Genomic DNA, 57,671 nt, shown 5'->3' on the forward strand with positions numbered 1-57,671 from the left:
AATAACCGATTAGCATTCTATTCTAAGTGCATACTTTACGACTATTTTTACAAATGCATTCAAAAAGTTGGAGCCTTTCACACTTAATTTATGTAGGGTACTAAATTTGTTAACTTTACTTTCAGTAACACGATAGTCATATTGACCATAACCACAATGATCAAAAAACATTTTGATATTCAAACTTTAGTTAAATCAAGTAAAAGATATGATAAAAATAAAGCCAATCAAATAATTAAATCAAGCATTATTTTATGAAATTTTAGAGCCAGATCAGAATCACATTTTAATGAAGCATCTCTCTTCTAATCTGAATTCAATTCAAATCAATTCTTTTAACTTATCTACTTTGCAGTTAAGACATAGACACCTTACCAAAATCCCATGTAGAGAAAAACTTTGGTGTTATTTCAATTACGATACCTTCTCCGCTTTTAGAGCGTTCACTAATAGTCTTTGCCATTGGATTATCGAGTGTACCCAAATATTTGATGATAATCTTATCAGATATTGATATGACTGTTTGAACATCGTCGGAAATAGTTGCTACACCTTTACCTTTTACACCTTTATATGGACTGTTACCATCTTCGATACAGAAATAGATGGTAGGTCTTTGACATTTTGACTCTTATTTGTCTTTTTGCCTGTCATGATGAATAGTTTTTCTTCATTTTTGTCGTAGTAGAACCATACAGGTTGAATGTTAGGATCTCCTTTATTATCGATGGTAGCAAACTGTAAATTTAATTTATTTTCGAGAAATCGCTGGACCTCTTCCATAGTCATGCTAGGAATCTCGAGCTTGCTTTAAGGATCTTCACATTCTGAAATCATTCTTGTCGTATAAAAGTATTGTAGATCTAAGCCACCGTGTCGATCTTGAACTTTATTACCTGTAAACTGAATTATTTAAGTTACAACGTGTTATCATGGTCCAATAATTCTATGCCGATATATAATAGAAAGTATAGTAAATTAGTCAGGGCGCATGGGATTAAGTTACTTGTGATAATGGGGTTCTAATGCAAATACGGATCTTCCTATGACAAGAGGATTTGAAAGGATGTGACGGTATTGAAATTAAGTTGAGTTCATAACGTTCTTAGGGCATATTTTATCCCCCTCAATAATCACGTAGATATTGTTTAACGATAAGATTATTTGAAAATAAATATAACCGATAATATCAAAGATCTGCACGTTACTAGTATGAGAAAATAAAATATCCAGTATCAAAAGTATTAGTATCGTGGGATAAACCTGGCTAGGTATGCAATTTTAGTACTGGACATGTTAAATGACTTCATAAAAGGTAGTTTAAAATGTGAAAGGGCATTAGAGATTATTCCAAATATTCATGCTTTGTTGGATATAGCTAGGAAGAATCAAATTCCAATTTTTTATTGTGTAGATGAGCATCTTCTGACTGATAGATATGAATTAGACCTGTGGGGGCCTCATGCAATTAAAGGGACTATCGGACAGCAAGTTATTCATGAGTTAAAACCACTTAGGAGTGACAGAGTTATTCCCAAAAGAACGTATAGCGCTTTTGACCGAACTAACTTGGATAGAGAGCTAAATGAAGAATATAACGGAAAAGGTGTTGACACAATAATAATCACGGGTGCACACACACATTTGCGGAAAACATACATCTTACGACGCTTTTACAAGAGGTATGAAAATAATAATAGCAGAAGATGGAGTCCAAGCCTTTTCAGAAGATGATCATCTATCGGGTCTTGAATATATTAAAAAAATTTATGGCGCGGATATAATGAAGATAGACAAGATCATCAAACTTCTCGTTGCTAATAAACAGTAACTAACTCAGTATAACAAGAAAAGACGTGTGCAAGTTCCTGATATGGATCAGGACTATAAATTATTCAAATTTCAGCTAACTACATTATGTGCCAATTTAAAAGATGTTTCAATATTAGAAGTTATAAAAAGTATATAATTTATTATTCTAACTAATGCAGTTCTCATCTATTTTAACAGATCACTTTTTAACAATGTATGAAATTCATTATCAGTTAGTTCTTTTTTAAGCCTCGAGTATTTTTTTGAATCGTTTCCAACTGTTATTCTTAAGACGGGACTAGAAGTATTTGATTCATCAGAGACAATTCCAATACTAGTGATTATTTCGTCTGCAACAACCCCCGGATGAGGAGCTTTACTCATTGCATTAAAGTAAAATGTCAAGAATCTTTGCATGGTTTCATTATAGAAAGATAATGAAGTATCCTTATTATCATCGTCAAACTGGTTAATCTGAATCCCTTTTTTATCTACTCCATATTTATTTGAAGGTAAAACTAAATCTTGTACAAATTCGGTATTTATTACTCCAGGTTCAATTAATACCATTTTGATTCCATAAGGTTCTAATTCGTATGATAAAGCTTCACTCATTCCCTCTACTGCAAATTTTGTAGCAGAATAAACGGATTGAGAAGGTATTCCGGCCAATCCCGACATAGAACTAACATTGATTATTATTCCACCTTTTTGTTGTCTCATGGTTGGAAGAACATTTCGAATTACTCTCATAACACCAAAAACATTAGTCTCAAATTGTTTCTTGATTTCATCCATTGTAAAGTCCTCCATTGCTCCAAACAAACCATAGCCAGCGTTATTAATTAGGATGTCAATTCGACCATATTCATTTATTATTTTTGTTATTGCTGTTTTTACTGAATTATCATTATCAACATTCATTTCGAATACTTTTATCGGAATATTTTCTTTCTGTGCTACGCTTTCTATTTTATTGGACTTTTGTAAATCTCTCATGGTGGCACAAGTTAAATAACCATTTCGAGCTAGGGCCAAAGATGTCTCAAGGCCTATGCCTGTTGAGCTTCCAGTCACTACTGCAACTTTATTGTATTCGTTAGACATAACAAAAATCATGAGATGGAACAAGACTAAAAATGTTTTATTAGTCGTATAGAGAGTTTATTTTTCAAAGTATTTTCACTATGTTTTCGTTAAAAAATAGGAATAAGCTGTCATCCCGGTGTCCATGATATCATGCGTATATCAAAGATTCCTAGTGTTGATGGGTTCGGGATACAGAGTTGTACCTTATACATTATGCAAGCATACTCACTTGAATCCATATTTTCGGTTACTTTAAGAGATACTTTTGATAAATATCACAACTATAATAATCTGGCGAAATTATGTCCCATTATCTAATAAATAGATACAATTTTATTATTTGTAAGCAATAGAAAAAGTCTACTCTCATAAGGATTTGTTCGGACTTAACCATCATAAAAAGTTATATATCGATTTAGAATTGGAAACCTCATGGAAAAAATGATGATAATCTTATTGCTTATTATAGTTCTAACTGTAGTGTTACCTGTTAACTCCCTGTTTGCAATCAAAGGAAATGAAAGCTTTATAAATCAAGATAAGGTTAATCTGAATGCTAATATTTCTAGTTTAGTATATGACTTGAATTCAAAGCCATTTAATATAACCTATGCTGATTGGACTGAAAAATGGTGGCAATGGACGTATGCAATCCCTGGGAACAAGAATCCGTCTTATGATGACACTGGGGAATACTGTGACGAATATCAACATGGACCAGTATGGTTTTTGACTCAAGCGTTTGAGCATCCAGTAGAACGCAATTGTAACATACCTCAAAATACTGCATTGTTAATTACGCTATTAAATTCCGAATGTTCTTATGCTGAGTTTAAACATCTAAAAACAGAAAATGAACTAAGAGAGTGTGCTAAAAATATGCAAGATTTAGTTACTGGAGGAGAAGCATTCCTTAATAATATCACTATCCCTCATGTAGAAAAGTACCGTATTCAAACTGATCTATTTAACTTTACATTGCCTCAAGATAATATCTTAAATTTAACTGCTCAGACAACACAAGCTGTAGCGGATGGAAACTGGCTTTTTCTAAAGTCCCTACCTCCAGGTAAGTATGAGTTGAAGGTAAAAGGAGAAATAGATTCAAAAGTCTCTGCAAATGAAACGGGTGGTAATGAATATAGTGGTCCAATTGGTTGGAATCAAACTACTACATATAATTTATGGGTTAAATAATGGATTGTCACTAGTATCTTATCTCTTCGTCATCTAGTTTGAATTTAAGTAAATATTGATCCTTGAATATATTTTATTAGTTTGGATGCACCAATATGTTATCATTTTGAGTATAAATAAAAGCCTGTTCCTGAGTGACTTTTATCAATATATTTAGCAACTTTTTTATACAAGACAAAATTCATGGTGCTGTATTCTAGTAATAATTCTTATTCGTAGTTGGGGTTAAGTTCCTAGCTATAGTAGGATTCTAATGCAATGTAGATTTATTTGATGTTAAATCTTAGGATAAAGATTTGGTGGGTGTATGTTCTCCACTAATTATAGCTTGTACAATTGACCTTCTTGGCGTTGGCAATACTTCTCTATCGGAATAGCCTATTCGTAGAAGTAATTGTGGATTTGTGTCGCTATGACTAGGTATTAAACTGCCAAGACTTTTTCTCAATTCGGGGACCTCAATAGGCTGATTTAGATGGGAAGACCATATATTCTCGAATTTGAGATATAATAATATGTTTGATAATGCCAGGACTGCATTAAGCCATGAAAGCGTGTTATCGGAGTTTGTACCTATCACTAATAGAACAGGAGAACCTATAGCAAGTTCCTTGTCCTTGGCTGCTTGTCCTTTACCAAAGTCAAATGTTCGTATTACAAACGGGCCGACTAAAGACATGATATCGCCAAATCCAAACGCATAACCGGGCATCCCATCCCTAAGATGACTCCTATTTGTGTCGACCCATGAAGCCAATTCCCTCCTAAACTTTTTGTCTGACATTTGAATGATATCTCCTTGTGTAATCAGTTTAGCAAGTTGCTCTTTTTCCTCCCTGTTCTTCTCAATATGAAGTCATACGCTTTCAAATTTTTGAGCGATAAATTGAAGGTTGGAGAGAATTTCTTGTGAGATTTCCTTATCATCGTCAAATCTAAATCTATTTGTTCTTCTCATAGTAATTGAGTTAAACAACTTTTTAGTCCTTAATCTTTGATTTTCTCTAGTTTTTCATTAATGTCTATCACCCTAACGGTAGCCAACAAATCATCATGATCACTCTCGTCTTCTCCTTTTTGTTGTGGTAACAAGGATATTTCAAATCTATAGCCAAAGTATGATATTATCAACTGCAAATTAAACAAGGCAGTTCCACAACTAATGGTCAATTCCCTATCCTCAGGGTCTACAACAGGCAATGCTCTTGTTCTGTCTGCATAGAGATGAATTGTGTTATCATCATCAAATATTCTAAATGCTGATGGTTGAGCATTGTGGCCTGATGGGGCTAAAATAGCATAATTGAGAAAAAAAATATTAACTTATCAAATGGTTTATCATAACTAGAAAACCCAGTTTCAGACACATTCCAAGGTTTAAGACCCATTTGATCCATGGGTTTTTTTGTTGATAGCGGCATGATATTAAAAGAAGGAGCAATTAGAAAAGTATTATTCAATGTATAAAGCTATTAGACAGTATTTTTTTAGCATTCTAAAAATATATAATGCTAAATTTGGTTGGGACTTTTCATTGGTTCATATTATAAGTATAATTAAACCTTGGATTTAAAGACAATTGCTTATTGATAGGTTACCTTTATTATCTATAATATCTGTGTAAGCATTTATCACATAAAATATTGAAAACCAATTTGGGCGCGCGGGGATACGGTTCAATGTTGAATAGAATCCAATATTTAGAGCAATGAACACAGTATCAATATCCTGAAAAGTTTAGCAAGATAATAGAGACATTTCTTTCAACAACGCCATAGTATTATGTTGTTTAATATTCTACTTTTCTTATACTCAACCAACTCTCTCTTCTACCGTTTCTGATTTATAAAATCTTTCATCTATATGAATTGATGAAATTATTCGTGAAATTCCTATATCCTTAAGAGATAGATGGGCATACTCTATTGCTTTTAAAATATTTTGAATCGATTTAGATTTTATTTGAATACTCATGCCCGTTACCACAACATTAATTCCTTTAACTTTTTTAATAGCATAAGTAGCAATTGCTAGTTCGTCCCTCATGCTTGGAGGTAATTGATCATTTGAATAATGTTTTTCTAGGAGGACTATATTAAACTCCGCAACAACCTCACGATTTTCACAAGTCATTTTTAATCTAAAGTATTCTTGTTAATTAAGTCTTGATTTCAACTAAAATCTATAATCGATAGGTAAATTACACCATTTGAAAGTCGTACAATTCTTTTATATCCAAATGTGATAGTCTTTAATAATCGGACAATATATTTACTATATTAAAGAACGGGCATCCACCATTAAAATTCAACGTGCTTTACGATATAAGAATAACAAGTGGTATGAATTATTGCTCCAAATATATCAGCAATGGGTGCAAAATTGTGGCTATTTTAATTTGTAAACTAAAAGTGTTTGTTCAGAAGATATGTAATGGAGTATGATAGTGTCTTAGCGGTATTTGGATTGGGAATTTGTCTCTGGGTCCATATAGAGAAGGACCATACGTAATGTGAAAACCTTATTAGTTTTTGCAATTATACATAAGCGAAAGTAAGATGACCGATTCACTCTCTGACGGTATGGGCTGGAGGGTTACCATATCTATTATTACCTTTTTCGCTTCTATAATAGGTATTATCATCTGGTTATTCTTCTTTGCTGAAAGTTTCACTATCTATCAGAACGTTGCCATAATTATTGTGATCTTCTTAGGATTCATCGCTGTAATGGCGGCCACGTGGGCCTCTTGGGGTATGAAGCAAAGTAGAGAAGGAAAATGGCGAAGTAGCAGCAGGAAGAAAGGCGATCTTCAATAAGATAGGTCATTTAGTTTTGGCGCGTGGGATTAAGTTCCCAGTGGTAATAGAGTTCTATGAAATAATTAATTATACCAGATTAATCCTAAATTAAACTGAAAGTACAAATTAAAAAAAAGATAGGTGAATTTGGACTTAGCTTTGTGCTAATGCGTTGTTTCCTGAATTTTCTTGATTCTGAACGTTTATGTTGTTACCAGAGCCTATTGTATCTCCACCAGAAACTACATGACTATTTTGGTTGGATGATTGTGATTGGCTGATGCTTTGTTCTGCAGAGTTTCCACCTTTTCCACTACCACTGCCTTGTTGTGCTAATGCGTTGTTTCCACTGTTCTTTTGGTTTTGGAAGCTAAGGTTATTACACGACACGAATATTTCAGTTCCAGATGCACACAATGCGTTCTGCACTGATGCTTGTAATTGAGATATTGATTGTTGAGCTACGTTTCCACCTTTGTATTTCTTTTTGGTTGCAAAGGCGTCGTTATCCATAGCCACAATGGGGCTTGCAAAAAGAGCTAATGCGACCACTATTGCAATTGAGGCGACAATGAGTTTGTTTTTGGAAATTCTTTATTGTTAAGAAGATTTAAAAGTTCATTATAAATACTCGTGTAGTGAGAACATTCTATTTTTCTTTCTAGATTAGCGAGTGATTCTTTTGGACTTTCACATAATTGATTGGTGTTACTGGAAAGATTCAACTAATAAAATTTTGCTCTTTGAATATATAACAATATAGGCAGAACCCACACTTGAGGCGCCGGGAGTGGGACTCGAAGCCCTGTTATAAAAACAGGGAATCTAATTCTAAATGGATTGTCAAAAATTAGAAAGAAATGGGATTTGTTTGCTCATATGTTAGGTAGTGATACATAGTTAGTAAATATCAAACTGGATACAAAATCATGAAATTAAAGGTATCAAGATTCAATAAAACTCTAATTAGTTCTTGAACGATTGTTATTAATTGCTTGTGTGTGGAGTTGATTACCATCCTCATAAATAAACCTTATATATATTTTGAAGCAATTGAAAACTATGGGTAAGTTAAAGCTTGGAGATTTAAATCTATATTACGAGGAGGCTGGTAGTGGTGACCCTCCGATTTTGTTGGTCCATGGTGGGATGGATGATCATACCCACTTTGCTCCTCAGTTTGAGCATTTTGGAATTAATCATAGAACAATAGCTGTAGATTTAAGAGGATATGGCAAAAGTGATAAACCAAGACAACACTATACTATAGCTGGTTACGCCGACGATCTTGTTTGGTTATGTAAGGAATTAAAGATCGTAAAACCTGTAATCATAGGACATAGTATGGGAGGATTAATAGCTTTAGAACTTGCTTCAAAGTTTTCCGATTTACCCTCAGCCATAGTGATCCTCGATTCTCCGGTTATCCCTCCCAAGGAGTTCATTGAAGGATTGAAACCACTTGTCTTGGCAATGCAAACACAACAATATCGTGAGAATTTAAAGAATTTTCTGCTTCCATTCATTGGGTTTACTAATGATCCTAATCGTAAAGATCGACTGTTGCAAGAGCTGCTGTTGGTCGAACAACACGTAATTGCTTCCACTCTAGTTAGCTACTCTACATATGACTCCGTTTCAGCTGCTTTAGCCTGTAAGGTGCCGGTACTTTATATAGGATCGGGAATTCCATTCTCAGATTTATCTCACTTCAATAGTCTATGTCCTCAGCTTATTGTAGAGAAAACCTTTGGCTCGGGACATTATCATCAGCTTGAAGTTCCACAACAGGTTAATTCACTTATCGACAGGTTTCTAATAAAAATACTAAACTCCAAACGTGTTTCTTCACAATAAAACATTAGATATTGAAACGATGATTTTCTACCATGGGGAACATAAGAAGAAGGATTATTACTCATACGAATAATTAGGTCATTGCAAAGATTCAAGTATTGTTCTTGCTTCCTGAATATCTTTTGTCTCAAAACCTTCTGTAAATTTTTCAAAGACTGCGCGAAGCATCTTTTGAGCTTCTTTAATCTTTCCTCTTTTTTTCCACAAGTGAAATAAACTTAATACACTGCGTAATTCAAAAGATAATGCCATTCTTCTATTGGCCAAGTCAATAGCTATGAGATAGGATTTTTCAGCCTCAAGTTCATTTTTATCGGCCATTATAGCTAGGTCTCCTTTTATTCGGTATAACTCAGATTCGTACCATAGTTCTTTGTTTCTACTGACCATATCTAATGCCTCTGACACTACTTTTTGTCCCTCTATAACATCTCCATTTTTCTTGTGAGCCTCTGCCAATAAGGCAAGATAATATGTCTTGTTTACGGCCGATTCTGTCATCTTTAAATTAGCTAGGCCATCTTGAATTTGGATTATTCCTCCTTTGATGTCTCCTTTTTCTACCACTGACCAACCTTTCAAAATACTAGATATTGACCCAAAATAAGGAAAATCATTGTCAGTTGAAAGGATTATTGCCTCCTCGGCCCATCGGTAAGTCATAAGGTGATCATGACGAAGCTGATAAATTTTAGATGTACCAAATAAAGCATATGCCAAACTAAAGGGATGATTACGGTTCCTAGCCAAGTTAACGGCTTCGCTGATTTTTTTCAATGATTGATCTGGATATCCCATAGTCCAAAGGATAAATGCGTCATAGGATAAACAAACAAACAAAGGATCTTGACCTAAAAGAAATGTATGTATGTAATGAAGTTGGGGATCGTACATTGCAATGACTTTTTCGAAATTTCTATGTGCATATTGAAAATCTCCACGCCAAAATGATGTTACACCTATTATAAAGTAAGTGTCCATCAGAAATTGCTGGTGTGTATTTTGGTTAACGAGCTTTACAAGTCTGTTTGCCAGATCCTGTGCGACTTCAAAATTTGCTCTGAGCAAATAAAATCTCCATAATCCAAAAAAAACAGGAAATAGTAACGACGATTGTCCGACTTGTTCACATAACGTTTTGGCTCTGTCATATACTCTTTTTACCTCAGCCGATGCCGGCCCCTTGGTTGCCATAAGAGCTGGTCCAATAGTGGTAAGTACATCTATTTCCTGTTGTACGCGCATAGGTGAATCTGCTAAATTATTGAGTAACTCTAATCCTTTTGTGAGGTGACTTACTGCCTCTACATTAGAAGATCTTTGAATAGCTTTTCTTCCTCCTGATTGCCATAATGGGATTGCTATTTCAAAGAGTTCTGCTTCTGTGTAATGATGAGCCAAAAGTTCAGGCTGTGTTTCGATTACGTACGGAAGTACCTGCTTGATTGCGTCAGCTGCTTTCCTATGCAATATTCGACGACTGGACTTTAACAATGTTTCATAAGCTACATCTCTTGTTAATGCATGCTTGAAAGTATAAGATGTGTTGTTCTGTATCTGCATCGTGAATCCATTTCTAGTAAGATTATCTAGATTCTTTATTAGATCAGTACTTTCAAGTTCTGATACTTTTTCTAACACGCGAATGTTTAACTCGCGTCCTATAACACTCGCAACTTGTAGTATATTCTTTGACTGGGTATCAAGTCTATCTATACGTGCAGCCAAAACACCATGAACCGTTTGTGGAATATTTAGCTTGTTGAAATGCATTACAAAAGAATAAGAGCCGTTTAAATCAACAGAGTTAGTTTCTCTTAGATTGTGGATAAGCTCTTCAATAAAAAAAGGATTCCCTTCGGTGCGATCCATAATAAAGTCCTGTAGCTTCTTAGAGACGGGAGCATCAAATAGGGCTCGTACAAGTGTATAGCCTTGGGTAACGGGAAGCGAAGTTAACTGAATTGATATATATGATTTTAATCCCTTCCAAGGAGGCTGGAACTCAGGACGTGACACAAGAATTAACATAATATGATTAGGTTCCGTCTCTTTCATCATCCAATCTAAGAACTCTAGAGATGTTTCGTCCATCCACTGTAAGTCATCAAGAACCAAAACCAAAGGTCGATCCACAGAAGCTTGTTGAAACAGAGCCCCAAGACCTTCAAAGGTTTTTCTTCTTCTTATCTCAGGCGAAAGCTGATTGTAGTTTTTATCACTAGGTTCAAGGGAAAAAAACTCTTCAAAACAAGAGATGTGCTCTTTAATCCCGTCAAGCTTTTGTTTTAGATATTCTCTCTTGTCTTCAGTAACCGGTTCTAGTAGACCCAGATATTGAGCGACTATATCAATAAAAGGTTGATAGGGAGATATTCGACCATAGGGTTTGCATTGTCCTTCAAGAAAGGTGATTGAAGACGAAGATATCTGTTGAAAAAACTCGTGTAATAACCGTGATTTACCAACTCCTGGATCCGCAGAAATACCTACGATACATCCTTCCCCTTTTATCAGTTTGGAGAACAGATTTTTTAACAAAGCTAACTCATGTTCACGCCCAACAAAAGGACTTAATCCTTTAGACTTTAACTTATTAAAACGGCTTTGTATAGGTCGCATACTCAGAGGGAGGTATACTTTAATAGGTTTTTCCTTTCCCTTAACAGTAATTTCACCTACTTGGTCAAAATTAAAGACATCTTTGGTAAGGGTATATACGCTTTCACCTACAAGTATCTGACCTGATTGAGCTGCACTTTGAATTCTTGATGCAGTATTGACAGTGTCCCCTATAACGGTATATTGTTTTCTTAAATAGGAACCTATACTTCCGGCTACAACCAAACCAGTGTTAATTCCCACATGCATATGAATTGGAATAGGCAAAGTCTTATTCAATTCATCTAAAGCCTCCATTATCTCCATGGCTGTCTTAACTGCGCGCTCAGGATCATCTTCGTGTGCCACGGGAGCACCAAATAATGCAATAATACAGTCTCCCATATACTTGTCAACAGTTCCCTCATATCTGTAAATGATTTCTGTAAGCTTGTCAAAACAATTGTTTAGAATATCTATCACCTCTTCCGGATCAAGTTTCTCAGACATTTTCGTGAATCCACTAATGTCTGTAAATAACACAGTAACATTTTTTCTCTCACCTTTCATCTGTATTGCATTAGGGTGAATTCTCCTTGATGGTAACTGTACAGATGATGCTAATGAGTTTATCTTAAAATACCATGCTGATTCAGATTCGGGTGCAGCAAGTTCGATTCCACATTCATCACAAAACTTTGCTGTTGTTCGGACCTTATGTCCGCAATCAGTACATGATGTATTTAAATCCGTGTGACATTCTCTACACGTCTGAGATCCAGGCAAGTTCTCAGAATTACATCTGGGACATGTATGTTTTAGATTTTTGTTATTGTTGATGGGCCTCATTACTTCCACCAATATTCCATTATAACCAAAGCCTGGAATTGTAGATTTTGGTCGATATTCCCCATTACTGTATATAATTACCAAAGTCGAATATAAGGATTCTTTAAATCTAAATGGTTTATTATTTTAATAGAAAACAGAATAATTACATGAAAACCTGTTTTAAAGAATCATATAATAACGCATGATACGATGGCATTTTATGGATTTGTTTACATATTAGGTGGTCATGAGTTTAAACATTGCAAGTCAGTTTTAATAATAATAGATGAACCAAGATCGCTAGAAGTGGGACTCGAACCCCGATGGTCAACTTGGGGATTCTCTATCGAAATTTAAATTTCTCAATTATGTATAAAATGAGTATATTGATTCACTAATATTCTATAGTTTATCATGAAGCGTCATATGATTTCTACCAATGAACAGTAATTTTTTATTATTAGTGTTTACATCGGTAATCATGAGAGGCTCATTTAATTTACGAGTTATTGTAATACTTTATTTTACGTTTATCATATTCCAAAGTGCCAATACTAACTTAGTGGTTACATATGCACAAGAATCATCTTTGGATTCTTTACAGAATGGCTTATCGCAACCTATGAATAGTCACAATATGACTCAAATGATGCAAAGAGGTAATCTTGCCATGGGGTTTGATCAGTCCAAGATCGCTCATGAATTCTCTACAACTAAGGATGGAGGACAAATAAAGATAACAGCCTTGGATGAGAAAGACAACAATATTATTAACCAAATTAAAAGCCACACAAGAGATATACAAAATGACTTTACTGAAGGAAACTTTACAAAACCTTTCTTTATTCACGCAGAATCTGTTCCTGGCACAGATGCTATGACTCAAAATAAAGATCAAATACAATACAAGATACAGGATTTAAAAAATGGCTCGATCTTGTTATTAATTACAAATAATTCAAGTCTAGTAAGTTCTATTAATCAATTTATGACTTATCAATCAACAGAGCATACAGGTCACTGAATAAAGCTCAAAAGAATTAACCTGAAATAGTATTCGCTGTTTTCATCTTCTGATTTTTCATTTACTCTCTGTTCCTTAAGGTTTTTTAAAATCTTATTGACTCTATACTCTTGATGTAACTTTTTAACACCTTTCATCATAATTGGAGCTAAAATCATACCGATTATCATGCCTAACGACATATCAATAATATTGACCATTAACTGCTTCAAAATAGGATAGACCTCGACCAAATTAAATTATGCAAATTATCAATTTGCTTTTCTCTCTTCTGGTTAACAAAGTTCTCAATCAAATATACGTTAAATAGCCAAGAGTAAATTTGAAGCTCACAAAAATAGGGAATCCAAAAAAGTGGAACATTGCAATAAGCAGTAGGATGGGATTTGTATACATGTCAGATAGTCATGGGTTTAGTTATTCCATTTTATCATTTGATAGATATCATTTTGGAAAGGATAATTCCGCAAATTGATCCATTGATTCTTGGCATTTCTTTAAACATTCTTTTAGATTTGTAATTTTAGGTGATGTTTTTATCCAGTCTTTCGACATGACCTTCTCTACCCACCTGTTTAATCCATCAAGAACTTCTTCCATCTCTTCTACCTCTTCCTGTGTAAATTTTTTGTTTTTAATGTTCAAGTCAGTCTCTTCTATGAACTCTTCACATTCCTCATAGATTTCGTCGTACTGCTTGTCTCTTTCTTCTCTGAACATTTCTAACATCTTATTATGTTCTTTTTCGTCATATTCATTAGTAGATATTTGGATGAATTTACCATTGTCAAGTATGATTCTGGAAATATCTTCAATTTTTTCCCTATTTTCCTTGTTGTTAGGCAGTATGCAAAACGACATTTGAGGGTACAATGCCCCTATTTTTTTAAACTCCCTCCATATCCTTACCCTTAGTTTTGTAGGTTCGGTAGGAACATCATAAAAAACAATTATCCATGATGTTGGCTTATCAATCATTTGGTTGCTATAAGACGACACCTATTAAATAATAAAAATTATCCTTTACCTAGTTCATTCGATTAGTCAACATGATTCCCTTAAAAAAGGCTATTCGGATATTAAGAATTAATAATTTCGATAATGTATATTGCTGAATAGCATAAATGTAACTGCCGTTACATTTATTAATTCTTGTATTTGCTTTAACCCTTGTTTGGATAATAATTGTAAAATTATCGCAATCTTGTCTGATTATGATGGCACGCTATGTCCAACATCTCATATCGATTTACAAGATAACAATTCAGGATTTGTTCCGGGGGAATTAGAAGATATATTAGTTGATGTTTCATCTACTATTCCAATTTGTATAATATCTAGCAAGGATTTCTATTTTTTATATAAACGAGTTAGAAAATTTTCTAAAATAATATCATGTATGCTAGGAATAGAAACATTGTTTTTGAACGATGCTAGGAAAACGAACGATAAAGACCGAAAAGTTACAAACGCAGATAATTCAAAACCTCAAATTGATTCTTTAGATATAGAGATTGACAAACTTAGTACTTTTAGACATTTATTGATTGACAATGAGACCATAATAGAAAACTCCATCATATTAAAAGAGATTTCAAGTTTTCTTGAAATTAATTTTCCTTTCATTAACGTAGAAAAGAAATTCTCAACAATAGCCAAGGACGTGGTAGGTGGAATAACAATAGATTGGAGAAATGATAAAAGTGAGGATTGGGTGTCCAACGCCAAAAAATATAAAAAAATCGTCAAGGAGAGTATGTACAATGCGTTCAAAAAAGCCAAACTAGTAAAAAAGGAGTCTAACAAGAATTTTGAATATTATCTTAAAAAATTCTTTATCCAAGAATATGCAACTCACCCGTTCATCGATATTTATGGTACAAAAACAAGTAAAGGAGATGCCTATGATTGTGTTGTTTCAGAGCTATTTAACCTAAACAATGGTATTGGAAAAGTATTATATTTAGGAGATTCAGAAAACGACAATCCTGCTTTTAGGAAAGCTGATATCTCTATAGGTATAAATTCAGATACAAGGCTTAGACCTGACCTGACGTCTAAATACAGATTAGACTATCAAGACTTGCCTAACTTTTTAAGAAAATTATCTCAAAATAATTTTGAATTTCAAGAATCATTGTTGAACGCTAATTGAGAGCACAATTCATACTCGGTCTATTTAGAAATTTTGGGTTTTTAACTTGATTAAAGAATTAGTAGACATTTTATTTCTTAGTATAGGTGCAATCGGAGGAGCGTTCATTAGATACAAAATCACATCATATCCTGAAATATATGGTGTCATGGGATCAAATGTTATAATTGTTAACATAATTGGAAGTTTTATCTTGGGAGCTTTTTCAATTATTTCTGCTTATTATAACTTGGATACAAAATATTCATTTCTTATTGCGATTGGATTCTGTGGGTCTTTAACTACGATGTCTTCTTTAGCATTGGAAAGTACTATTATGTTTGAGAACAGAGAACTCTTGAATGTGTTCATAAATGTAGTGGCAAATGTGTCTTTCTCCATATTGTCGTTGGTTGGTGGCAGAATTTTATTAACAATGCTTTTGCTATCATAAGATATGACATTTAAGAAAATGATCTGTTTAACCATTCGAATGAAAAAAAATGACGTTGTTGATGGTAAAAGAATGGAAAAAAGGATCATTGATTTTTTGATCAAAGCAAATATTCTTGGTGCAATCGTTTGGCTTGGGGTAGATGGATTTGGTAGAAGAGGTAAGTCAACAGTGCATTTAGAAGGACTAATGATAAATCAACCAATGATGATCGAATCAGTAGATGAGAGAGAGAAAATTGAACCACTATTAATACCATTAAAAAGACTAATAGGAGATAATGGCTTTATTACCATCCACGAAGTAGATGTGGTATAATGTACTATATGTAATTGGATTACCTCGGTGATAGCATTGATATATAGAAAAAAGTTTGAATGAATAACAAATATTGATCTACTATTGGTAACATCAGCAACCTGGTGCCATTTGATTTGACCTGTTGTTTCGCATAGACAATATTTGATGTACATATTATAATACGACTATTAAATATCAGGGTTTGTTAAGACAATTCTGCAATATTTTATAGTATCTTTTTTTCTTAAGGAACAAAAACTTGATAAGTTGAACAATAAAAAACCAGACGAACTTGGGACTCGAAGCCCTGTGATAAAAACAGGGAATTTAATTCCTCATGAACATGTACTTACAATCCTAGTATGCGAATAGTATATCATCAGAACCTATCTGTGGGCTTAAATTCTTTCAACTAATTTGTTGTTATTTGTTCCTTCTAGTGTCCAGGTTTTTCCATCGTCTTTACTGCTGAATACACTTGATGCTACATCAGTTTCCATACTATCCTGAGTTACAGCAACATATACTTCTCCATTGTTACCGAAGGCAAATTTACTTACAAATACTGATCCTGTAATTTGTCCATCTGTCTTCGTCCATGTTTTTCCACCATCCATTGATTTTATGATAAATCCGCTTTCGGTCTGACCAGCTGAATTAGGAACTGCAAAGGCATATGCTGTATTGCCATCTGAGGATATTCCTATACCAGCAATCATTGTATCATTGCCACTGATTAATTCATTGTTTATTTTTTGCCAGTTCTCTCCTTGGTCCATACTTGAGAATAATCCACCAGTTGTAGCTGCATAGACGTTATTTGAATTAGATTGATTGGCAGCCAATGTAATAACTTGTTGCCCGTCAGGGGGGCTGGTGATGGTCCAATTCTTACCGCCATCGGTAGAAATAAAGATGTTATCACCCATTCCACTTGCGGCATAAATAATTTCAGGATTATTTCCAATAGTCATTGTATGAAGATCAATAGGGGTTGGAGTCGTTACATCTGATACTTTTTGCCATGTTACTCCATAATCATCACTTATTCTAAAGCCCAAATTACCACCTGTTTGAGGATGTCCACTTGAATACATAACACCTTTGTTTGATGGATCAATTGTAAAACCCATTAAATCTGACTTATCGCTACCAACTTCAACCCAACCAGAAGTATTAGAAGAATTATTACCGATTTCCTTTTTGAACAAGCCATTATGGGTTGCTAAATATAGTGAATTACTATCGTCACCTGTCTCTGAGGAGTAAATCCCTACACCATGTACATCCATCCAATTGCCTGTTAGGTTTTGACTTGAAGAAGTGGAACTGATATTTTCAGTGGCAGAAGTGGTCATAAAACCTATTATTGCTATACTAGCAGTTAACACAACAACAATGGATACAGCTAACACAATCCGTTTTGATTTTTGACTGTTTTTGTTTAATATTTTCTTATTATTAGCTTTGTTATTTGATTTAATTTTCTTTGTACCCAATTAATTCACTAACCTAAAGCTAGTATACCCATATTAAACAGGACCGGTTTACAATTGCAAAATTATGACCATGATAGAATTTAACAAAAGTAAAGAAATATTTATCTAAATGTTTTCTTTGTATAGTCAAAGTTAGTGGAATTACCCAAAAGTTTTAGTATCTTGTATTAACATATTAACATATCATTGAGTGATAATATGTCAATCAATATTCAGAAATTATCTCTAAAAGCCAAGCTATTTAGAGGCTTGGCTGATACTACAAGACTTTCCATTCTAGAATGTCTTAGAAACGGAGAGAAAACTACGTCAGAAATAGTAAAGGAGACTAACCAAAACCAATCAAATATATCGAATCATTTAGCTTGTCTACTAGATTGTGGATTAGTTAGAAATAGACGAGAAGGAAAGAACGTCTTTTATAATCTAAATAATGAACGAGTCGCACGATTATTAGCGGAAAGTGATTCTGTTCTAACTGAGATTATTAGCGGATTGTATAGGTGTGTAAATTACAATGAATCTTTGGTAGACATAAAGAAAAAGAAGGAAAGCTCAAATTGAAAAGGAAATTTACCTTATCTTCTGATATCCCAGTAGGAAATAAAAAAGATAATTTGATACAAAAGGATAAAAACAATCTCGAAAATTTAAATGAGATTGAGGATAATTGCGGTTGTGGTTGTTCTTGCAGTTCAGAATCATCACAAATACCGTCATCATCATTGTCTACAGGAACCATGATGGAAAACTCTTTTGAAAAACAACACATGCAAAAGGAAAGAGAAAGGAAACAAGACAAACAAGCAAAGATACTCATTCTGATAGGACTAGCACTAACTATTCCATTAGTCATATTAGAATTACTAGAATTCTATAATCTAGTTAGAGATAGCGTACTTTTTGGATATATTCTTTTAATCTTAGCCACTCCTATCCAGTTTCTATTAGGTAGACCATTTTACAAACGTTTTTACAATTCTATTAGAAAAAGAAAAAGTTTTACCGTTGATACATTAGTGGTATTAAGCACATCTGTAGCATATGTATATAGTGTAATTGCTCTCTTTACCAATCAAGGCGTGAGTTTTTTTGAAGCGTCTGCATCAGTATTAACAATATTTACAATCGGAGAATACATTGAAAGTAGAACGTTAAAGACAACTTCGGAATCTATCAAAAAACTTGTAGCTCTTAAACCTAAAAAGACCATTATCATCAGAGAAAATGGAAAACAAGATGAGATACAAGTTGATAATTTAAAAATCAATGATGTTTTTATTGTAAAACCTGGTGAAAACATCGCAACTGATGGTATTATCATCTATGGAGAAACCTATGTCGATGAATCTGCAATAACCGGTGAATCAATTCCAGTTGAAAAAAGGTTGAAGGATAAGGTTATCGGAGGTACTGTAAATAAAAATGGCTACATTCACGTTAAAGCAACAAGTGTTGGAAGCCAAACAGTATTAGCAAATATCATAGAATTAGTTTCAAAGGCACGAACAAACAAGCCTTCAATCCAAAGAATTGCAGATAAGTGTGCCAAATATTTTATTCCCATTGTATTTTCTATGGCAATTGTTTCTTCTCTCTACTGGTTAATAATAGCACAGGTTCCAATACAATTTGCTATCACAGTTTTTGCGACAGTTTTGGTAGTATCATGTCCATGTGCTTTAGGTATTGCAACTCCTATGGTTGTATCTTTGGCAATTGGTATAGCCGCTAAACAAGGTATTATAATTAAAGGGGGTGTGTATCTTGAGAAATTAGCCTCTGTAAATACAATAGTATTTGATAAGACAGGAACGTTGACTAAAGGTAAACCAGAAGTAACAGATCTTATTCCAATTAAAGGATATGATAAATATTATCTACTACAAATGGCAGCTTCTTCTGAAATAAAATCAGAACATCCAATAGCACAAGCGATTGTAAAAAAGGCAAAAGAAGAAAAAATAGCCTTACATGAAGTTACTGAATTCAATACAGTGACTGGTCATGGAGTTATGGCTAAATATGACCAAAAACAGATATTGATTACAAGTCCACACTCCAACAAGCAAAATGTTCTCAAAAGCAATGAAAATTCCTTGCCTCGTTTTCAATCTAAGGTTCCCATAGAACTGGAACCAAAAATAACAGAATTAGAGTCAGAAGGCAAAACCGTAGTATTAATTTTTTTAGAATCGAAGTTAGTTGGTCTCATAGCAGTCGCAGATGTAATAAGAGAAGATGCAGTATCAATAGTTAAAAAAATCAGATCAATGGGAAAGGAAGTAATTCTTTTAAGTGGAGATAATCAAAGAACAACTCAAGCTATAGCCAATAAAATAGGCATCACAAATGTATTTTCAGAAATGTTACCACAACAAAAGGTAGAAAAAATAAAAAATTTACAGGAGAAGGAAAATCGTGTGGTAGCTATGATTGGAGATGGAATTAATGATGCGCCCGCCTTAACTCAAGCCGATATTGGAATAGCAATAGGGTCAGGTACAGATGTAGCCAAAGAAGCAGGACATATTATTTTAATAAAAAATAATCTATCGGATATCTTGTTCACACTACAGTTATCTAGCTACTCATTAAAAAAAATAAAACAAAACCTAACGATTTCTTTTGCTTATAACTCTATAACTATTCCTATAGCTGCTGGCTTGTTATTTGGATTTACCAATTCTCTCATATTAACACCTGCTTTGGCAGCGTTAGGATGGGTAATAAGTGATACACTCGTTTTTGGTAATTCCTTACTATTAAGGAGATTTAAAACTTAAAAATAGAATTCATTTCTACATTTGGAAAACATATTGATCGGAGTCATTATGTTTATGTTATTTAAATACATATACAATCTCGAATTATATTAAACTTTGACAAATTATTGATATGTTTTCATCTGGAAGGGTTTTGTTTTTTAAATATGTTATTTTGCTAGGTTTAACATCTCTTGTAAATAATTATCATCCTTCACTAGTCAGGTTCTTTGGACGTTTACAACCGTCAGAAATATGGTTATTGTTCTTCGTATCTATCTTTTTTATGTTGGGAGTATTTTGTTTCTCTCTAGTTGGCAATGAGCAACTAGCTTTTGCACATTCTTTTTTTGGAGATACTGATGCTGATTTTAATGGTACTCAAAATCAATCAATAGGGAATTATACGGTGGCTCTTTTGGTAAATCCATCAAAACCCATTATTGATAGAAATGTATCTTTTCTTTTCCGTCTTACTTCTAACGCGGGAGACCAACTAATCGAGCTTCCTGTTTCCTTTTATATTTTTAAAGACGGTAAGCCTGTATTCTCCAATCCCAATAATTATACACTAGTAAGGCAAGGGCATTACGATTTTAATTACACCTTTAGTAAGCCCGGAAAGTATCTCTTGCATATGGATATCAAGGATATTTTCTATACATTAGACATCGTGAATTTTGTATTTGAGATTGATGTCGGGGTACCAGTAACAGAAAGAGTCCTTAATTTATTGAAAGCATTTTTGATGAATTACTATTACATTTACATTCCATTTATTATATTAATTGGATTATCTATTGTTGTAAAATCAAGGAGACCCAAAGATGTAAAAAAGGTGGATGAACGGTTTGATGAATGAACTAAAAAAGCGATTAAAAATTGAAAATATAAGAATCAAGTTTTAATAACGAACAATCGTATATGTTCCAAAGTCTATAATATGATGAGGAATTTTTCGAGGTGAGCTTAAACAAGAAGTGTTCAAAGGTGTTATCGGTCAAAATAAGACATTATCTTAATGAAATAATTATTCCTTATGATCTCCCAAATAAAGAATGCATATTTCACAAAAGAGACGGGCTTCCAATAAAGGTATCAGTTCAAAGCTTTTTAATTATTATTATCCAATGCAATCACGAAATAAACCATGTATTCAGGCTTCCAATAGAACCATTAATTGAGTGGAAGATTGTAAATGGCATAAAAGATGGAGCGTTTAAACATGGAAATGGATTGACTGCAAAATATTCCGACGCCGATAATGAGAATTGTGTCATATACTACCCCATTATAAGAGGAAGTAAAGACGATTACAGAGATAAAGAAATACCTATTTCAATAAGAATTCGACCATGTAGAATAAAAGGATCAATTGAAAATTTCTCAGCAAATAATTATTGCCATGAAAACAAAGGTACTGTATTAACTGAGGATATTGCGACTCAACTTTTAATATTACGATTAAAACAAAAACAAGGTTTTTTGAATAAGATGTATTATGAGAGTTACATAACAGTTAAACAATCAGCTCAAGAAGATCTAAAATATTCATCCTCTCAGCTAATTACAAACAATAGAAATGATGAGAATTCAAATTGTAGATATTCATTTGATGAAAATAGAAAGATTTTATCTGTTGAAAGCAAATACATACCTGAATGTGCTGAATGTAATGTGAGCATAACTTTTCAATTGCCTGCTAGCTATTCGGTTATGAATCAGACAAAAATAACTATGGATACGAACCGATTCTTATCTTCGGAATATATTAAAATTTCAAACAGTATGTCTGAATATGTTTACACTGTAGATAGATCTGATATAGATTTTGACATAAAAAACAACAATAAAAGTATTGATAAGTTAAGTATTAGTAATTGTCCAGTAATCAAAATTAAAGAAACCTTTTGGACATCTACTGCGGGTTCATTTCCATGCGGAGGAGGTAATAGTAATTCCATAATTTATTATTCACTAAATGAAAAAGAATTGTCCAAATCACCAATTACTTTTAAACTCTACGAGAGAAATCTATATGAACAGAAAGAGGAAGACATTCCTCATCCTATTGATGAAAAAAAGTTTTGGATTGTAAGGAAAGCAATCATGGGAGGATAAAGTGTAAAGTGTAAAGTGTAAAGTGTAAAGTGTAAAGTGTAAAGTGTAAAGTGTAAAGTGTAAAGTGTAAAGTGTAAAGTGTAAAGTGTAAAGTGTAAAGTGTAAAGTGTAAAGTGTAAAGTGTAAAGTGTAAAGTGTAAAGTGTAAAGTGTAAAGTGTAAAGTGTAAAGTGTAAAGTGTAAAGTGTAAAGTGTAAAGTGTAAAGTGTAAAGTGTAAAGTGCATCTTCCTTTCATATCGCCCCATAAGACATAAAAACTAATTAGTACAAACCTTACAATTATTTTATCATCCTTATTTATCGATAACTTGTTATTTGTAATTACGATAGATCCCGAAAGTGTAAAGTATCATTTTGGTAATTCGTCTTTAAGATACGGTATTAGTACCAATCCAGAATTTGTGAAAATACCTCATTTAGCATGATATATTGGGACTTTTTAATATATCAAATTGTAAGATTGATTCGAAATTAATATTGAATTTGATAATTACCTCATACTACCAACTGATTTGACAGTGCTTGGAAGTCTATATAAGTGATAGTAATTATAGAAGAACAAATTGACTGTTTTCTATGTATTATTCTCCTTATTGACACTGTCATGTTTTTATTATGTTTATGTCCAACAGTCGGACCCATCATCGTTTTTGTATGCACAAGAACAGGATTCTAACAAGACTTTGGTTAGTATACCTATAGGATCTGCAAATCCCGAAGTAGATATAACGAATCTATCTCCAAGGCAGTGGTACGTACCAAGTCAAATTAAAATTAATGTTAATGACACAGTTACTTGGAATAATAATGATACTGAACCTCACACTGTAACCAGTGGTATAGGTGGAGGATTAAACAGTTTATTGACCAATTCACAAGGAAAGCCCAGTGGTTTATTTGATAGCGGTCTGTTTTCCACAGGCAATTCCATATCTATCAAATTTAATAACTCTGGTACTTTCAATTATTTCTGTACTATTCATCCCTGGATGGAAGGTATTGTTCAAGTAGTTAATGTTACTGGAAGTAATATACCTTCTTTTGCAGTTGATGAATTGGGTAATAGAATTGACGACTTTCCTCTTTACAATTTAACAGATGATGGTAAGGTAGAGATTGGTTTGTCATGGACTCCTGACTCTATTGTAACAAACGAGCCCGTATCCTTTATTATGGATTTTTTTGAATCCCCAGAAAACTCCAGATTACATTTATGGTCGTATAACTTTGTAATAATGCAAAATGGTACAGAAATTTATAGAACTGACGAAATTACACAAATCGGTTCATCTGTTCAGACATATACTTTTTCTTCACCTGGAAAAACTACTATCAGAATTGAAAGTGGCGAAAATAAGAGTTCATTTGTGCAATTTGGTACTGTGGTCTATCAAAATCCATATGGAAATGCAGAAAGCATACAAAATGTGTCTGATAGTTCATTTAGATTAATATCTCCATTGACTTTGGTATATGCGGTATATGCAATTATAATAATATTGCCACTGTTTCTAATAGTCATACTAATACTATACAAGAAAAAAAAGATATGAGGTATCACTGTAACAATGTTTTAATTGAGGCATTTTCCATACATACTTTGATCATATTATAATTGTTCTTGAAGATAGAGTTAGAATTTTAGTATAGTATGTTATTTAGAGATTTTATTTTTTTATATTACAATAAAGATACTGTGTCTTTACCCATATTTTTATTAAATTTCGTAATCCACCACATTAGAAAAGGGATGTCATAGAGTAACAATTAGATTCTCAATTCAAATATAGATCGATTATCCTCCTTTAACTAGTATCTGCCTGAGTAACTATGGAGTTAATCTGTTTTCGATTCTTCCTAAAATTCACGATGCCAATTATAGCGATAATGACAGCTAAAGTCATGATTAGATATAGGAAAAATGAATTGCTAGTATTTCCAAGATTATTATCTTGAATACTAGTCAAGCCTTGATCTCGGGCCTCTAATGAGGGCGGTGAGGTCACTGAAAGAAATGCGGCTACAATAAGGACAGAGGTGCCCCATAGTGATTCTATTATCAGAGATTTATTTAAAGCGATATATACAGTAGTCCTCTTTTCTTGATATTTTTTTAGAATGTTATTATCTTTAGCATTTCTCAGCTCTTTTACAATACTGGAAGTCAAGGATGTGTATTTTTGTATTTTAAGCTGGTTATATCTTCCGATAAAAATTAATGGAAATGCCAATGCAAGCTTTAGAACAAGTATTTGTCCATACTGTGTATTAAATACCGAATTTAAATTCAGAAGGTGCACATAACCCAGATAGAGACCAGATATTCCAATTATACAGAGGGCAATAATGACTATAAAAGAAAAGTACATTAAAGCAATAGACATGTTGTGAATGCTCATTATACTATTAGAAACGTTAGAAATTGTGATTGTACTGTTTGATTTATCATCGTGGTCATCAATAGGTTTGAGATTTTTTACAAGAACTAGCGAAAGATGAAACAAGCCACCTATCCAAATCGACACAGCCATGAAATGGATCCAATCCATAGATACTGCAAATCCAGAAAATGATGGTAACGAATTGCTATGTCCTACCATACTGTTAGAAAAGAGATTGATAGAAGACAAAGCAATTACAGTTAACAATAATATTTGATTTGGTATGTTGTTACCATGATATATTTTATTTACTAAGGTGTTTTCTCTCTTCGAGGTAATCTCTTAATTCCCTGCATACACAATGGAGTCGATCTTTGTCTATTATCTGGTTCTTCTTGATTAAATAGCCATCTGAAGAATTTTGATAGAACTATATATCTGCCATTGAAACTTCCAATCCATTTGTGAGATGGGTCTTCATCTTGAGATTTTCTCAATTTGTTTAAAAATGCAAGAATATCTTCTTTAGTCATTTGTTCATAATTTTTGCCACTGTGAAAATTTGATAACCATACCAGAATTTTTATTTTGGTCTCCTTAGTTGTATTCTTTATGTTTATTTCATTTTGTTCAGCCATGATGTAATTACATAATGTCTCTGCATTGTGGAAGTTTTGTTCAGCCAATTTCTTTAATGTATTTTTATAATATTGTCTAGGTAATGATTTAGTTATTATATCCATTCTAACATCTAAGCTATTGCCCTTTTCTAAACCAAATCTGTTTTTATCATCGTAGTTACCCAAAGTTGACGTTACAACGTGATTCGTCAGATTATTTAAGAGTATTGATAGAATCCACAAGTTAGGCGCCGGGAGTGGGACTCGAACCCACGAGTCCGGAAGGACATCAGCTATCTATCCTATTATTTCCTCATTATTAGATCTCGAGGCTGACCCCTTTTAGGGCTGGATTTTTTGATTGCTTACCTAGCTTGGGTACCCCGGCTTTTTACCTTACATTTACTTTAATTGTTATATTTTTAAACTTATGTTAATGAATTTTTATTTCGCCATAAATAATTAATAGCCTACATTATAACTTATGATATGCTTTCATTAAATACTAAAGGGCCTACTCTAGCTACTGTAAAAGCGTTGTCTCTTACTGATCTAGCCATTATGTCTTATTCATCACACCTATTAAGAAACAGATTGTCTAGTTATTTTCATATAGATAGTTTTACCACACCTGATCCATTTTCTGAAGAGGATGAATTTAGCTATTTTATAGTTGTAGACAAAGCAAATACCAACAGGATAATTTCTTTCATTGCACTAAAAGAAGTTGTTGATATTGATCTATGGGATTTACTATTTGGTAAAGATATGTTAAGATTGGACATATCAAAAGAAGATGCATTATCTTTAAAAGAAGAATTAATGCCTAAATATACTGATAATTTTTTCCCAATTCGGAAGGAGAGCTCCGTAATCGGGTATATTGCTTTTACTTTCGAAATCTGTGGTATGAAAAATTAACTTGATTATTGTTGATGATAAATTCATTCAGTATGTAAGATTCTTTTTATTATAGCTCCATACTTACTGAAATTGGTAATTCCAATTCTCCATTTTTTAGTATATTTATTTTCATATCTTTCAAAATTTTCCTTGCTCTAGTAATTCCCTCTCTGCGGATAATCTTGTTTGCTATATCCTTCCTAAATGAATCAGACCACTCTTGTCCGATTTTATATTTACCATCAATTGTATCAACATTAATTTTTATTACTGTTAGATAGATAATGGATTTTGCATTTTGAGTTAATTCAATGTACTTACCTTCGGATTGATATTTTTGCATCATCTTATTCATTGCAAATGCTTTTTCTTGATTGTCAGAAACAATAGATGCTTTCCCTTTTATTACTATACTTGTATACAATGTGTCCGCAAAAGAAGCATCGGTAGGATGAAAATAGTACGAGGGTAAAAAACAAATTTCCTTATCGACTTCAAATCCTACTTTTTGATTTCGCGTAAGGTTTTCAATTTTCTCCCCCTTGTGATGGGAGTGCATATAAATTACATGTTTATGAAGACTTGGGTTTTTGGTAGAGACATAATTTACTAGCTTGAAATCTTTGACTGTATTTCCAATCTTGTCATCTTGATATGTTGGTTTCCCGTAACTAAGGCTAAAGTTTTTACTGCTTAAATCTGTAACTGTATGAACAAAATTCATCGGAATTATTTGAGGATATCCGTTTACGTCGATTGTTGCTAATCTCCCAACATGTATATCATTCAAAAATTCTATTATATTAATGATATTTTTTATTCTAAATCTGGACGTTAATTGCATTTTTCTATTCTTTTAGAATTACAAAACCGACATTTTTGATTCATTCCTTTCTCATTCCTTTCTCATTCGCTTCTTCTGCAGTAGTAACCGGAGAAATTCTTTCTTTCCTTGCTATAATTATTAATAAAATCCCAAATAGTCCCAATATTAATGATAAACCCTGAGCACCGCCATAGGGTATAAATATATAATAACCAATCGAAAAGCAAAAACAGATTATGGCTTGTAAGGCATAGGTAATTGTCTTTCTTAAATCTATTTTTCTTGTGATAAAGCCTATTGCAAAAAATGCTATACTAGGATATATAATCAACAGTATATACTGATCTATATCTATGCCATTGTGTGACATATTGTATTCTATCTTTTTGTACTAATTAAGATATCAAAAAGTATGCCAAAAGAAAAAAAATATCTAACGATATGATTTCTGTTTTCTTCTTCTAGCCCCTGGGCCACCATATTTCTTTGATTCTGTTTGTCTTGGATCCCCAACCAGCAAATGTCTATCAAATTCTGTTATCTTTTTCTTGATTTCTTCTCGGATGTTTCTTGTAAATGGATGATCCCTTGGATCCTTTGCACCCTTTGTTTCTCCTGTTAATGCACGTGAAATTGCTACTGCGCTTGCAAACGCTTGCCCCATAAAACCGCCTCCATTGACGTGCACGTTAACATCTACCCTATCCCGTAGTTCGCCAATTATGTTCGTAGGTGTTAAAATGAGTTCCTTTGCTACTTCTGGTTGAATGACTTCTACAGGAATATTATTAATTCTAATTTTTCCATTTCCTTTGACTATTGTAGCTACTGCTCTACATGTTTTTCTTTGGCCCGGATAAAGATCTATTTTATTCATATTATTGAACTACTCCTTTCCAACCTATCTGTTTTGCCACTTCACTCATGGATATGTAAAATGATTCGGGTCTAGTAATTTTTGCGTCCTCAAATGATTGCATTGCTGAATTTTTTAACTCATCTGGTACTCCTATATATACCCTTAATCTCTTAAAAGATTGCATTCCACTGGATTTTCTTTTTGGGACCATGCCTCTTATCATTTTTGTAATTATGGTGTCTGGTCTTCTTGGGTGAAATGGACCGTGTATGGGATTAACAACTGATCCTACTTCTAATCGTTTCTTGTAACTCTCGATGACCTCATACTTGTTTCCGGATACCATCACTTTTTCAGCATTTACTACGGATACTCTATTACCTTGCAATAGTAATTTTGATACCTTGGAACAGAGCCTTCCCGAAATACAATTTGTTGCATCAACTACTATAAGCTTATTTTGTTGAGATTGACTTTCTTCGGGTTTTGTATCCAATTTTGTTTCCTTAACCAATTATTTTTACACCTTTACCATCAGGATATTTACTTATTAATGATTGTAATGAAACAACTTCTGCCCCTGCCGTGTTCAATTTACTGATGGCAGTTTCTGAAAATGAATATGCATATACTGTTAATTTGTGCCCCAACGTTCCATTGCCTAAAATCTTGCCCGGAACTACTACTATATCCCCGTTATTAGTAATTTTATCCAACCTTTGGATGTTGACTTGTCTTCTGTTTGATCTAAATCTGGAAAATTCTTTCTCTAATGCTTTCCAAACCTGTGCCTTGTTACTTTTAAATGCTTTACGGAGGATCCAAATTGTATTATCTATTAAAGTATCGTTAAACATTATTTGCTATTCCACTTAAAAGAGTATAAAGTACCAAATAAATTTACCTAGAGGTTGTTCGGTATTTGGAGTGCGTTAATTGTTTCGCCAAACTCCTTTATGCTTTTATTTAATTGCTCAATTGCTGCTATGATTATTTCTTCTGCAGTTAATGCTCCATTAGATTCCACAGTTAAAAAAATTTCATTTTCATTTTCATTTTCACCATATTTTACTACTGCTATCGTAGCTGGCTGCCATTTTGCATGATCCCTACCAAATCCCAGCCTCGCATATGCCTCAAACTTTATTTTTTGACCAGGAGCAAGCACAATGATGGGGATATCCTGACTAACCGGTTTTACAAATTCATCTTCTGAAATTAACTCTGAAGTAGTAATTGTTTTAGTTTTTTCATTAGCTTCTGCATCTAGTTGCAATAAAACTCGGCAATTCGTACATCCCAATGTACTCTTACAACTACATTCTTCAGGTAATGAAAATTTCTTCAAGTCAGTCCTTAGTGGAATTAAACCAAGCCTGTGAGCAACTGCTTCATCATGCATTACTGATGAGTTTTCTAGAATAACTACGTCATCAATAGCAAAAGTAGGCACCTCGCTAATTGATAATCGCCTAATTGCATTTACGTACTGACGAGGTACGTTATTAAATTTAATGGTTATTCTTTCATCATGTTTCTCAATAACCTTTAAATCTATGGAGATCAAATCAAATAATTTTAATCTTAAGTATATTAAAAATGTAATGAATCTATAATGAATATTGCGTCCTGCTAAATATTATTATATTAATATATCACAGTTAATTTTCTATTGTATGGCTGATTCAAAAGTTACCGTTGTAAAATTAACTGTTGGAAATGATAGATTTGAAATTTTAGTAAAGCCAGATCCTGCATTAGAATATAAATTGGGCAAACGAACTGATTTGTCATCCGTATTAGTCTCAGACGAAATATATTCAGATGCAAATAAAGGATCTAGAGTTGCCGCTGATAAATTAAATAAACATTTCAAAACTAGTGACTCTAATGAAATAATCAAACAAATATTACTTAAGGGAGAACTAAATCTTACCACAGATCAAAGGCGCAAAATGGTAGAGGACAAGCGAAAACAGGTTGTTCAATACATAAATAAAAATTTTGTAGATCCTAAAACAAAACTTCCTCATCCTGTTCAACGAATAGAAAATGCACTAGAAGATGTAAGAGTCACAATTGATCCTTTCAAGAAACCAGAAGACCAAGTCAAATCTATTGTTGACTCTCTTAGAAAAATTCTTCCATTAAAATCTGAAATGTTGCAACTTGTTATTCTTATACCAAGCTCGTTTTCCTCCACTAGTTATAATTTTATTAAAAGCTCAGGCGTTCTAACTTCTGAAGAATGGCTATCAGATGGTTCTTTAAAAGTAAATATAGAAATAAATGCTGGTATGAAAGGGAACTTTCTCGAACGCATAGGTTCTTTGACTAAAGGATCCGCACAAGTTAAGGAATAACTACTTACAGATTATATTATAGAACAATTTCTAGATAATTAGATATAGAAATATGAAAAAGTTTCATTTTACATCTATTTTGTTATTGGAGGTAGACAATTTCTAAAATGCAGGAAATAAAGAGGAGATATGTTATACCTGGAGATAAAATTATTGAAGGTAATTATAAACCTTTAATGAATGTTATTAAGAGTGGTAATTATTTAGTATCTACCAGAGTGGGGATTGCTGAAGCTGGTAAAGATGGTGTTAAAGTTATACCTTTATCGGGTGTTTATATTCCACGTGTTAACGACTTAGTAATAGGAAAGATTATTGATCGATCTTCTCTATCTTGGGATGTTGATATTAATGCATGCTTTTTCGCTCATCTGCCTGCACAAGATGTGTTTGGGCGAGATTTTTCACCAGCCAAAGATGATATGGGCCGACAACTAAGCATAGGCGACTTAATTATTGCGAGGATTGTATCTTTTGATAGAACTAGAGACCCCATGCTTACAGTTCAAGATAAGGATTTGGGAAAGATCCCTTACGGCGAATTCATAAAAATTTCTCCTACTCGAGTTCCAAGATTAATTGGAAAACGTGGTTCCATGATTCAAACTATAGAACAAGCTACCCAAACAAGAGTAATAATCGGTCAAAATGGTATCGTAGTTGTTACAGGCAGAGACCCAGATGGCCTCAGTTTGGCTGCAAAGGCTATCAAATTGGTAGAGGAAGAGTCTCATACTACTAATCTTACTCAACGAGTCAAAACTTTACTAAATGTTCAAGACCCTGAAGATCCAGAACAACCAGAATCAATGAATGTTTCTTCCAGTACCTGAATCACCCACTGAATCACCCAAACAGCCACAATCCAGTACCTGAATCACCCACTGAATCACCCACTGAATCACCCACTGAATCACCCAAACAGCCACAATCCAGTACCGAATCACCTACACCGAATAATAGTAAATCTGGCTCTACTTCAAAAGAAAAGCATAGACATGATAATTCTGAAAAGTCATCCAACAACGATAGCAATGATGATCAAAAAGAAAAAAAACAAGAGTGATCAAATAGGATATGTCTAATTTGAAAGAATTAACTTTAATGGATGAAAATGGAAAAAGATCCGATGGTAGAGGGATAGATGAATTGCGGTCAATCAAGATTACCGTCGGTGTGGTGAAAAATGCTGACGGTTCAGCTTTTATAGAATTCGGAAAGAATAAAATAATTGTAGCTGTTTACGGGCCACGTGAAGTTCATCCAAAACACATGGCTCTTCCAGATAGGTGTGTTCTGAGGTGCAGATATCACATGTCTCCATTTTCTACGGATACCAGAAAGAATCCTGCTCCTTCTCGACGAGAAGTAGAAATATCTAAAGTAATGCGTGAATCTTTGGAACCCTCCTTAATATTAAGTGACTACCCGCGAGCAGTAATTGATGTTTTTGTTGAAGTATTACAAGCCGATGGTGGATCTAGGTGTGCTGGCATAAATGCAGCATCTGTAGCATTAGCTGATGCTGGAATTAATATGCGAGATTTGGTTTCTGCTTGTGCTGCTGGACGGTTATCAGAAAATATTGTACTAGACATTAATGATCTTGAAGATAAAGAAGGAGATGCTGATATGCCTGTAGCTTATTTGCCCAATTTGGAACAAGTAACTTTGCTGCAGTTAGATGGTAAGCTAACTACAGCTCAATTTAGTGAATGTTTAGAAAAAGCAATAAGTGGATGCAAGTTGGTATATGAAATACAAAAAGAAGCACTAATGAAAAAATATTTTGGTAATGAAATGGAGTTGAAGGAAGAAGCATGAGTTCCTCTAAACGTTCTACAGTAATTGTTGAACAATTACGAAAACAACAAATGATAGAAGCTTTATCTAGGGGAAAAAGATTGGATGGTCGCGATTTTGAGTCGTACAGAAATTTTGAAATTGAGGTAGGAATAATAGATAAAGCCTCTGGTTCTGCAAAGGTAAAGCTAGGGAATACCGAAGTCATAGCAGGTGTTAAAGTTGAAACAGGCGAACCATTTGAAGGATTAGAAAATAAAGGTGCATTGATCATGTCCGCAGAAGTTTTACCTACAGCCTCATCACATGTTGAACCTGGACCTCCTGACGAGGACGCAATAGAATTATCAAGGGTTGTTGATAGAGGAATACGCGAATCAGAAATGCTAGATTTAGATAAATTGGTTTTGATTCCTGGAAAAATAGTTTATACTGTTTTTGTTGACTGTAGCATCATAAATAGCGACGGTAATTTGTTAGATGCTACATCTTATGCAGTAGTGTCTGCTCTTTTAACAAGTAAATTTCCGATCTATGAAATTAAAGATGAACAGGTGGTTGATACTGGTAAAACCATGCCTCCACCCATTACTACAATGCCAATATCTATTACAGCGGTTAGAATTGGAGAATCAGTCTTATTAGATCCCACAACAGAAGAGGAAGCTTGCATGGATGCGCGCATAACTATGACAACTCAATCCGATGGAAATATAGTTGCTGTACAAAAAGGCTTTACGGGTCCATTTTCCATCAATCAGATTGTCCAGTTCTCTGAAATAGCAAGAATTAAAGGAGAGGAAATGCGCTCTAAAATAAAGGAGTTGAATTAAAGGTTAAAAGAAAAAAGGGTTCAACAGCATTAAAAGGTTTGGGTGTTAAGTTTGGTGCTACCGTACGAAAAAGATATGGTAAGGTCTATAGGACATTAAAGCAAAAAAGGAGATGTCCAAGCTGTACTTCATTTCAATTTAAAAGAGTAGCAATGGGTATATGGCAGTGTCGTAAATGCGAATATAAAGTCGCAGCAGGAGCCTATGACGTAAATCTTGGAAAGCTTCAAGGCTAAAATTTTTATTTATTTTGATATAGACCATAATAACAGATTTTTCCACTCTAATAATGATGACGGTGATTTTTTAAAAAAACCGTTGAATTCTATTTTTGTTGCATTAAAAGGCGATATTCAATCTACGCCCGATTTTGATACTCATGTTACTGTTTCTATAGAAAATGATTGTATAATATTGTCAATATCCGGTAACAACATATCTAAGTTCCGTGCGTCACTACTATCTCTTTTGAGACTATTAGATTTAGCATATTCTGTACTGTATGTTGACTTATGATATATTATTGTAATAATTTTTATCTTAGTGAATATTTAGTTACTTTGTATTAACAATGAGTGAACAAGAGCTTCCTCCATGGCTAAAAGAGCAACTTGCAAGATTACAACAATTACAGCAAAACCTTCAAGCAATAATGATGCAAAAACAACAGGTTGAACTAGAAATATCTGAAACGGAAAGGGCTTTGGAGGAGTTAAAGAAAACTACTTCTGATGATGTCGTATACAAGCTTGCAGGCCCTTTACTGGTTAAATCTGATAGGGATAATTTAATAAAAGAACTAGAAGAAAAGAAAGAACTATCCAATACCAGGACTGTAGTTTTAGGCAAACAAGAATCTAGGGTCAAGGAAAATCTAAAAGAAGTGGAAAATAAGATTAATCAAATGATGCATATGGCCCAAGGGGGATCTCAATCCAATAAATTTAATCAACCTCCACAATAACAACTTTTTTCTTATGAATGTTAATTAAGAATATGCTTTTTTATTATTGCATTGGCTATTCGAATTGTTGCAGATGAGCGAGAGAAAAATAGTCGAGTTCCTAACCTACTTAAACTTAAGGGGGTATTTGTCGATTATAAACAATTAACAGTTGGAGATTATATTGTTTCTCCTGAGACCGTTATTGAAAGAAAAACCATATATGATTTGATAAATTCTGTCTATGATGGTCGCATATTTATTCAATGTTCCAATTTAATAAATTATTATACTAAGCCACTGATTATTATAGAAGGAAATTTAACAGACCTCGATACAAGAGAACATTTTGAAAATGATCCTAAATTAATTATCGATAAAATACGGATAGCATATGAAACTTTGATAAGAGTAGCACTTGATTTTCGAATACCTATTTTATATACTAATTCTGTATTTTATACTGCTGAATTATTGGTTTTATTAGCTTCCCATCAATTTAAGAGTAAAAATGATGGGCCTTTGCTTAAAAAGATAAAAAAATCAAATCCTTTCCTTCTTCAACAATTATATGTTCTTACCTCTTTACCTGGAATAGGTTCTAAGTTAGCTACCAGATTGTTGGATAAATTTCATTCTCCTGCGAATGTTTTGAATGCTTCGATAGCAGAGCTTGCTAGGATACCAGGTCTTGGAAACATACGTGCAGAAAAAATTCGAAAGATTTTGGATACTCCTGTAGCCAAAGAAGTAGATATCTATACTCAAAAAAAATTGATGATTGATAATACAAACGAAAATACTGATGATGATAATGATGATGCGCGTGATAACGATATGAAAAACTGATATTATCAATATAAAATTTTATTCTTGACTTATTAACCAAAGATCACTATATCGACAATGACTTTTCAATTACAGATATTACCTTTTCATTCATCTCTGTATTTCCTATTGTAATTCTCATTGCTCCATTGTAGTTCCCAATGTCTCCAAAATTCTTTATTAGTATTCTTTCATCTAATAATTGGTTTTTGATTTTATTGTAGTGATTAAATGTTTGAAAGAAAAAGAAGTTAGAATCTGATTTAAATATTTTGATTTTGTCTAATTTATTTAGCCGTTCAAACATTTTTGATCTTTCCCTCTTTATTACTTCTATACTTCTATTTACAATCTGGATATTTTCAAGTGCTTCAATTGCCAATTGCATAGAGAAACTACTTAATGGATACGGTAATTGAATATATTGATTGAAAACATCTGATATCTCTTCGTTAGACAAGATATATCCTATTCTGGCTCCAGCCAGACCAAAAGCTTTTGAAAATGTTCTCATAATTAAAACATTGCGATATTTTGTTACTATATTAGATAAACTATATTCAGCAAATTCTACATAGGCTTCATCGATTATTATCAACTTATCTTTTAAAATATCTATTATACTTGAAATATCATCGAGTTTAAATTGATTTCCAGTAGGATTATTTGGTGATGCTATATATATAATATCATAATCTCTCGCTTTCTTGATAAAGAGTTCAAGGTTAAAGGAATTATCAATAGCGGAAAGATCTATTAATTTAGTGGGTATTTTATACAGATTACATCTATCTGTAAAATAAGAAAAGGTAGGGTTCACTGTTATAACCTTTTTTCCTTTGCCTATTGTTGATAATAATAAATCCATTATTTGGTCAGATCCACTACCTATGCCAATATTTCTTGTACTTAGTTTAGTATAATCTGCCAATTTCATATACAGTTTTTCAAATTGTTCTAATGGATATTCTCTAAAGTCGCTTTCATGAAGAGATTTTGATGCGATTAATTTTATAAATCTCGGTTCTAAAACTAAATTTTCGTTTGAATCTAGTTTATAGAAGTCATGAATTTTTTCTGGCCTTGTATAAGGTTTGTGTGATTTAATGTGGGAAAGTTCCTTATCTAACCAATCCGCCATCATTTTATCCTTCCCTTTACCGCTTCATAGTGATTAAATAATCCTTCGGTTGATGTTATTTCTTTTATGATTGGAGCAATTTTTTTTAAAGCATCTCTTTTCATTTCTATCACATTTACCAGTTTGATAAAATCTAAAACAGATAGTGCTGATCTGGATTTTGCGAATCTGTAAGTTGGAAGTACATGATTAGAGCCAAGACAATAATCACTTACAGATGATGGAGTATATTCTCCAATCAATATCAATCCTGCATTATAAATCTCCTTTACTATTTTTTTATCGTTACTTGCAAATATTTCAAGATGTTCAGGAGCAAATTCATTAATGAATTCTATTATTTCTTCATTATTTTCACATAATGCTATGAATCCATTATCATTTATACTTTTTTCGACAAATTCTCTTCTAGGTATTTCACCCTCTTTAATTATTATTCTATTTAATTCTTCAGAAATCTTTGTGGCTACAATTGTTGATTTCGTTACTACCCCACATAGTGTATCTTCACTATGTTCTGCCTGTGAGATCAAGTCTAATGCAATATATCGTGGATTTGAATTTTCGTCAGCATATATTAATAATTCGGTCGGACCTGCTATCATGTCTATTGATACATCTTTTGATACCACTGACTTTGCAACAGACGCATATACTCCACCTGGTCCGACTATTTTATCCACTTTTTTTATAGTCTTCGTACCGTAAGCCAGTGCTGCTATTCCATACGCACCGCCTGCCTTATAAAACTCATCTACACCACAGATGTTACCTGCAACAAGAGTCAAGGGGTCCACCTTTCCATTTTTCATAGGTGGTGTAATAGCCACGATTTGCTTTACTCCTGCAACTTTTGCTGGTATGGTGCACATTACTATTGTACTTGGATATCTAGCTTTGCCCCCTGGGATATAACATCCTACTCTAAAAATAGGCATTATTGTTTTGTTTATCTTAATTCCGTCTGAATCAATTTTTATATTCTTAAGATTATCGATTACTGCTTTTTCACTTTTCTCTAATTTGGATTTCATGTATTTTATTATTCTTATTTGCTTGGCTGAGACGTTCTCATAGGCTTCTTTAATCTCAGCATTACTAACAACAAATGAATCAATCTTAACGTTTTCGTATTTCTCAATACATTTTGATAACCCTTCATCTCCATCTCTTCTTATATCGTTTATGATTTTTAGAACATTCTTTGTTGGAATTGAAAGGTCCTTATTCCAAGATCTTTCTCTTAATTCATTAGCTTGAACTTGAGGCTCTCTAATTCTTATAATCTTAATCAAACTTTATTTCATCTTTATTATCTAGAATGATCTTATCCATTGATAATATTTGACTTGGTTCCAAAATTACCAACCCCTGCGCAACTTTTCTGATGGTTGGAATAAGTCTGATAAACTCATTTTTGTCTATTATGGTATTTACTCCATACCATCCCTCTTTACTTAAGTTACTTATAGTTGGACCTTTCAATGATGGAAGAATACTTAATAACTCTTCAAGATTGTCTTTTTCTACATTAACAAAAATATGTAGTTTTTTTCTTGCTTCTACTACTCCTCTCAATAGGACAATCATGTCTATTATTTTTTCCTTTTTTATAGGATCCTTTAGAGCATCTTTATTTGCGATGAGCACTGCTGTAGATTCCATTACTTGATCTATGATCTTTAAATTATTTTGAATAAGGGTGGTTCCTGTTTCTGTAATGTCAAAAACTGCATCTACATCTTCTGGAGGTTTTGCCTCTGTTGCTCCGAATGATAAAAAAATCTCTATCATTTTATTATTACCAGTCCTAGACCAGGGAGTTACTATTATGGGGTCGAGATCTCCAAAGTGTTTTTTATAACTCTCCTTAGATTTTATATACGTGGATGCTGATTTTAGATACTCTGTTGAAAATCTCAAAGTCTTTTTGTTATGAGCAAAATTATCTATCAACTCATCAAGATTATTGAACTCAAAAAATTCCGGAATAGCTATTACCTGCCTAACTTTGCCGTATTCTAAATCTAACAATACTCTGACATCAGCATTCGTTTCCTTTATCCAGTCTTTACCTGTTATTCCAACATCATGAAATCCCTCTTGTACGTATGTTGGAATCTCCTGAGGTCTTAGAATCTTTACTTCTATATCTGGGTCTGCAATCTTTACTCTGTATATTCTACCCCTACCACTAACACTACATTGCCATGCTTGTTCTATCATTTTAAAAGTAGCCTCTTCTATACTGCCTTTGGGCACCACGAATTTTATAAGACCCATATTTGATACCTATATCGAATATACTAATTATTACGTTGTTTATTTGTTTTATTAATTCGACTTTTTATTCTATCAAGTAAGGCCTAATTTTCTTTTAATGATTCTAAAATTTCCTTGGCTCTTGAAACCGATACATTTCTCTCTTCAACCATTTTTCTGGAAACCATTTCTATTTTGTCATTTGTAGCTCCTGCTATTATTGCAATATTTTTTGAGTGCAATTTCATATGTCCCTTCTGGATACCTTCGTTAGATAAAGCTCTTATGGCTGAGAAATTCTGAGCTAATCCTGAAGCAGCTATAACAGTTGCTAATTCTTGCGAATTTGATATATTCATTAATTTCAAGCAAGCTTTAACGATAGGATGCGTATTTGTTATTCCACCAATTATTCCTACTGCCATTGGAATTTCTATTTCTCCCACAAGATCTCCATTAGAATCTTGATACCATTTAGTCAAAGATCTATATTGTCCATCTCTACACGCATATGCATGACATCCTGCCTCAATAGCTCTAAAATCCTGACCGGTAGCTATTGCTACGCTGTCAATTCCATTCATAATTCCTTTGTTATGAGTGACAGCTCTATGGACATCAGTGAACGCTAGGGAATAAGCAAATAAAATCCTTTTAAGAATTTCTTCGCCACCGATTAATTGTTTTGGAAATATAGCTCTACATCTTACCAAGCGCTGCGTTGCATAATTGGATAAAATTTTTAGTATTACCTTACAACTTGTTAATGATTCTATTTCGGGTGCAATGGTTTCACACATGGTATTAATTACATTTGCACCCATTGCATCTTTGGTATCTACCATAATTTCTATTATTATCATTAGTCCGAGTTTGTTTATGCTTTCATCGTTGACTTGTTTAATTTTAATGTCTATACATTTCGCAAATTTGCTTTTAGTATTTGCTAGGGATATTATTTCCATCTTATTATCTGATATTAACTCAATTAGATGTTGAACTACTGTTTGATCGTTTGAACTATTTGGGATTAATTGAATTTGACCTATCATGATAGAATCATCTGCGTGAGCCATAAAACCTCCGCCTTTACTTGCTATCTTTGCAGCATTGCTTGCAGCAGCTATAACAGATGGTTCTTCTATTGCCATCGGAATTAAATACTCCTTATTGTTGATGACAAAATTATTTGCTATTCCAATAGGGAGTGGAAAAATTCCAATAGCGTTTTCAATCATTCCATCGATATTATCAAATTTAAATATTGATGTATTTTTAAACAAATCAATTTCGCTGTCATTCAAGCTTGTTTTTATCTTGATATATTGAAGTCTTTCTTCATGACCCATGTCTCTAAATTTTTTTTTTCCCAAATTTTTCCTCACTTTTCCTCATTTTTAACTATTTTCAAGATCCTGTCACCACCACCATTGTTATCAAAAAATTCTCTATTATTTGTTATTAGATACAATGATCCATTGTTATCTTCTACTACCTCTCTAATTTTACCGTATCCAGTTAATATGGAAGATTGATCTTTTGAAACAAGATCAATACTTCTCAAATGTTCTCCTTTTAAAGTAGCCACAATTAACTTTCCATAATAATTTAGTTCCGTGGAATTGCTTATCAAAATTCCAGAGGGATATATAGAAGGAGTAAAACAGAATTTTGCATTAACAAATAAACTTTCTTCTAAATTCCCACACTCCTCTATTGGCCAGCCATAGTTCTCGCCTTGATTGATTATATTGATTTCGTCATTTCCAATCCTGCCAGCTTCACTAGCATACATTGTATTATTGTTAAAATCCCATGTAATACCTACAACATTTCTATGGCCATATGAATAAATTGAAGAGTTAGGAAATGGGTTATCATTTGGTGTGGTTCCATCATCGTTTATACGGAGTATTTTTCCTGCCAAACTAGATAAATTCTGAGATAACTCTGAATTTGTAGTGTCGCCAACACTTATGTACAATTTTCCATCCGGTCCAAACTTTAATACTCCACCGTTATGGAGTTTTGAAGCCGGTATATTATCGATTATTGTCTCTGTTTCAGTGAGTGAGTTATTTTTTTCTTGTAATCGAATTACTTTATTGAATATCTGATTATCATTGTTTTTATATGTATGATAAAGATACAAATAATGATTATTAACGAATTGAGGATGTATTGCTACTCCTAATAGTCCTGCCCCTTCATCAAAATAATTATCAATTACTTCGTAATTATTTAGCTGTGATCCGTTACTATTAAGAATTAGTATCTTTCCTGTCTGTTCTGTTATTAGGATTCTTTTATCTGGTAAAACTGCTATTCCTGTAGGAAACTCTAAACCACCCGCTATAACGTTGACAGCAGATGCACTATCTTCTGCATATGGTGAAGGTAAAAGGATCGTTGTATCTGAAGGAGTATTTAGTATTGTTAATGCGCTTATTATTACAACTATAATTCCTATTACTATGACTAGATATTTATTCATCATCTTATCTTATAACCTACATTTTGCGTTAGAGTCAATATAAAATATTATTCTTTAGCAAATTAAGTTCCTTTATGTTTCTATATCTACATCGATTATTCTACTCTTCATCTGGTTGCCATACCACTCATGATTATTGGTATTTTGTTTTTTCATTTGATTCAGCCCATATATTTTTAAATTGTATGATCTTTCATGCCGAATTGGAAAATAAGCCAATGTGCTAGTCCTACATCAAAATCAAAAATTTTCAGCGCAGATGAGGAGATTTGAACTCCTGATCGCCGTATGGCGAATCGGCTTTCTTTTAATCTACCTTGTTATTGACTCAAGGCCGACGCATTACTATGGTCCTAATAATTTTGTATTAGGATGACCACTCTGCCACATCTGCACTAAAACTAATTATTATTGCCCTCTATTATATTTTAACACATATTGTATCCTCACTCCGTTTAGAAAATCAGTAGAGGCACTTGTCTACCTATACTATGGTTTATGGTTAAATAAAGTAGTACAAAAAATATAAATTGTTAGACATTTACTAATTTGTTGCATATTTTGCTGGAGTAGGGTCACCACAATAGAGGTTTGTAATTTTAGAATTTTCGAATATCATAAATTGGTTGGTTGGTTAATTGATTGGTCTTTTTAATATCTATTAGTGGGCGCTCTGTACGTGACGAGCTATAAAAATAATCGATTTCTCTTTATTTAGACCCGTTTATTACTGATTTTTATATCTGTTTAATAATAATTATCAAATAATGATTCCGATAAATAAGCCGTGGTTGGATGACGAAACTAAACAAGAAGTTTTGAAAGTATTAGATGAAAATGCTTTGACTTCTCCAGCTAAGAATGGTGGAAAACGGGTACAAGAATTTGAGAATCTTTTAAAATCATATCTCAAAGTAAAGCATGTAATAGCCGTTAATTCGGGAACATCTGCTATACATGCCTCTTTGCTGTCTTTGGGAGTTAAACAAGGCGACGAAGTAATTCTTCCATCATTTACCTTTGTAGCTACGGCTAATTCAGTTATTGCCGCTGGAGCAAAGCCTGTTTTTGTCGATATAAACAAGAATGACTACACATTAGACATTTCAGATGTTGTAAAAAAAATTAATAGCAACACAAAAGCAATTATCCCAGTTCACCTTTACGGTCATCCTTCTGATATGGATGAAATCAATTCTATTGCAAAAGATAATTCACTACAAGTAGTAGAAGATTCATGTCAGTCATTAGGTTCATTATATGATCAAAAACAAACTGGTACAATAGGAAATTTAGGTTGTTTTAGTTTTTATGCTAGTAAAGTACTCACGACTGGAGAAGGAGGGGCGATTGTTACTAATGATGATAATCTATATGAAAAATTGTTAATGATAAGAAACCATGGCATGGTACATGGATATGACACACAGGTATTTGGTCTGAACTTGAGGTTACCAGAAATAAGTGCAGCCATTGGAATAGCCCAAATGCGAAAGCTAGACAGGATGCTAAAAATGAGAAAAACAAATGCAGAATTATTGTTTGATGGATTAAAGAAATTTGAACAAAAAGGCTTACTTACATTGCCTCACGAACCTGAAAATAAGAAATTCAATTGGTATCTCTTTACTATTGGATTCAAAGAAGATTCTCAACGAGAGTTGATCAAAAATAATCTTATTGAAGAAGAAATTGGTGCTACTGTCTATTATGATCCACCGATACATAGGACTCCTTATTATAGTCACTCCAACGATCTTAGCTCTGATACTCTTCTCTCCAACACTATTTGGGCTTGGAATCATGTATTGTCATTACCCGTTCACCCTCTGATAACTGAAGCCGATATAAACAAAATTTTAAAAACATTTGAAAATAATTTACAATGACTAACAATACAGAATGAACTAATTGGAACTGGGCTTTCTCTTAATAAAATACCATTTTTATATGAGTTCTTAAATCGGTTTTAATATAAATGAAAATGAAATTAACAATAGAAAAAGACGAATTTCTTTCTAGGAGATTTTACCTCGTCATTTTTTATTTATGTGCATTTTTTATGGCAACAATTACTTTTTATTCATTATATATAAGCCTTGATGAATATTTGAATACCGGAAGGGTCATAATAGGAGAGGTATTGGTTAATACCGAATTTCCAGTTAAAGGGTTAGCAAAATTGGTAACCTATCTTATGATAGTGTCTGTCGTAGCTTGGTATTGCGTTACTAAACTTGGAGCAGATAAGGTAAAAAATATACCAAAAAGTGTCAGATCCATTTTGCAATTGATAGTTCTTGCAATACTAATAATTTCAATTTATGAATTCTTTTATAATTTTATAATATGGAATGCATTAATCACTGCTGATTTAATCAACGGTGAATTAAGATTAGATGATTTATTTATGCCCTATCCTAATCCTGATACACCATGGAACTTGGTATTTGCTACAAAGATGTCTTTGGCTGCTTTGATTATTTCTGCTCATGGTTTCTACATAATATCAAAAAGAACCTGAGAACCCGAGAAGCTTAGAAAGCCACAAGGCTAGAAATTAATACTTGTTTAATTCCATAAACAGTTAGTTATCATTATGATTCTTGTTGTCTGTCTAATTCATTTATGATACTTGAATACCCCATTATATTAAAAGCAAATAAGATTTTATTACAGAAAAACTGAAAAATTTTACCATGGGTAATATTGATAAGAAGAATATTCAATTAACTGAACAAGAGTGGCAAGTAATCCTTGATTCTTTGAGCAATACTATTTTTAACGAAGAAATAACTGAAGAAGCCAGAAAAAATGCTAAAGATTTATTTATCAAAATAAACAAGAATGTGTAAATTTATTAGATTTGATATAATTAGTGCAAGTTAGTATAATAGATCATCAGTGGCATATTATGTAAGAAAGAGTTTATCTTTGATTTCGTAGGAAATTTATCGCATTGTAGCATGACCGAGCTTGCTTATCACATTTACTTAATCTTCAGCTGAATCTATACGTACATCATGTTGATCATTTAACGGGTTTTCATTATTTGCTATATTTAAGATCTAACACTTGAAGAAAAAATGCCAATTTTGACATAAATTTAGGTTGGATTTTATTCCTATTTAACTACTATTTATATTCTAGCAATATGCAAAGTCCGATATAGACTTTATTGATTATAGATTGTGGTTTGTGGCTTTATCAAATTATTAATTTTGTCAAACAATGTCCCACATTGAGAAATTAAAATGCCCGTCAGCAGATCATTATATATTTCCAACTGCATAATACTGCTAATTTCCAAATCTATTTCAAGAATATAGTCAAGATCAATTATAATTTCACAGCTACTTTGTAAGCGTATTTCTAATTTGCTTTACTAATTCCAATATTCTGTCAATATCGTCTGCTTCTGGATTCAAATCTATATAATTATAAAGAATTTCTAAAGCCTGCTGATATTTTTTATTTCTGTATAAAATTATACCTTTATCTCTTAGTGCTTCAGAACTAGAACTATCTAAGGAGAGAATCATTTCATTTATTTTCATTATTTTGTTTAAATCATCCACTTCCATGTATCCATTTTTTAAATTATTCAAAACTCTGATTAAAATTTGTGATGAATTAGTCTTCTTCATCAAATTATTAGACAAAGAAATCGTAGATTTAGGGTATGCCTTGTTCAAAAGATCTTGTAAGATATAGTCATCCATTATTCGACCTTTATTGAAAGTATCAATTACTATAGATTCGTCCGTATCTTCGTCTAGTACATATTTGACTAAAAAGTGGGATGGAAAATTTACGGGATGGAGTTTAAAATCCATGTAAGTAGCAAGGTGAATATAGATTAATGATAGCGTTATTGGAATTCCTGTCCTTTTTTCTAATACTATATTTAAATAATTATTGATAGGGTTATAATAGTCACTAACATTTGGTTGAAATTTCTTATCGTCAAAGAAAAATTCATTTAATTTTTCAATAAGGTGGGTTGGTCTCATACTTTTTGTATTTTTTATTTGTGATTTTAACTCTTTTCCCATCTCATCCATCATATTCATATAATCTGAAATTTTCAGGTCGGGATAGTCGATAATTCTAGCAATATGAAGTACGTATTCTGTTATCTTTATTATGTCATCATTTTCTTGCACCTTATCTATTACTGTCTCTTTCCAATCTTTCAGGTAGTCTTCTTTGTCTATCTTATCTTCAAAACCCAATATTAGTAAAAGCTTGTTTCATGCTTATAAGTAAAATCAAAAAATATATCATGTTACAGTCGTTGAAATATTATCGATAATTTTTATCATACATTTAGTAGTTTTTTCAAGAAGGTCGATCCTAGCAAATTCGTTGGGTGAATGTATTCTTGAAAATATATAGGTCCCACCAATAGAAATACAAGGGGCTTTTAGTAAATCAATAAAATCATACATGGGTCCCGTACCCGCAGATGAAATTGATATTATTGAATCTCCAAAAATTTCATTTGCAGATTTTCCAATTATTTTTACATACGGATTATCTAATGCAGTTCTTCCAGCGGCTTCTCCATGAATAAGTGTAACTTTGATATCATCAAATCCATTTTCTACTAGGTGTTTCTCTAACCTTTTAAACTGGAGGTTTGGGTCCATATTTGGAACCAAACGAAAGTCAATCTTGACCATTGCTTTTGAAGGTGTAATAGTTTTTGCGCCAGGTCCTGAATATCCCGAATTTAATCCAGATATATTACATGTTGGTTCACAAGTCAATGCTTTCTTAACTTTTTTGCCACTAAGATTATTGATAAATTTACTGATTCCATATTCATTTTTAAAACTTTCCTCATCAAATGGTTCGCTGTTTACAACCAAACTTTCCTCTTCAGATAATTCTTTAACTTCTTTGAACCAATCATTTATCAAAATATTTCCTTCTCTATCTACCAATGTTGATAACGCTTGGACTATTCTCCAAGCAGGATTTTCTATCAAAACGGCTAAACTAGAATGAACATCTCTAGATGCACCCTGTGCCGTCAATTCTACGTATAAAAGACCTTTCATTCCCAAACTGATAATAGGTTTTTGTTCCTGATCTATATATCCAAATTCCCAAATGACCACGTCAGTCTTGAATTTTGTATTATATCTTTTTAGATATTTTGATATGTTATTACTTCCAATCTCCTCTTCTCCTTCGATTAGAAACTTTATATTTATTGGAACATCGCCTCTTTGTTTTAGAAAAAATTCTATCGCTTTTAATCGGGTTACAAGTTCACCCTTATCATCAGAAGCACCCCTCCCATAAATCAGATTACCTTCTACTTTACCTTCAAATGGCTCATATTCCCATAATTCCTTGGGTTCTTCTGGTTGTACATCGTAATGATTATAAAATAATAAGGTCTTGCCATTGGGATTTGATTTGGATTTGATCTCTCCATACACTAGGGGAGGGGGTACAGAATTATTTTTATCATCCTCTAAATATATCAACTCTGGGACAATTCCTATTCTTTTCATCATTACAACGATCTCTTTAGCGCACTCTTCCAAATTTTGCTTTCTTGCAGAAACACTCGGAATTTTTATCAATTTCTGCAGATCGCTTATCAGCCCATGAGTATCAATATCTATTGTCAACTTATTTGAAGACATTTAGCTATGATGATAAATATTTCTTTAATATAAAAACTAAATTTTTTTAATATTTTTATAACCAGACGGTATTACTTTTTTTTATTGAGTAATGAAAATTTAAAGAACATTTTCCTTTCACCATCTTCTATTGCTGTAATAGGAGCATCAGAAAAACCTGGAGTAGGTAAAGCTATTTTTTCAAATATATTGAGCGGCTATAAGGGAAAAATATATCCAATTACCCCATCAAGTGTATCTGTAGCTGGTATAAAGGCGTACAAAAGCGTCCTTGATGTAGATGACGACATTGACCTTGCTGTAGTCGCCACTCCTAATAGAACTGTTCCTGCAGTCATGGAGGAAATAGGGAAAAAAAATATAAAATCTTGTATAATTGTTTCTGCAGGCTTTAAAGAAGTTGACGAAACTGGTGCAAAATTAGAACAACAAGTACAAGACATTGGTAAAAAATATGGAATCAGAATAATAGGACCAAATTGTCTTGGAATAATGAGTCTTACCGATCAAAATCTTATGAATTTAACATTTTTGAAAATTACTCCTAAACATGGCGAAATAGCTCTTGTTTCTCAGAGCGGTGCTATTTGCGCAGCAACGGTAGAGGATGCCATAGCTCAGGGAATAGGCTTTTCCAAAGTAATTAGTATGGGAAACAAGGTAGATATGGATGAAACTGATATACTTGAATTATTAGAAGATGATCCTTATACCAAAGTAATCGTGATGTATTTAGAGGATATCCATGATGGACGTAGATTCATGAATACTTCTAAAAGAATTACTTTAGAAAAAAGAAAGCCAATTGTTGTTTTAAAATCTGGTAGGACTCCAGAAGGCGCCAAGGCCGCAATGTCTCATACAGGTGCATTGATGGGTTCAGATGAAGTATACGATGCTGTGTTTAAGCAAGCTGGTGTGATTCGTGTAGATACAATGCAGGAATTATTCGAATTAGCAACCGCTTTTTCAAAACAACCTTTACCAATGAATAATAAGGGAGTAGTAATTGTTTCTAATGCAGGTGGACCTGCAATTATTTCCACCGATTCTTGTTCCAAATACAACATACAAATGGCCGATATTTCTAATTCGAGGGAAAATATATCTAGAGTTATCCCGCCCCATGGATCCTCTCGAAATCCCGTTGATATAGTAGGAGATGCGGATTTCAATAGATTTGAAAAAGTATTGATCGAAGTATTAGCTAATTCTAACGTTGGGTCTGTAGTAACAATGTGTACTCCATCTGCGACTTTAGATTATAATGAGTTAGCCAAAACAATAATTCGAACATCAAAAAATAGTGGCAAGACCATGTTAGCTGCGTTAATGGGTTTAGCTGAAGGTGTTGAAAATAAGTCTATATTGTCAGAAGGAGAAGTGCCTCATTTTATGTATGCAGAGCCTGCCATAAGAACATTAGATTCAATGTATAGGTTTAGTAATTGGTTAAATAGTAAAAAGGAATCGATGCCTTCTTTTTCCGTTAATAAGGAGAAGGTTAGGGGTGTTATATCAAGTGTTTACAAACAAGGTAGAACAAATCTTCTAGAGGATGAGGGCTATGCTGTACTTCAAGCATATGGATTTCCAGTTCCAAAGAGTGTGCTAGTAAATATTGAAGATGATGCAGTTAAATCTGCAATGGAAATTGGTTATCCTGTAGTCATGAAAATATCTTCAAAAGACATCATACACAAATCAGAATCTGGCGGTGTAAAAATTGGTTTAAAAAATACTGATGATGTTCGAAATGCATATAGTTCTATCATGTCTAATGTAAAAAATTATAATCCGAACGCAAGAATTGAAGGCATTTTGGTTCAGGAAATGGTAACCAATTCCAAAGAATTAATCCTTGGTGCAAAACAAGACAAATTATTTGGGCCGTTACTGATGTTTGGATTAGGAGGAATCTATGTTGAGATCTTGAAGGATGTAAATTTTAGACTGGCTCCTATTTCTGAATCAGAAGCTAGGGAAATGGTGGATTCAATCAAAACTATTTCATTATTGAAAGGTGTGAGAGGTGAAAAATCATCAGATATTTCATCAGTAATTGATTGTTTGCTGAGATTATCTCAGTTAATTGTAGATTTTCCAGAAATCGAAGAATTTGATATTAATCCGTTACTGGTCCTAGAAGAAGGCCGTGGGTCACGAGTAGTGGATGTGAGAATTGGATTGAAAAATAAATAAATAAATAAATAAATAAACTCTATTTCATTCTAGTTTTTTTCCACATTCCTCACAAAAAACGGATTCTGCCTCATTAGGGGATTTGCAATTTTTACATGTTTTAGTATCTAATTTTCCTGTTAATGATGATGATGCTAATGATGAACTATTGGTGTTTATATTACTATTATCACCACTAACGTTACTAATATCATCTCTCAAACCTCTTGATTTGTTCTCACTATCTTGTAAACTCTGATCTGCCAAAATAATTATGTCTCCTATTTTAGAAATCTTATTCCATTCTATCTCTCTAATTTCATTATTTGAATCTTTTATCTTGAAACTAAATTCAACATTTCCATCTAATAATTTTCTTAAACCTATTTCTTGTACATTGCCAATTAGGTGTGCATTATTATCATAAGTTGACATTCCGATTATTTTTTCAATATGCACATAAGTGGATTTTAAATCTGGAATAGCTTTATCATTATCGCTGTTTTCAGTTGGATTGATCGAGTTAATTGGGTTAATACTGCTCTTATTGTTGCTTTCATTTTTATTTTCTGTTTCTACTACCTCGTCATAACTTTTATTCCCATTTTCTTTTTCTTTTTCATTCTGATCTTTTGATTCTAAGGTAGCATTATCTTTCGATTCATCAAATTTTCTATACTGGGCTATAATATAATCACAGTTTTTGCATTTGTATTCTCCTTTTTCTTTTAGTATTATATTCTCACCCAAATCTTCATTAGGGTTTTCAAATTCAAGATTTGGTGCTCCCTGATATTCTTTTTCACATTTATTACAATAATATTTTTTAAATCTATCATTATCTAACTTACCTACGCCTGCCAAAAAAAGCTCAGGACCGCCTAAATTTGCTTTCTTTTGTTCATCGTCACTAACCTTTGCAATTGCATATCCTCCAGACCCTCTCAATTTTTTTTCGACAAATGTTTTTTCCTTATTCATGGTTACAAGGCCAATTAAACGGTGAGATTTAAATAATATATAGGTATCTTGGTTTGAATATCAAATTATAAAGACAAAAAAAATTTAATCGGGGCCTACTATAGGTAATGCCTTGGCAGCGGGCAAAGTTATTATTTTTTCTTGTTGGTCTTTATCTATTCTCTCAAATTCAAGTGTCATCTCAATCGGTGCGTTATATCTTGAACTCAGTTGTTCCGCAAGTTGGGCTATAGATTGTTTGTCTGCAAATTCTTTAGATCCTTGCAAGAATGCCCTTGTTTGTCTATAGGCTATATGGCCACCAAACTTTGAACTGAGAAAATTTGCGATATCTTTTACCTTTTCAACAGGTATCTCGTTGTAATAGAAACATATTCCATTAACAGGTTCCTTATCAAATGGAGTTCCATATCTATACCAAAATACACCAAAATGCTCGTGATCACCTTGTAAACATTTAATCTCCCAATGATTTACATTGTCAATAGGATAAGTTCCATTTCTTAAATCATCTAGGCTAAGCCTCCAGTATCTTACACGCATTTATTTATGGATAAGATTATGCATTTTATATTTGTAGATTTAAAGTAATGTTATAAATTAGTCTTCTTTGAATCAAGGCGTTTGACTGTCCTTAATGTGATTTTGCTAGAAAAAAGGGATAGATAATAAATTATCGTTAGGGAGAATTTTACAAACCGTTATAAATCCTTGTAATTTTTCTAAATCTATTTGGATAATAGACTAGACCTGTTGATGGAAATGGAACAACACTTTGATAATAAAGACGAGGAGTATTTTAAGAATCTAGTTGATCATAAGGATTATGTAATAAGAACTAGAGCCGTATGCATACTAGCAGATATCTCTGGAGAAAAAGCCATTGAAGCTATCGGACAAGTTCTATTAAATGATTCAGACCAGCTTGTAAGACACGAAGCAGCTTTTTCTCTAGGCCAATTAGGATATACAAGTGGAATAGATGTTCTATCAAAAGCCGTCTTAAATGATCCCAGTTTTTTTGTAAGACACGAAGCCGCAGTAGCATTGGGAGTTATAGGATCCGAGCAATCACGAAAAACCCTTGAGCGAGCACTAAATGATGAGAGCGAAGAGGTAAGAGAATCTGTCATGATAGCACTGGCGAATTTAGACTATATTGCACATGTAAAAAGAACTAATAAGTTTACAAGCTTGACCGGTGGATGATTGGATGATTGCCAATCCAAATCAAGAAAGAAGAAGGCTGTCAATTATTAACAGGGAATATGATATGATTAGTTTTCAGCTAATAGATGAACTGGCAACCAAAAAAATCGACAAATTAATATTGATTCTCTAAATATAGTATATAAAATGGCTGATCCCAAACAAGATGAGGGCTTAACACTACTTCTTGAGGAAAATGTAAACGAATTTAATGAGTGGCGGTTAAAAAATCTAACTTTAAAATTAGATTTTACTGAAACTGATTTTTCAAATAAAGATATCTCTAAAACATATCTTAACGGTGTTAATTTTGCTGAATGTAATTTTACAAATTCAATAGTGATGGGCACAAATTTCGTACAATCCAATTTAACAGGAACTAATTTCGAAAGTTCTGATATGTCTGAAGCTTTGATAATGTACGCTACAGTAAAAGATTCTAATATTTCTAAAAGCCAATTAAGCAATACCAATTTCATGTGGTCAGATTTGCAAAACTCTGATTTTAGACAAAGCAGTATGTACAAGACCATTTTCGTTGAGGCAAATCTTAGAAATGCCAATACAGAAGGACTAGATAGGAATAATGCATATTTAAAATATGCAAAATTAAATGGAACCACTTGGGAATAACATTATCTATTTACTATTATACAGTAATAACAATAGATGTAGGTGGATATTCTTTTAGTGATGACAAACCGATTTGCTGGCTTTTAAAAGCTCCAACAAAGTTAAAGTTAAAGTAAGCTTACAATCAACCTACCAATCAACCCAACATGATCACTTTTACCTTTTATTTTGAATCGTTTTGTATCATATCGGGTTCATTCATTTGTATATGTATGCATATATCCAAAGTTAATAATTATTTTTAAAATTTTGATGATCTGCATTCATAACAATACATTATATTTACCATATCATATTTTATCAAATTCTTATATGACAATATTAGATCGAGTTCACTCGATCAATTTTTTAATTACTGCCTGAATGCTATTGTGACTAATATCTCTTGTTTTTTATTCGTTACTTTATTAAAGATCTTTATGTAAATATCGTCACATATTTGTTTAATGTAATTAGTCTTTTTAAGGCAATAAAAATATCCAAGTAATAAATTTTATATTTTACGGATTATTTTAGGATCGATTCTGGAGCCAATTTTGTTACTAGGCTACGATTCTAATATAGATATTCTCATAAAATTAGGATAATTTAAACTATTTACACTATTAGCACAAAATTAATTATAATACGTATACCAAATTCACAAACCGTATCTTCAGATTCATTTCTAGTAAAATTCTCCGGTCGTCCCTATACTAGGATCATATCTATATTTATCACGATATTATTAATATAAGCACGAGTTCTTAATCAACAAATTTATCGTTAGCCACCCTGTATTAGATGAAACATACTCATTCCACATCTATGTTTAAGGAATACGCCTATATCATCGTTAAGAGGATTGTTGTCATCTTCGACGAATATAGATAAATATCAAATCGTCATCCAATATATGTCATTAATAATTCTGAATATTTTTATATATATCAGCATTATACAAATCTGTTATACCGTGTCACAGAATATATCTCCAGATTCCAAAAATAAAAACTGTATAGTAATTATCGATGATGAAATGGATTTGCTTGTAGTTTATAAGAAAGCATTGGAATTATCTGGACTAATAGTTTCTGCTTTTGTAGATCCCATTAAGGCACTAGATGAATTTAAAGTGAACTACTCAAAATACGATCTAGTGATGTCTGACATACGTATGCCCGGTATGGATGGATATGAATTGATTAATCAATTTAAAAAAATTAATCCAAATATAAAGGTAATTTTTGTTACTGCACAAGATATAACAAAATCAGATATCCTTTCCAAATTGAATGATGGGGTCTCAATTGATGAATTTATTAGCAAACCTGTATCTTTAGATAAGTTGAACAAGGTCGTTCAATCAGTAATCAATAACTCCTGATCCAGAATCATTTCAAAAATATTCATACTACTATGATTTGTATTGATATAAATAAATCATCTATACCACTATAAATTAAAATAGTTTATTCTCCATAATAAGGCAATATAGGTGATAATGGAATTATAAAAACAAAAGAAGCTCCCTTTTCATTCAGGTTGTTCTCAGCCCAGATTTGACCGCCGTGTGCTTTTATTATATTTTTACAGATGTACAAGCCTAATCCCGTTCCTTTACTTGATTTGGTAGTAAATTTTGAGAATAGTTTGGGAAATATTTCGGAATCGATACCCTTACCTGTATCTTTTACAGAAATTTTTACAAAATCCGAACCTTCTGTTCTAAATTTTTCTGTGTTTATTATAATTTGTTCATATTCATCAGTAAACTTTAGAGCATTATCTATGAGGTTCGTAAGAACCTGTAAAATTCTAGACTTATCAATCTCAACATAACAGCTTTGTATCTTTGAGCGAGAATCATTAAATGAATTTTCAACTTCGTCTTCCACAAACAATAGTTTAGGAGGATTATTTTTCAATTCTCCATCATCAATGTGAGGATCTATAAGATACTTGTTCCTGTCTAAATTAAGTTGATTGTTAAAATCAAAGACGCTCTCAGATAAGAGTTTCCTAATATCCACTAATTCTCTCTCTAATCTAAGAGAATTAGACTCAATTCGAGTTATATCTAGTACATTATTGGTTAGTTGGGAGAGCTTTTTAGTATTTCTAATAATAATATCCACTAACTCATTTAAATGAGCTCGACTGACCTTTATCTCGTCTTTGCCATCATGAAGTATATCTTGATCTAAAATAGACTTAATTAAATCAGACATCATTAATATTGGCTGCAATGGATTTTTCAGTTCATGAGCGGCAATATGAATAAAATCGTTTTGTAGTACTTCACTTTCCTTTAATTTCTCATTGGCTTTTTTTAACTTCATTGAAATCTCGGTTTGTTCCCATAAATTCTCAAAGAAAAGTACATATGACAAAACACCTGCCTTGCTATTTGAATAAGTTGATAATCCTATAGCATCATAAAATGAATCTTTAGAATCATCTTTTAACTCCATTACCAAGGAAACTCTTTTGTCTACTATTAAAATAGTTGACTTGGTCTCTAAAAAGTTTTCAATAACTCTAAACTCCATATCGAAAGACTTTGACGTCAATAGATCTTTGTCAGCTTTGAGTTCTTGTATAATCAAAGATATTCTACGATCGGAAGGCACTAATGCCTTTAATTTTATATTATTATTTTTTACGGATTCAAAGATAGATGGAATCAAGCCTGCTTGTGCTGTCTTATAAAGGCTCCAGCGGATGGAAAAATAATCATTATTTCCTTTTTGGCAGAACGTACTATTGTTTGATAGAGACTGTGTATATTCTTAGACTTTGAAAGAATATCTATTCTCTCTGGATCATAGCCCATGTCAATATCATTAATGATATCCTTTACATCGGTACTATTTTTCCATAAATCTTCAAAGATTGAAGAATAATATTTAATATGAAAAGGATCGTTACTAGCTAGCATATTCTTTATTTGTTTACCATCGGTTATAGTATCATTACTTTCAATATTCGCGAGAAGTATTTTATTGGTAACCAAAAAGTTAACAATAGGAAGACTTTTTATGTTCCTTATTTTAATTCCGATATCCATAAACAATCTCGCTATCTCTATGTCTTCTTTTCCATTTATTGAGATTATCCATCTAATTCCCTCATGATGCTTTTTCTCATATTTGTCTATTATTTTCTGGTACACGTCAAAAAGAGACTGATATGCTAATCTAAGCATGCTCATATCTGAACAAATCAATACTTCTTCGGATGTCTCCGCTAGATTGCTAATAATCTTATGAATTTCATTCCAATTGTCAATTACTTTTGTGGATATTCTCTGATATCCTTCTCTAATTTCCATAATCCTCTGCTCAGCAGGGATAGCTTTTTCCCAAAGGCTCTCAAAAACCTCTTGCTGTTGTTCAACAATTTCCATAACATTACTATAAATTAGATGGGCAACCGGTTGTGCTTCCTGTAGGTTAGCAGTAGCTATATACTCCTTTTCAGTTACCGCCATCCCGCCTTTTGCATTATCGAGATGACGCAATTCGGCAATTTTCATAAATTCTTCGCAATAACGTAAGTTACTGTTACTAATCTCCGTAATGAAGCGTATTATAATTCCCCTTTTATAGGCATCTATAAAACCATTTCTTATGGGGTTAACTCCCATCCCAATGGAAGGTCCTTGGGAGTTTGTGTAGTTGTCCCATTTAATTGACGTATTATCAATAACTTTTAAGATCATTTGGGTCGTTTTTTCACTTCCATATATAACCTCAGTCCTTTCCCGTTTTGACTTGGTTCCTCTTATGGTATTGATAAATTTTGAAGTATCGTTGTTAGAGGTTTCCTTGCCTTCACCATGGAAACTTTTATCTCTCAAATATCCGTTTTCCTCATGCAACTTTCGCTCATGCATTTATTATGCACCTATGACAATATGAATTGAAGCTGGAGTATTTCACGATATTGTATTTAAAATAAAATATTCAAATATATAAGGATTTTTCAGGATAAGTAGATTTGTTATCAGAAAAAAGTAATAAGAAATAGAAATAAAACATATAATATAATTCTACCGTAACATCACTTGGCACAACATTTTTCTCAAGAAAATTGAGAATAATAGACGTGTTCTTGTTTTTGAGAATAATAAGAATCCCCGATCCAAAAGCTGGAACTCTATAGTATTAAGCTAAAATTACACATGTCTTTTATGTTATTGTCATTATTAAACATTCTATGCCATTTACTACCATTTTATATAAAAAATTAATATGTATGAGTAACTTTTTAGATAACATGGAGGAAATAGGTACTGCAGAAGGATTAGAAGAGTCCACTAAAACCATCCTCAATGTCTTAAATAATTCTAGAAATAATCTTTTAATCTGTGCAGACCAGTACTGGCCTTCAGTCGCTATCGGAATAGAAGTTTTTAATAAAGGGATGTTTGACTTGAAGAAAAGAAATGTGAAATCTAGATTTATTACCGAGGTAACTAAAGAAAATATTGCTTTTTGTAAAGAATTATTGAAGATAGCTGCAGTACATCATTTACCCGGCCTAAAAGGAAATTTTGCGGTAAATGAAAACGAGTACATTGCATCGGCGACAATGAAAAATTTACGATTATTGTCTCAAGTTGTGTACAGTAATTCAAAGGCAGTTGTAGAACAACATAATTTCTTTTTTGAGAACCTATGGGATAAATCTATTTCTGCAACAGAGAAGATTGATGAAATTGAGAAGGGCATAGTTCCCGAAATTGTAGATGTCATTAAGAGTCCTTTTGAAATAAAGAAAATTTATTTTGATGTTTTAAAATCTAGTGCTACCGAGATAATGCTTATTCTTACAACTTCAACTGTTTTTATGAGAGAGGAAAACGACGGAATAATGCAATCTTTGATAGATGCTTCAAGAAGAAATATAAAAATAAGAATAATTACTCCATCATTTAGTCATGCAGAAAATGAGTTGATAATCTAAGTCAAAACGACAATATTGAAGTTAGACGTATTGAATCGCCATTTGATGCGAGGATAAATATATTGGTCGTGGATAAAAAGTACTCGCTGATAGTGGAATTAAAGAATGACAAAAAGCAAAAGTTTACCGAAGCTATTGGCTCTGCAATATCTTCTACAAGTAAACCAAATGTTATATCATTTGTTACCATTTTTGAAACTTTATGGAAACAAACCGAACTGTATGAAAAACTAAAAGACACCGACAATCTCAAAGAAGAATATATAAAAAAGCTGCGACTGGCAGACAAAGCAAAAGATGAGTTTGTAAATATTGCTGCTCATGAGCTAAGAACTCCAACACAAAGTATCTTGACTTTTGCAAATTTGTTAAAATATGATATCAATAAGAATGAATCTATAGAAGCGATTCATAGAAATGCCAAAAGACTCAACGTTCTGATAAAAAATATTTTAGATGTTACCAAGATTGAAGGTAACAAACTTTTGTTGCATCAAGAAACTTTTAACTTAAACGATTTATTAACTACCATCATCAAGGATTACACAAGACAGTTAAAAAAACTCACTTCTTATAAAAGGCGTATAAAGTTACATTATACCTTACAAAATGAAGACTTGGGGCCGGATGCTCTTATTCATGCTGATAAGGAAAGAATTATTCAGGTTATTTCAAATTTGCTCGACAATGCTATAAAATTCATTGAAAAAGATGGATTGATCAGGATAACTCTTAAGATATCAAAAGGAGTTAGTGTACATACGTACGGCTATGCAGAAATAATAATTAAAGACACGGGAAGCGGGATATCAGAAGAAATCCTTCCTCATCTTTTTAGCAAATTTTCTACTAGATCGTTTCAAGGTACTGGATTGGGTTTGTACATTTGTAAAAATATCATTATGTCTCATGGTGGAAGTATGTGGGCTGAAAATAATAAAGATGAGAAAGGTGCAACTTTCTCTTTTAAAATCCCATTAATTAAGACCGACCTGATTCAAAATAGTTCTGGGATGAGTTAATGAAATGAAAATCAAAAAAATAAAATAAAAATTCTTATCGTAGACGACGAAGATGACATTACGTTATCTTTTAAACGCATATTAGAAATCCATGGATTTGAAGTGGATACGTTCAATGACTCTTGTTTAGCGTTGTCAAAATTTAAGGTAAATTACTATGACATAGCACTCCTTGATATCAAGATGCCACATCTAGATGGTTTTGATTTGTACAAGAAAATAAAGGAAATGGACAATAATATTAGAATATATTTTTTGACCGCTAGCGAGGCATATTATCAACAATTTCGA

Annotated in this window: 63 protein-coding genes, 2 tRNA genes and 1 pseudogene (1 of these 66 running past the window's edge); 34 read left to right on the forward strand and 32 right to left on the reverse strand. The window is 32.7% G+C overall.

What is annotated here, in order from left to right; all coding sequences use genetic code 11:
* Window positions 1-561: 561 nt before the first annotated feature.
* Complete coding sequence (locus tag AB0A59_RS00005; RefSeq protein ID WP_458745368.1) at window positions 562-789, reverse strand: pyridoxamine 5'-phosphate oxidase family protein; 228 nt, start codon at window positions 787-789, stop codon at window positions 562-564.
* Between the two features lie 504 nt (window positions 790-1,293).
* Between AB0A59_RS00005 and AB0A59_RS00010 the strand changes: the two are divergent.
* Window positions 1,294-1,831 (forward strand): annotated as a pseudogene (locus tag AB0A59_RS00010) (isochorismatase family protein).
* A gap of 167 nt (window positions 1,832-1,998) precedes the next feature.
* Here AB0A59_RS00010 and AB0A59_RS00015 read toward each other — a convergent pair.
* On the reverse strand, window positions 1,999-2,919 hold the full coding sequence (locus tag AB0A59_RS00015) for an SDR family oxidoreductase (RefSeq protein ID WP_458745370.1): 921 nt from the start codon (window positions 2,917-2,919) through the stop codon (window positions 1,999-2,001).
* Window positions 2,920-3,342: 423 nt separating this feature from the next.
* Between AB0A59_RS00015 and AB0A59_RS00020 the strand changes: the two genes are divergently transcribed.
* A complete protein-coding gene (locus AB0A59_RS00020; protein WP_458745372.1) occupies window positions 3,343-4,098 on the forward strand; it encodes a hypothetical protein in 756 nt (251 codons plus the stop codon).
* Between the two features lie 283 nt (window positions 4,099-4,381).
* On the opposite strand, the gene AB0A59_RS00025 is transcribed toward AB0A59_RS00020, so the two are convergent.
* From AB0A59_RS00025 to AB0A59_RS00035, 3 genes are all read right to left on the reverse strand, one after another.
* Window positions 4,382-4,882 carry a hypothetical protein gene (locus AB0A59_RS00025; RefSeq protein ID WP_458745374.1) on the reverse strand — a complete coding sequence of 167 codons (501 nt, stop codon included), beginning with the start codon at window positions 4,880-4,882 and terminating at the stop codon, window positions 4,382-4,384.
* 203 nt (window positions 4,883-5,085) lie between these two features.
* Window positions 5,086-5,298, reverse strand: coding sequence for a hypothetical protein (locus tag AB0A59_RS00030; RefSeq protein WP_458745376.1), 213 nt, complete (start codon window positions 5,296-5,298; stop codon window positions 5,086-5,088).
* 612 nt (window positions 5,299-5,910) lie between these two features.
* Window positions 5,911-6,231, reverse strand: coding sequence for a thiamine-binding protein (locus AB0A59_RS00035; RefSeq protein WP_458745378.1), 321 nt, complete (start codon window positions 6,229-6,231; stop codon window positions 5,911-5,913).
* A 425-nt stretch (window positions 6,232-6,656) separates the two neighbouring features.
* On the opposite strand from AB0A59_RS00035, the gene AB0A59_RS00040 reads away from it, so the two are divergent.
* Window positions 6,657-6,917: a hypothetical protein gene (locus AB0A59_RS00040; protein ID WP_458745380.1), complete on the forward strand. Its 261-nt coding sequence runs from the start codon at window positions 6,657-6,659 to the stop codon at window positions 6,915-6,917.
* Window positions 6,918-7,052: 135 nt separating this feature from the next.
* Here AB0A59_RS00040 and AB0A59_RS00045 read toward each other — a convergent pair whose 3' ends face one another.
* Window positions 7,053-7,451 (reverse strand): hypothetical protein, encoded by a 399-nt coding sequence (locus tag AB0A59_RS00045; RefSeq protein ID WP_458745382.1) that lies wholly within the window; start codon window positions 7,449-7,451, stop codon window positions 7,053-7,055.
* Between the two features lie 510 nt (window positions 7,452-7,961).
* Here AB0A59_RS00045 and AB0A59_RS00050 point away from each other — a divergent pair.
* Window positions 7,962-8,756 carry an alpha/beta fold hydrolase gene (locus tag AB0A59_RS00050; protein WP_458745384.1) on the forward strand — a complete coding sequence of 265 codons (795 nt, stop codon included), beginning with the start codon at window positions 7,962-7,964 and terminating at the stop codon, window positions 8,754-8,756.
* A 78-nt stretch (window positions 8,757-8,834) separates the two neighbouring features.
* On the opposite strand, the gene AB0A59_RS00055 is transcribed toward AB0A59_RS00050, so the two are convergent.
* A complete protein-coding gene (locus AB0A59_RS00055; protein WP_458745386.1) occupies window positions 8,835-12,290 on the reverse strand; it encodes an adenylate/guanylate cyclase domain-containing protein in 3,456 nt (1,151 codons plus the stop codon).
* 379 nt (window positions 12,291-12,669) lie between these two features.
* Between AB0A59_RS00055 and AB0A59_RS00060 the strand changes: the two genes are divergently transcribed.
* A complete protein-coding gene (locus AB0A59_RS00060) occupies window positions 12,670-13,212 on the forward strand; it encodes a hypothetical protein (protein WP_458745388.1) in 543 nt (180 codons plus the stop codon).
* On the opposite strand, the gene AB0A59_RS00065 is transcribed toward AB0A59_RS00060, so the two are convergent.
* Complete coding sequence (locus AB0A59_RS00065) at window positions 13,206-13,412, reverse strand: hypothetical protein (RefSeq protein ID WP_458745389.1); 207 nt, start codon at window positions 13,410-13,412, stop codon at window positions 13,206-13,208. The two genes, AB0A59_RS00060 and AB0A59_RS00065, sit on opposite strands and share 7 nt — an antisense overlap.
* Before the next feature lie 244 nt (window positions 13,413-13,656).
* Window positions 13,657-14,190, reverse strand: a complete 534-nt coding sequence (locus tag AB0A59_RS00070; RefSeq protein WP_458745391.1) for a Chromate resistance protein ChrB — start codon at window positions 14,188-14,190, stop codon at window positions 13,657-13,659.
* Between the two features lie 196 nt (window positions 14,191-14,386).
* Here AB0A59_RS00070 and AB0A59_RS00075 point away from each other — a divergent pair, with 196 nt between their 5' ends.
* From AB0A59_RS00075 to AB0A59_RS00085, 3 genes are read left to right on the forward strand one after another with little or no spacing between them, the layout of a single operon-like run.
* Entirely contained in the window at window positions 14,387-15,367 is a 981-nt protein-coding gene (locus AB0A59_RS00075) for an HAD hydrolase family protein (RefSeq protein ID WP_458745393.1), read from the forward strand.
* Between the two features lie 46 nt (window positions 15,368-15,413).
* Window positions 15,414-15,800 (forward strand): fluoride efflux transporter FluC, encoded by a 387-nt coding sequence (locus tag AB0A59_RS00080; RefSeq protein WP_458745395.1) that lies wholly within the window; start codon window positions 15,414-15,416, stop codon window positions 15,798-15,800.
* 39 nt (window positions 15,801-15,839) lie between these two features.
* Window positions 15,840-16,118 carry a DUF190 domain-containing protein gene (locus AB0A59_RS00085; protein WP_458745397.1) on the forward strand — a complete coding sequence of 93 codons (279 nt, stop codon included), beginning with the start codon at window positions 15,840-15,842 and terminating at the stop codon, window positions 16,116-16,118.
* A gap of 380 nt (window positions 16,119-16,498) precedes the next feature.
* Here the strand turns inward: AB0A59_RS00085 and AB0A59_RS00090 are convergent, their stop codons facing one another.
* A complete protein-coding gene (locus tag AB0A59_RS00090; RefSeq protein ID WP_458745399.1) occupies window positions 16,499-17,599 on the reverse strand; it encodes a sialidase family protein in 1,101 nt (366 codons plus the stop codon).
* A gap of 198 nt (window positions 17,600-17,797) precedes the next feature.
* On the opposite strand from AB0A59_RS00090, the gene AB0A59_RS00095 reads away from it, so the two are divergent.
* The 5 genes from AB0A59_RS00095 (at window position 17,798) to AB0A59_RS00115 (ending at window position 24,038) form a co-directional block, all read left to right on the forward strand.
* Window positions 17,798-18,163 (forward strand): ArsR/SmtB family transcription factor, encoded by a 366-nt coding sequence (locus tag AB0A59_RS00095; RefSeq protein WP_458745401.1) that lies wholly within the window; start codon window positions 17,798-17,800, stop codon window positions 18,161-18,163.
* Window positions 18,160-20,385: a heavy metal translocating P-type ATPase gene (locus AB0A59_RS00100; protein WP_458745403.1), complete on the forward strand. Its 2,226-nt coding sequence runs from the start codon at window positions 18,160-18,162 to the stop codon at window positions 20,383-20,385. The genes AB0A59_RS00095 and AB0A59_RS00100 overlap by 4 nt, the downstream gene beginning before the upstream one ends.
* 133 nt (window positions 20,386-20,518) lie before the next feature.
* Window positions 20,519-21,226, forward strand: a complete 708-nt coding sequence (locus AB0A59_RS00105) for a hypothetical protein (protein WP_458745405.1) — start codon at window positions 20,519-20,521, stop codon at window positions 21,224-21,226.
* 101 nt (window positions 21,227-21,327) lie between these two features.
* Window positions 21,328-22,485 carry a hypothetical protein gene (locus tag AB0A59_RS00110; protein ID WP_458745407.1) on the forward strand — a complete coding sequence of 386 codons (1,158 nt, stop codon included), beginning with the start codon at window positions 21,328-21,330 and terminating at the stop codon, window positions 22,483-22,485.
* A gap of 563 nt (window positions 22,486-23,048) precedes the next feature.
* A complete protein-coding gene (locus AB0A59_RS00115; RefSeq protein ID WP_458745409.1) occupies window positions 23,049-24,038 on the forward strand; it encodes a cupredoxin domain-containing protein in 990 nt (329 codons plus the stop codon).
* A gap of 252 nt (window positions 24,039-24,290) precedes the next feature.
* On the opposite strand, the gene AB0A59_RS00120 is transcribed toward AB0A59_RS00115, so the two are convergent.
* The 3 genes from AB0A59_RS00120 to AB0A59_RS00130 form a co-directional block, all read right to left on the reverse strand.
* Window positions 24,291-25,115, reverse strand: coding sequence for a copper resistance D family protein (locus AB0A59_RS00120; RefSeq protein WP_458745411.1), 825 nt, complete (start codon window positions 25,113-25,115; stop codon window positions 24,291-24,293).
* A gap of 62 nt (window positions 25,116-25,177) precedes the next feature.
* Complete coding sequence (locus tag AB0A59_RS00125) at window positions 25,178-25,672, reverse strand: hypothetical protein (RefSeq protein WP_458745413.1); 495 nt, start codon at window positions 25,670-25,672, stop codon at window positions 25,178-25,180.
* 63 nt (window positions 25,673-25,735) lie between these two features.
* Window positions 25,736-25,874, reverse strand: a tRNA-Ser gene (locus tag AB0A59_RS00130).
* A 101-nt stretch (window positions 25,875-25,975) separates the two neighbouring features.
* Here AB0A59_RS00130 and AB0A59_RS00135 point away from each other — a divergent pair.
* On the forward strand, window positions 25,976-26,407 hold the full coding sequence (locus AB0A59_RS00135) for a hypothetical protein (protein ID WP_458745415.1): 432 nt from the start codon (window positions 25,976-25,978) through the stop codon (window positions 26,405-26,407).
* Between the two features lie 49 nt (window positions 26,408-26,456).
* On the opposite strand, the gene AB0A59_RS00140 is transcribed toward AB0A59_RS00135, so the two are convergent.
* The 6 genes from AB0A59_RS00140 to AB0A59_RS00165 form a co-directional block, all read right to left on the reverse strand.
* A complete protein-coding gene (locus AB0A59_RS00140; RefSeq protein WP_458745417.1) occupies window positions 26,457-27,233 on the reverse strand; it encodes a pyridoxamine 5'-phosphate oxidase family protein in 777 nt (258 codons plus the stop codon).
* Window positions 27,234-27,273: 40 nt separating this feature from the next.
* Window positions 27,274-27,585: a hypothetical protein gene (locus AB0A59_RS00145; protein WP_458745419.1), complete on the reverse strand. Its 312-nt coding sequence runs from the start codon at window positions 27,583-27,585 to the stop codon at window positions 27,274-27,276.
* Window positions 27,586-27,648: 63 nt separating this feature from the next.
* Window positions 27,649-28,092 carry a 30S ribosomal protein S9 gene (rpsI, locus tag AB0A59_RS00150; protein WP_458745421.1) on the reverse strand — a complete coding sequence of 148 codons (444 nt, stop codon included), beginning with the start codon at window positions 28,090-28,092 and terminating at the stop codon, window positions 27,649-27,651.
* A gap of 1 nt (window position 28,093) precedes the next feature.
* A complete protein-coding gene (locus AB0A59_RS00155; RefSeq protein WP_458745422.1) occupies window positions 28,094-28,588 on the reverse strand; it encodes a 50S ribosomal protein L13 in 495 nt (164 codons plus the stop codon).
* Window positions 28,581-28,931, reverse strand: coding sequence for a 50S ribosomal protein L18e (locus tag AB0A59_RS00160; RefSeq protein ID WP_458745424.1), 351 nt, complete (start codon window positions 28,929-28,931; stop codon window positions 28,581-28,583). The genes AB0A59_RS00155 and AB0A59_RS00160 overlap by 8 nt, the downstream gene beginning before the upstream one ends.
* 47 nt (window positions 28,932-28,978) lie before the next feature.
* A complete protein-coding gene (locus tag AB0A59_RS00165) occupies window positions 28,979-29,641 on the reverse strand; it encodes a DNA-directed RNA polymerase subunit D (RefSeq protein ID WP_458745426.1) in 663 nt (220 codons plus the stop codon).
* Window positions 29,642-29,750: 109 nt separating this feature from the next.
* On the opposite strand from AB0A59_RS00165, the gene AB0A59_RS00170 reads away from it, so the two are divergent.
* Both AB0A59_RS00170 and rrp4 read left to right on the forward strand, forming a co-directional pair.
* A complete protein-coding gene (locus tag AB0A59_RS00170) occupies window positions 29,751-30,437 on the forward strand; it encodes a ribosome assembly factor SBDS (RefSeq protein WP_458745427.1) in 687 nt (228 codons plus the stop codon).
* A 107-nt stretch (window positions 30,438-30,544) separates the two neighbouring features.
* A complete protein-coding gene (gene rrp4 / locus AB0A59_RS00175; protein ID WP_458745429.1) occupies window positions 30,545-31,270 on the forward strand; it encodes an exosome complex RNA-binding protein Rrp4 in 726 nt (241 codons plus the stop codon).
* 13 nt (window positions 31,271-31,283) lie between these two features.
* On the opposite strand, the gene AB0A59_RS00180 is transcribed toward rrp4, so the two are convergent.
* Window positions 31,284-31,460 (reverse strand): hypothetical protein, encoded by a 177-nt coding sequence (locus AB0A59_RS00180; protein ID WP_458745431.1) that lies wholly within the window; start codon window positions 31,458-31,460, stop codon window positions 31,284-31,286.
* Window positions 31,461-31,514: 54 nt separating this feature from the next.
* On the opposite strand from AB0A59_RS00180, the gene rrp41 reads away from it, so the two are divergent.
* Genes rrp41 through AB0A59_RS00210 form a run of 6 tightly spaced genes read left to right on the forward strand, consistent with a single transcriptional unit; the run spans window position 31,515 to window position 34,865 of the window.
* Entirely contained in the window at window positions 31,515-32,261 is a 747-nt protein-coding gene (gene rrp41, locus AB0A59_RS00185; protein WP_458745432.1) for an exosome complex exonuclease Rrp41, read from the forward strand.
* The gene (gene rrp42 / locus AB0A59_RS00190; RefSeq protein WP_458745434.1) at window positions 32,258-33,073 is read left to right on the forward strand and encodes an exosome complex protein Rrp42; all 816 of its coding nucleotides are present in this window, start codon (window positions 32,258-32,260) and stop codon (window positions 33,071-33,073) included. Before rrp41 ends, rrp42 begins: the two co-directional genes overlap by 4 nt.
* Before the next feature lie 38 nt (window positions 33,074-33,111).
* Entirely contained in the window at window positions 33,112-33,309 is a 198-nt protein-coding gene (locus AB0A59_RS00195) for a 50S ribosomal protein L37 (RefSeq protein WP_458745436.1), read from the forward strand.
* Window positions 33,290-33,589, forward strand: a complete 300-nt coding sequence (locus AB0A59_RS00200; RefSeq protein WP_458745437.1) for a KEOPS complex subunit Pcc1 — start codon at window positions 33,290-33,292, stop codon at window positions 33,587-33,589. Before AB0A59_RS00195 ends, AB0A59_RS00200 begins: the two co-directional genes overlap by 20 nt.
* Window positions 33,590-33,644: 55 nt before the next feature.
* Entirely contained in the window at window positions 33,645-34,037 is a 393-nt protein-coding gene (locus AB0A59_RS00205; protein ID WP_458745439.1) for a prefoldin subunit beta, read from the forward strand.
* Between the two features lie 51 nt (window positions 34,038-34,088).
* A complete protein-coding gene (locus AB0A59_RS00210; RefSeq protein ID WP_458745440.1) occupies window positions 34,089-34,865 on the forward strand; it encodes an ERCC4 domain-containing protein in 777 nt (258 codons plus the stop codon).
* Between the two features lie 46 nt (window positions 34,866-34,911).
* On the opposite strand, the gene AB0A59_RS00215 is transcribed toward AB0A59_RS00210, so the two are convergent.
* The 6 genes from AB0A59_RS00215 to AB0A59_RS00240 form a co-directional block, all read right to left on the reverse strand.
* Complete coding sequence (locus tag AB0A59_RS00215) at window positions 34,912-35,988, reverse strand: pyridoxal phosphate-dependent aminotransferase (protein ID WP_458745442.1); 1,077 nt, start codon at window positions 35,986-35,988, stop codon at window positions 34,912-34,914.
* A complete protein-coding gene (gene hisD, locus AB0A59_RS00220; RefSeq protein WP_458745444.1) occupies window positions 35,985-37,280 on the reverse strand; it encodes a histidinol dehydrogenase in 1,296 nt (431 codons plus the stop codon). Before hisD ends, AB0A59_RS00215 begins: the two co-directional genes overlap by 4 nt.
* Window positions 37,273-38,268 (reverse strand): ATP phosphoribosyltransferase, encoded by a 996-nt coding sequence (gene hisG / locus AB0A59_RS00225; RefSeq protein ID WP_458745446.1) that lies wholly within the window; start codon window positions 38,266-38,268, stop codon window positions 37,273-37,275. The genes hisD and hisG overlap by 8 nt, the downstream gene beginning before the upstream one ends.
* 83 nt (window positions 38,269-38,351) lie before the next feature.
* Window positions 38,352-39,620, reverse strand: coding sequence for a hydroxymethylglutaryl-CoA reductase, degradative (locus AB0A59_RS00230; protein WP_458745448.1), 1,269 nt, complete (start codon window positions 39,618-39,620; stop codon window positions 38,352-38,354).
* Window positions 39,621-39,628: 8 nt separating this feature from the next.
* A complete protein-coding gene (locus AB0A59_RS00235) occupies window positions 39,629-40,744 on the reverse strand; it encodes a PQQ-dependent sugar dehydrogenase (protein WP_458745449.1) in 1,116 nt (371 codons plus the stop codon).
* 251 nt (window positions 40,745-40,995) lie between these two features.
* Window positions 40,996-41,135, reverse strand: a tRNA-Ser gene (locus AB0A59_RS00240).
* A gap of 373 nt (window positions 41,136-41,508) precedes the next feature.
* Here AB0A59_RS00240 and AB0A59_RS00245 point away from each other — a divergent pair.
* From AB0A59_RS00245 to AB0A59_RS00255, 3 genes are all read left to right on the forward strand, one after another.
* The gene (locus AB0A59_RS00245) at window positions 41,509-42,630 is read left to right on the forward strand and encodes a DegT/DnrJ/EryC1/StrS family aminotransferase (protein ID WP_458745451.1); all 1,122 of its coding nucleotides are present in this window, start codon (window positions 41,509-41,511) and stop codon (window positions 42,628-42,630) included.
* 95 nt (window positions 42,631-42,725) lie between these two features.
* Entirely contained in the window at window positions 42,726-43,265 is a 540-nt protein-coding gene (locus AB0A59_RS00250) for a hypothetical protein (RefSeq protein ID WP_458745452.1), read from the forward strand.
* 175 nt (window positions 43,266-43,440) lie between these two features.
* Window positions 43,441-43,596, forward strand: coding sequence for a hypothetical protein (locus AB0A59_RS00255; protein ID WP_458745454.1), 156 nt, complete (start codon window positions 43,441-43,443; stop codon window positions 43,594-43,596).
* Window positions 43,597-44,094: 498 nt separating this feature from the next.
* On the opposite strand, the gene AB0A59_RS00260 is transcribed toward AB0A59_RS00255, so the two are convergent.
* Entirely contained in the window at window positions 44,095-44,976 is an 882-nt protein-coding gene (locus AB0A59_RS00260) for a SirB1 family protein (RefSeq protein WP_458745455.1), read from the reverse strand.
* Window positions 44,977-45,024: 48 nt separating this feature from the next.
* Window positions 45,025-46,404, reverse strand: a complete 1,380-nt coding sequence (locus AB0A59_RS00265) for a M20/M25/M40 family metallo-hydrolase (RefSeq protein WP_458745457.1) — start codon at window positions 46,402-46,404, stop codon at window positions 45,025-45,027.
* Window positions 46,405-46,488: 84 nt separating this feature from the next.
* On the opposite strand from AB0A59_RS00265, the gene AB0A59_RS00270 reads away from it, so the two are divergent.
* Complete coding sequence (locus AB0A59_RS00270; RefSeq protein ID WP_458745459.1) at window positions 46,489-48,606, forward strand: acetate--CoA ligase family protein; 2,118 nt, start codon at window positions 46,489-46,491, stop codon at window positions 48,604-48,606.
* A gap of 24 nt (window positions 48,607-48,630) precedes the next feature.
* Here the strand turns inward: AB0A59_RS00270 and AB0A59_RS00275 are convergent, their stop codons facing one another.
* Entirely contained in the window at window positions 48,631-49,566 is a 936-nt protein-coding gene (locus AB0A59_RS00275) for a hypothetical protein (protein ID WP_458745461.1), read from the reverse strand.
* Window positions 49,567-49,650: 84 nt separating this feature from the next.
* Window positions 49,651-50,109, reverse strand: coding sequence for a hypothetical protein (locus AB0A59_RS00280; RefSeq protein WP_458745463.1), 459 nt, complete (start codon window positions 50,107-50,109; stop codon window positions 49,651-49,653).
* A 189-nt stretch (window positions 50,110-50,298) separates the two neighbouring features.
* On the opposite strand from AB0A59_RS00280, the gene AB0A59_RS00285 reads away from it, so the two are divergent.
* The 5 genes from AB0A59_RS00285 (at window position 50,299) to AB0A59_RS00305 (ending at window position 52,774) form a co-directional block, all read left to right on the forward strand.
* Window positions 50,299-50,775 (forward strand): HEAT repeat domain-containing protein, encoded by a 477-nt coding sequence (locus AB0A59_RS00285; protein WP_458745464.1) that lies wholly within the window; start codon window positions 50,299-50,301, stop codon window positions 50,773-50,775.
* 4 nt (window positions 50,776-50,779) lie between these two features.
* On the forward strand, window positions 50,780-50,908 hold the full coding sequence (locus tag AB0A59_RS00290; protein WP_458745466.1) for a hypothetical protein: 129 nt from the start codon (window positions 50,780-50,782) through the stop codon (window positions 50,906-50,908).
* Between the two features lie 14 nt (window positions 50,909-50,922).
* Window positions 50,923-51,408 carry a pentapeptide repeat-containing protein gene (locus AB0A59_RS00295; RefSeq protein WP_458745467.1) on the forward strand — a complete coding sequence of 162 codons (486 nt, stop codon included), beginning with the start codon at window positions 50,923-50,925 and terminating at the stop codon, window positions 51,406-51,408.
* Window positions 51,399-51,524: a hypothetical protein gene (locus AB0A59_RS00300; protein ID WP_458745469.1), complete on the forward strand. Its 126-nt coding sequence runs from the start codon at window positions 51,399-51,401 to the stop codon at window positions 51,522-51,524. Before AB0A59_RS00295 ends, AB0A59_RS00300 begins: the two co-directional genes overlap by 10 nt.
* Window positions 51,525-52,363: 839 nt before the next feature.
* Entirely contained in the window at window positions 52,364-52,774 is a 411-nt protein-coding gene (locus AB0A59_RS00305; protein WP_458745471.1) for a response regulator, read from the forward strand.
* A gap of 85 nt (window positions 52,775-52,859) precedes the next feature.
* Here AB0A59_RS00305 and AB0A59_RS00310 read toward each other — a convergent pair whose 3' ends face one another.
* Entirely contained in the window at window positions 52,860-54,077 is a 1,218-nt protein-coding gene (locus AB0A59_RS00310) for a sensor histidine kinase (protein ID WP_458745473.1), read from the reverse strand.
* On the reverse strand, window positions 54,074-55,285 hold the full coding sequence (locus tag AB0A59_RS00315) for a hypothetical protein (protein WP_458745475.1): 1,212 nt from the start codon (window positions 55,283-55,285) through the stop codon (window positions 54,074-54,076). The genes AB0A59_RS00310 and AB0A59_RS00315 overlap by 4 nt, the downstream gene beginning before the upstream one ends.
* A 362-nt stretch (window positions 55,286-55,647) precedes the next feature.
* Between AB0A59_RS00315 and AB0A59_RS00320 the strand changes: the two genes are divergently transcribed.
* From AB0A59_RS00320 to AB0A59_RS00330, 3 genes are all read left to right on the forward strand, one after another.
* Entirely contained in the window at window positions 55,648-56,358 is a 711-nt protein-coding gene (locus tag AB0A59_RS00320) for a hypothetical protein (RefSeq protein WP_458745477.1), read from the forward strand.
* 68 nt (window positions 56,359-56,426) lie between these two features.
* Window positions 56,427-57,380 (forward strand): sensor histidine kinase, encoded by a 954-nt coding sequence (locus AB0A59_RS00325; protein ID WP_458747631.1) that lies wholly within the window; start codon window positions 56,427-56,429, stop codon window positions 57,378-57,380.
* Between the two features lie 36 nt (window positions 57,381-57,416).
* Window positions 57,417-57,671, forward strand: the 5' portion of a protein-coding gene (locus AB0A59_RS00330; RefSeq protein WP_458747632.1) for a response regulator. The gene runs 96 nt beyond the window's last position; only the first 255 of its 351 coding nucleotides appear in the window; its start codon is at window positions 57,417-57,419; its stop codon lies off the right edge, out of view.

The organism is Candidatus Nitrosocosmicus sp. T (genome assembly GCF_054408485.1).

Coding starts and splice junctions, on each gene's coding strand:
- AB0A59_RS00135 (WP_458745415.1), top strand. CDS start 25,976: ATGCTTTCATTAAATACTAAAGGGCCTACTCTAGCTACTGTAAAAGCG.
- rrp4 (WP_458745429.1), top strand. CDS start 30,545: ATGCAGGAAATAAAGAGGAGATATGTTATACCTGGAGATAAAATTATT.
- AB0A59_RS00280 (WP_458745463.1), bottom strand. CDS start 50,109: ATGCGTGTAAGATACTGGAGGCTTAGCCTAGATGATTTAAGAAATGGA.
- AB0A59_RS00035 (WP_458745378.1), bottom strand. CDS start 6,231: ATGACTTGTGAAAATCGTGAGGTTGTTGCGGAGTTTAATATAGTCCTC.
- hisG (WP_458745446.1), bottom strand. CDS start 38,268: ATGGGTCTTATAAAATTCGTGGTGCCCAAAGGCAGTATAGAAGAGGCT.
- AB0A59_RS00050 (WP_458745384.1), top strand. CDS start 7,962: ATGGGTAAGTTAAAGCTTGGAGATTTAAATCTATATTACGAGGAGGCT.
- AB0A59_RS00065 (WP_458745389.1), bottom strand. CDS start 13,412: ATGGTCAATATTATTGATATGTCGTTAGGCATGATAATCGGTATGATT.
- AB0A59_RS00005 (WP_458745368.1), bottom strand. CDS start 789: ATGACTATGGAAGAGGTCCAGCGATTTCTCGAAAATAAATTAAATTTA.
- AB0A59_RS00205 (WP_458745439.1), top strand. CDS start 33,645: ATGAGTGAACAAGAGCTTCCTCCATGGCTAAAAGAGCAACTTGCAAGA.
- AB0A59_RS00015 (WP_458745370.1), bottom strand. CDS start 2,919: ATGTCTAACGAATACAATAAAGTTGCAGTAGTGACTGGAAGCTCAACA.
- AB0A59_RS00060 (WP_458745388.1), top strand. CDS start 12,670: ATGAGAGGCTCATTTAATTTACGAGTTATTGTAATACTTTATTTTACG.
- AB0A59_RS00315 (WP_458745475.1), bottom strand. CDS start 55,285: ATGCATGAGCGAAAGTTGCATGAGGAAAACGGATATTTGAGAGATAAA.
- AB0A59_RS00140 (WP_458745417.1), bottom strand. CDS start 27,233: ATGCAATTAACGTCCAGATTTAGAATAAAAAATATCATTAATATAATA.
- rrp42 (WP_458745434.1), top strand. CDS start 32,258: ATGAGTTCCTCTAAACGTTCTACAGTAATTGTTGAACAATTACGAAAA.
- AB0A59_RS00025 (WP_458745374.1), bottom strand. CDS start 4,882: ATGTCAGACAAAAAGTTTAGGAGGGAATTGGCTTCATGGGTCGACACA.
- AB0A59_RS00290 (WP_458745466.1), top strand. CDS start 50,780: ATGATTGCCAATCCAAATCAAGAAAGAAGAAGGCTGTCAATTATTAAC.
- AB0A59_RS00145 (WP_458745419.1), bottom strand. CDS start 27,585: ATGTCACACAATGGCATAGATATAGATCAGTATATACTGTTGATTATA.
- rpsI (WP_458745421.1), bottom strand. CDS start 28,092: ATGAATAAAATAGATCTTTATCCGGGCCAAAGAAAAACATGTAGAGCA.
- AB0A59_RS00095 (WP_458745401.1), top strand. CDS start 17,798: ATGTCAATCAATATTCAGAAATTATCTCTAAAAGCCAAGCTATTTAGA.
- rrp41 (WP_458745432.1), top strand. CDS start 31,515: ATGTCTAATTTGAAAGAATTAACTTTAATGGATGAAAATGGAAAAAGA.
- AB0A59_RS00295 (WP_458745467.1), top strand. CDS start 50,923: ATGGCTGATCCCAAACAAGATGAGGGCTTAACACTACTTCTTGAGGAA.
- AB0A59_RS00160 (WP_458745424.1), bottom strand. CDS start 28,931: ATGTTTAACGATACTTTAATAGATAATACAATTTGGATCCTCCGTAAA.
- AB0A59_RS00255 (WP_458745454.1), top strand. CDS start 43,441: ATGGGTAATATTGATAAGAAGAATATTCAATTAACTGAACAAGAGTGG.
- AB0A59_RS00250 (WP_458745452.1), top strand. CDS start 42,726: ATGAAATTAACAATAGAAAAAGACGAATTTCTTTCTAGGAGATTTTAC.
- AB0A59_RS00275 (WP_458745461.1), bottom strand. CDS start 49,566: ATGAATAAGGAAAAAACATTTGTCGAAAAAAAATTGAGAGGGTCTGGA.
- AB0A59_RS00265 (WP_458745457.1), bottom strand. CDS start 46,404: ATGTCTTCAAATAAGTTGACAATAGATATTGATACTCATGGGCTGATA.
- AB0A59_RS00235 (WP_458745449.1), bottom strand. CDS start 40,744: ATGATGAATAAATATCTAGTCATAGTAATAGGAATTATAGTTGTAATA.
- AB0A59_RS00215 (WP_458745442.1), bottom strand. CDS start 35,988: ATGATGGCGGATTGGTTAGATAAGGAACTTTCCCACATTAAATCACAC.
- AB0A59_RS00020 (WP_458745372.1), top strand. CDS start 3,343: ATGATGATAATCTTATTGCTTATTATAGTTCTAACTGTAGTGTTACCT.
- AB0A59_RS00320 (WP_458745477.1), top strand. CDS start 55,648: ATGAGTAACTTTTTAGATAACATGGAGGAAATAGGTACTGCAGAAGGA.
- AB0A59_RS00245 (WP_458745451.1), top strand. CDS start 41,509: ATGATTCCGATAAATAAGCCGTGGTTGGATGACGAAACTAAACAAGAA.
- AB0A59_RS00085 (WP_458745397.1), top strand. CDS start 15,840: ATGAAAAAAAATGACGTTGTTGATGGTAAAAGAATGGAAAAAAGGATC.
- AB0A59_RS00070 (WP_458745391.1), bottom strand. CDS start 14,190: ATGATTGATAAGCCAACATCATGGATAATTGTTTTTTATGATGTTCCT.
- AB0A59_RS00040 (WP_458745380.1), top strand. CDS start 6,657: ATGACCGATTCACTCTCTGACGGTATGGGCTGGAGGGTTACCATATCT.
- AB0A59_RS00170 (WP_458745427.1), top strand. CDS start 29,751: ATGGCTGATTCAAAAGTTACCGTTGTAAAATTAACTGTTGGAAATGAT.